This is a genomic window from Legionella stuttgartensis, assembly GCF_977063405.2.
In genome coordinates this window covers 1-54790 of the sequence record NZ_CDRUHA020000063.1, presented here as the reverse complement: position 1 = coordinate 54790, position 54790 = coordinate 1, and the positions used below count along the sequence as shown (strand labels likewise).

Here is a 54790-nt window from a genome sequence, read left to right as displayed (position 1 = left end):
TAAACGTTATTGAAAGTGATGAACTGCTGGGTGAATAGCCTTAGAAAGGCTTGAGCGTAATGCGGTGAAAGTCGCACGTTACGTTCTTAGGGGACGGGATCGGAGCAATTCGATCCTGTTACCCGACTTCTTTTTTAATTTAATCATTCTTTTTGTATGGGCATTTAACTGGGAATTTTAGTATTATTTATTTAAATTAATATTATGAAAAGCGCATAATAATTGCGTGCTTGTGATTCACAGTATTCTCTTAACCATTTACTCAATAGGGATATTTATATCATGAATATATTAAAAAGATTTCTGAAAAAAATTGCTAAAATCATTCATTTTAGACCCTATAGTGAATGGACTGAAGAAGAGAAGGCTGTGTATGCTAAACGGCATTCTTTTCATTCTTACTCTAAATCAAATGATACAAAAATTAATCCTGCAAGCGGCCTGCCAATGATTGGTTGTCTGGATGTAAATGGCAATACATTTGGATCTAACAGTTCATTTGATGATTATTATAGAAATCATGACAACAATTATCGTAGTTATTCATCTACAAATTATTGCAATAGTTATGATCCGTTTGCCAATCGCTATTAATTGTTTCGATTTGTATTTTTATGTCCTATTTTTACTGATATAGTAAACTAAATTTTTTATAAAATTGATGTTAATTTTGGAGAATACCATGGCTTTAATTAGTGCAAAAAAAACACCTGAAAAAGAAAAAATTAAAATCGAAATTAGTAAAGACATTTACTCAGAAATAAAAGAATACTGCTCATGGGTTGGCATTGATGATATTAGCTATTTTTTTGAAGAGTCCTCCATCATGATCTTTTCTAAAGATAAAGAATGGAAGCAACATCGAAAAGAGAAGAAACAGGCTATTGAATCCGTTTAGTATTGTTCCGCATTAGGATTTAATTTAGTAAATATACAATTAAAAAAAAAGGATATCCGAGTGAAAAACCGTATTAGGACTACATGTAAATACATCATACCACTAACTATTATTGGTCTATTTGGTTATCACTCTTATTCCGTTCAATCAAAACTAAATCAAAAAGAAAAGCAAACCTATATATCTCTAAAAGAGTTGTCCGAGATTGCCGCGAAAATTCATGGTGTTGAACCTCCTTTTCTGGATAAGGTCATGATAACCATTGTTGATTGGTTTATCCCTATTCCGTTTATTAATAAAAATGAGTCTCTAAAACTGCTGGCCGAACATAAAAATGAACTCACATCAAAATCAAAAAGAATTTATGTGTCAGAAAGCAAGATGGGGGAAGTTGTGGTTACAAAAAATTTTAATTTCACCTCATCTGATATTAAGGAATCTAAATCGATACCCATGGGTACAATTTTCAGCGCATTCGTCATGGCTCCTTTTCATGATTCTGATAATCCAAATCAATTACGATTTAAAATAAACATCAATTCCATGTCTTGTACGGCAATTGCGGATTCCATTTTAAAAACTGATTATAGATCAGGAAATATAGTTGCAAAAATTAGCGGCATAAACTGCGCCAATGAGAACTCAAAATCGATACCCTTAGAAGCCGTGGGATTGGTATCAGGTAGGGTACTATCCTAGAATGAATATTAGATCCTTACAAATAAAAGCACATTCAATAATGTTATTTTTTTCCTTAATAAAAAGGAAGGTGGGGTTATTTTTAGTCATTATTATTCTGATTAATATTAATGCTATTTTTTCTTACATCAAGAATTTTTTATTTTTAATCATCAATAAATTGGAAGCTCTAATTTTAGATCACAGAATTTTTTATTATTCTGTGATCCTATCAATTAACATACTATTAATTATCAACGCATATATAAGATATAAAACCAACAAAAGGAGACAAAAAGAATAGAAAAAAGTACCACTTATATTCCAATTAATTCCCAATCCCCAAAGTACCCCTCTTTGGTTTTAATTAAATCCTCATAAACACGCATCTCTAAACCATCAGCAATCTCATCCCAACCGGTTACTTCCTTGGCTATATTAAAATAATCATCATTAATAAAAAACACTCTAGGAACTCCGTATGTCCAGATAATGCCATCAACACCAAAAAGTGTTGCTCCTTCAAAGCCCCAATCATCCATTTCTTGTTCTGGGGTATTGCGTCCGTGGTATAGTCTTAATTTCATCAATGTTCCTTTTATCTTGCTATTGTTAACACGCTATTTTCAAGATGAGGCAAAGGGATTTTTCTTTGCCTCTAAAAAATTCCTTTACCTTTTTATTTCCATCATTTTTTCGGTTAACGTCCACAACGCACGATTTAATTTCACATTTTGATCAATGGCTTTTACTTCTCTCGTTTTTGTTCGAGTGGTGTAACCGTATTTATTTAAACGATGGCCACGGATCCCTCCTTTAATTAAATTTTCTTGTAGGACATTAAACACCGTAAACAAATCATTATCTTTTTGATCCACATAACGCCTTGGTTGCAATAAACGCTCAGGAGCAACGATCATTGCGCCCTCATCATCAGAAAATTTTAGAGAATGGGCAGCTTCGGCAAAAATCATCTTTTCAGTATCGTTTAAATGAATTGAAGCCATATCATCTGATACATCGAGCATCTTGTTCGCGGTTTCAATCACCTTATAAGTACCTTCAATAACGTTCCCAACAACATCTCCCTGATGTTTAATTCTAATTTCGTCATAGGATTGTCCCGCAATCATTCCATTACCACACACAACCCGAAAAAGACCCGCCATTAGGCGATAAGAAGACAGGCCATCATGAGAATTGATAAGAACAAGTTCTGGATAAAGTCCCTGATTATTTTGAATGACATCATGGCGTTGAAAACGGAGCATGTGTTTTGCAAATGCTTTCGATTCTTGACTCAGGCTTTTGGTCTGAGTTGCCCAAGTTGGAAAAAATCCTTCTGACATTAATTTTTCAATGATTTGCTCTGTTGAGATGGGTGAGTACTGATCACTTGTTTTGTGGGAACTTTCTTGTGTGAATATGGAAGGGGCTAATTTAAATAGTTTTTCTTTTGATAAAATGGGTAACATTATGTTTTCTCCTATGTTTTTACTATTGTTCTCAAGGAACAAATACAGTATCTCAAAAAAGCGCGTAATCGTCAACAATTATTATAAAATATATTTATAAAAATTATTTACCAAAAATGTTGATATTTATTGCTGCCCTTGTTATATTGTTCTTGTCCTAATGACACATAGTAAAAACATAGGAGAACACAATGACTATTCCAGAAATTATCCAGCAACAATTGCTGCACACGAATAAAGCGATCGTTTGGTCTTGGGGCGTATCTAAATGGCATGAACTATCATCTAATGCACTTGCAATAAGAGTTCATGCGCGTTATTTAGATGGTTTTGTCTGTATCGAGTTGGATGAGGCGCAAGACTTATACAATATTTCCTTTTACCTTAACAAAGACTTTTCAGACATGCTAGTGTGGCCAGTGATACCCTATAAACCGATAAAAGGAGTCTATTGCGATCAACTGGTTGAATTCATTGATAACAGAATAGAAAGAATACCCGATTATAAATACTGACTATTGCCCTACTCCCTACCGTAGGGAGTAGGCCATTAACAGGAGTAGATTCATGAAAAAACTATCGTTTGCCGTTAAAGCAAACATGAATAAACCACCTAGAGTTCACGTGCAATCAGCCGATAAAAAAACAACCTATGGCTCATTTCAAGCAAATAACTGCGATGAATTCGATAGCTGGGACAAATTAAGCCAGGACGAAGCCATTGAACTAAAGCACTACATGAATAATCTTGTGGCTATTGAGCATTATTTTTCCACAAAGGCTCTGTCCGAACAAAAAGATTTTAGGATCCGATTACCAGGTAGTTTTATTGATGCTATTGATGAGCTCAGCAGGTTATGCTTTGAAGAACACATCGACTTGAATGTTTATGATGCCATGATAAGTGCCGCTATTGGGCAACTTAAAATAAAGACAGCAAGCCTTCCTGATGAAAAAAAACAGCAAGCGCTTACACTGCTTAATCAACTAGGATTATCTGAAAATGTAAAAACAGATGTTTCCTTGAAAATACAGGCGATATTTTCTGAATTATTATCCATTCATAACAAATCAGAAAAACTGCACCAAAAAGCCAGAACGCTTTTCAATAAAGATAAAAGTATTGCGCCAAAAACCATTGAAGAAATCGCAAAAGGTGAATTATCAACCTCTAAATGGTTAGTAGCTTGTGCTGTAGAGATTTTACTGGAGGAAAAACCAGATATAGTGCAAAAAATATTAACTGATGACGATATCTTGTTTTTGTGGGCAAATCCATTACTAAAAAATCATAGACCGCTCAAGGAACTGCTCGATAAACTAGAATCTTTGAATAACTCGGAAACGTTAAGCAATAAACTAAAATCCATGGATTAAGTTTAGTTAAATACTTTCCAAATTATCACATTTATGCTATAAATTATTATGAAAATAAAATTTTACCAAAAACAATCGGGCAAAAACCCCGTGGCGGAATTTCTAAATGATTTGCCGTCCGATGAGATAGCGCGACTTGCTGGTTGTTTAAAGAGTATTGAAGAGCTAGGGTTTGACAGCCCAAGGGTACAATTCAGGCAAATAAAAGGCTCGCTTTGGGAAATTAAAATTAAAACATCGCGCAGTGGTTATCGGTTTTTTTATGTGTGCATTCAAAAAGAAATCATCGTTCTTTTACATGCCTATAAAAAACAATCACAAAAAGCGCCAAAGCAAGAAATTGAACTGGCTGAAAAACGAATGATGGAGGTATACGAGAATGAAAGCACTTACCTTAAATGAATTTATTGACGATAAAATCAATCAAGATGAAGAATTTGCCAAGCACTATGAGCGTGAGCAAATTATTAATAATATAGCAGTAATGATTGTAAATGCCCGTAAAAAGCGACATATGACACAATCTGAATTGGCTAATAAAATTGGAACCAAACAATCGGTTATTTCTCGCCTTGAAAGTGGCAATAGTTCATTTATTCCCTCATTAGAGACCCTGGTGAAGGTTGCTGATGCGCTGAACATGCACTTAAAATTGCAATTACAGGCCTAATTACTCTTTGGCCAATATGGATTAACAGTAAACTTTAAAGGACATTAAATGGCATTAGATTTTTCCAAATTGGGTACGGGACAAACTGTTGATACTGTTTTAAAACCGAGAGAAATTTTTAATGCGTTACCCAATAAAAAATCAAACAAATTCCATTATCCCCGCGATGTGCAATCTCAAGTATGGAGCAAGTGGTTTGACCGAAAAGAGGAACGAAACCTGGTCATAAAAATGAATACAGGCGGCGGTAAAACAGTGGTTGGCCTTTTAATTTTAAAAAGTTGCTTGAATGAGAAGAAAGGACCTGTAGTTTACATTGTTCCAGATAATTTTTTAGTAGAGCAAGTTTTATCCGAAGCAAAAGATCTTGGATTAAATGCAGTCGATGACCCTGAAAATGAGAGTTTTTTAAAAGGGAAAGCAATTTTAGTAACTAATATATATAAATTAATTAACGGAAAATCAGTATTTGGTGTTGGGGATGAAGGAACTAAAATACCCATTAAAACGATCCTTATTGATGATGCCCATGCATGCGTAAATACAGTCGAAGAACAATTCACTTTGAATGTATCATCCTCTAACCCGGCACATAAAAAAATATTTAGTATTTTTGAAGAGGCAATGAAAAGGCAGTCGGAAGCAAAATATTTGGAGATTAAATCAGGGGATCCTTTTGCCTACATCTTAATCCCATATTGGAACTGGCAAGAAAATCTTAGTAATGTAATGCAGGTTTTAATTGAAAACAAAAATCATGAAGAAATAAAATTTAAATGGGCATTAATAAAAGAAAATTTAGAGCGATGTAGTTGCGTGATTAGTAAGCATGACATTGAAATTACAAGTAATTGTATTCCAATTGATGTGATTCCGTCTCTGAGTAATGCATCAAGAAAAATATTTATGACCGCCACATTATCGGACGATAGCGTCTTAACGACTCATTTTGGTGTAAGCCCCCAATATCTTAATACCCCCATCACTCCAGATTCAGCGGGGGATGTAGGTGACAGATTAATCTTATTACCACAAGCTCTTAACACCAATATGTTCGATAGTGATGTTAAAGCATTATGTTTGGAATTATCCAAAGAATATAACGTGGTAGTTATTGTCCCCTCTAACAAGCGAGTGGAGTTTTGGGAGGATGCAGCGGATCTCATTTTAAATAAAGACAGTATGCTTCATGGAATTGAACAACTTAAAACGACTCATATTGGCTTAACGATTTTAGTTAACAAATATGATGGGATTGATTTACCCGAAAATGCTTGCCGATTATTAGTTATAGATGGATTACCAGCAGCCCGAAATAATATTGATAAAATTCGCCAGAGTGAGCTTGCAGGTAGTTCGAACAGAGTAAATCAAATAGTTCATAAAGTGGAACAGGGGATGGGGAGAGGAATTAGATCTAATGATGATTATTGCGTCATTTTTCTTATGGGGAAAGATCTTACTTCTCAGCTTTATACGAGCGAAACTTTAGAACTATTTTCACCCGCGACAAAGGCTCAATTAGAATTATCAGAGCAAATAGCAGACCAAATAAAAGATAAGGGAGCTGATGAGATTAAAACTGTCATAAACTACAGTCTAAAAAGGGATCCTCAATGGGTTAAGTTAAGCAGAGGTATTATGGCAGACTTAAATTATTCCAATCAAAATAAAACTGACCCAATAAAAATAGCTTTAAGAGAGGCTTACGATTTAGATCGCTCTGGGAAACCACAAGAAGCAGCAAATAGAATTTTGAATGAAATCAATAGGTCAACTGAAGATCCTTTATTAAGAGGCGTGTTAAAACAATACATGTCGGAATATATAAACAAGTACGATAAGGTGGAATCGCAAAAAACTCAGCTATCCGCTATATCTGATAATTTAAGAGTTCTTAAACCAATCGAAGGCATCTGTTATAGGCCACTACAAAATCATACCGGATCACAAGCAATACAATGTTCTAACTATTTAAAAGAAAAATTTAAAGATGGAAACAAACTTATTATCTATGCAGAGGGAGTATTTTCAAAACTTGTATTTAGTGAAGGCACTGCAAATATATTTGAGGATGCTTTTAAAGAGTTAGCATACCTACTTGGCTTTATAGGCCAACGCCCCGAAAATGATTATGGAAAAGGACCAGATAATCTCTGGCTGTTGGATGATTTAAAATTTTTAGTTATTGAATGTAAAAATGGTGCAACCACTGATCTTATTTGTAAACACGATTGTAATCAGCTGAATGGTTCTGAAATTTGGTTTAATAACAATTATGGCAATGGTGCTAAATGTGTACCTATTATGATTCATTTATCTGCTTGTTTTGAGTATGCGTGTTCTCCAAGTAAAAATATAAAAATAATAAATAAGAGCTTGTTAGAAAAGTTAGTTAATAACGCTCGTCAATTTATAAAATCTATAGCCTCTGATAATAAGTTTGAAGACAGTCAAACTGTCAAACAACGTCTTAATCAATACAAGTTAGAGGCTGATGATATTACAGCCAACTACACAACTCATTTTAAAACAAAAAAAACCTGAACACTTTAAATATATAATGGGAAACAACTAAAAAACAGTATTTCATCAATAGTAAAAGGAATACTTCTTTAGCATTATTTTAATAGCTTTTGAGCTAGTTGAACGCACGTCTAAACAAAGGATAAGCATGGGGACTGTACTTAATTTAATTGTTGATTCGATACAAGAAGGTTTTTTACACCCATCAAGATTTATAAAAAAAATCAAAAGTCACTCTCAGCTACAAATGTTATTAAAAACACCTCCCCAAACGGCTAACGCGGATCAAATAATTCATTGGAACAGGTGGGATAGTTTTTATTTTGATAAAAAATACACCATGAATCTAAGGGAAAGATACTACTCAACACAACAATATATCCCAGAATTAGAATATATTGTCACAGTTAACGAAACAGAAAATTGGTGGTGTGATATTCGCGATATTGATTGCCTTGGCGCATCAAAATCAGATCTGAGCCTGTTTAAAACCCTTGATGATTTCGCAACAACAGTTAACCATAATTTAATCGCCGACATATCAGAACAAAATTTAAATAAAAATTTGCAGTGGGAGGGCGGACGAATATTCAATAATCCTTCATTTTATTGCTATGCATGGGATAACAACCGCATTCATTTATGTAATAGTGGGGGATCTCATCATTTTTCAGCAGCTCGATATCTTGCCTTAAAATTAAATAAAAAGTTTCCTGTTTGCGGTAGACTATATACAGTTCATTTAGACTCACAGTCCGTATTTTCTTTATTAAACCAATTTGATCTTTTTTCTGTAAATAGTAAAGACTGGTTCTTTATTAGTGAAGAATGTGAACATTTTGGTGCTCCAGTTGGATTTTACCCTGCTCCACGACCATTTTATGACCAAACAATTATTTTCCTTCCCCGTAATAATAAACGCTCAATGAGGATCTCGAAACTATTTAAACAAATTCAGCTATTTGATTTTAGCCTTTTCTTATTAAAGTCTCTAAAAAAGCAAGAGCATTGATGGCCAATGCCGAGCCATTACACACAATTTCAAAACTGGCTTTCTGATATCACAAGGGTACACACTTTAGTGATAGGCAGAAAACAAGAGGGTTACATCTATCATATGATTTAAATATTTACTTTTGATAGATGACTTCCAAAGCATCTGGATTTAATTGATAAAAACAGATTGCACGTTCCTGTTTCAAGTTCAATCAACACCAAGGACAACATATAATATACAAAAGAGGATTTGTTCAGTACCAGAAAGATGGAATTTTGGGACATTATTGTTTAATTAAATTGCAACTCAATATCCCAAATATAATCTCTATAGGTTGAAAAGAAAAATATTTCTAAAAGCTATTTAAATAGCTTTTAGAACCCATTCCGGCAATGGTGCATTATAATCCAGGGTAGAGACTCTCCATACTCCCAAACCTCACTATTATAATTTCCAGTTGAGCCAAAATCAAAATTAGGGGCTAACTGTTTTATGTACATATAGGCTAATAGACCTGTGTCTCTTCCTTCAACCCAATCCGCGCATAGAAATTATTGCCTTTAAAAAATCGCTCATGCTCAATCCAATCTTGAGAGTTTTTGTCAATTGGCCAGCAAAGTGTGTGTATTTGATACTTTTTATAACGATTTTTTCCTTTGAATAGGTCATTTAAAAAGTTTTTAAGCCCTTGGCTTCTAAAATAAGTATGCCCCTCATCACCATAATGTTTAAAAAATAGCTCGGAAAATCGCTCTATAGGGCTTTTTTCGATAACAAAAAAATATGGCCAAAGGGAGAGGGTTAAGAATCAAATAGCGTTTAATATCAGGCCTTTTTAGCAGCAAATTATTATTGTAATATATTTTTAAGCGTCGAAAATTGAGAAAGCTGTGGATAGAATAACTTAGGGTAATTAATCCACCTACGATATATAGCGTTATCAAAAACTCTTTTACACTCACATCCATTGCTTACACCATAATTCCTAAATCAAAAATCTTTAAATGAGGACTTTTAACGATCGGTTAATTATAACATTCTTATGGGGAATTGGCGTGTACGGTGATTCAGGCAGTTACGTTGCACATTCTGTTTAAATTACATTAATGACAATCAATCGTATTTGATTTTGAGCGCAATCGGGTTATAATATAATTAACCATACCTGCCACGCCTCTTAATAATGCGGACCAGGGCGGGTTATTTACTTTATGCATTCAAAAATGGTTTTTAATAAACCACCTCTTTCCATACCAGAACAAATACATCACTTACGGCAAAAAGGGCTATTGTTGGATAATGAACAAGAAGCTAGCCAGTATTTGACGACCATTGGTTACTATCGTTTGATGATTTATTTTAAGCCTTTTCTCATTAGCTCTGCGACAAACACTAGCCAATTTAAACCTAACACGCGATTTTCGGATCTTTTAAATTTGTATGCCTTTGATAGAGAGCTACGCTTATTAGTTATCGATGCCCTAGAGAGAATAGAAGTCGCTTTTCGTACCGCTATATCAAATGCCATGAGTTTGAAATATGGCGCACATTGGTATCTAAACATGGATTTATTTTCTTCGACTGAGCAATATCAGATGTTTTTGGAGGAGGTTAAATCACATCTGAAACGTTCACACGAAGACTTTATTAAAACGTATTCTTTTTAAGATTCTCACCGAGGATGATGTGTTTATGTTATGGGCTAAACAATTGCTCGATCAAGGGCATAATCCTAAGAAGATAATACATAAAATAGATGCACTCAATAAAAATGAGCTAATTAATAAGATTAAATGTTATAAAAAATAATATGATAAAATGGTAACCATTTGCATAGATAGTTTTTACAAGAGAGGTATTGTGTTCTTAACATTTGCTAACGGTTGTATCATTGTTCTGGGGCTTGTGCTTACGTGGTGCATTCTATTTTCTATTTTCGATGAAAAATCATCGCGGCGTTTGGGTATAAAGCTAGGGATCTTGGTGCTGTTTTTGTCTCCATTCATTGCTAAATTGAGCTATGATTTCTATGCAACTGCTTCACGGCAATTGTTTCTTATGGGTGCCAATGGCGAAATTCAATTAGCGTATTCACCATTAAAAGTGCCAAAGACCCAAAATAACCATTATTGCGATCGCTTTACAGACAGCAAAGGTAATTTATTAAACCGCTCTACAATAGGTGATAAGCATCTATTTTGTGGTGTTTTTTGGAATATGGGGGAACATGATGTGGTGTTTTTGCCTTATAAACTTTTAGGCAATAATAAAGCCATCTATTGGGCTTCACCAGAACTAAAAATTATCGGCCCAATGCCGCCTGATCTCCTTTTAATAAAAAGCAAAGCAAAAAATACCAATTCGACTTCATCAGAAAAACCCAATAGAATTTATGTTGAAGGAGGGAAAACAGCGCACATTATAGTAACAAAACAATTTGAGCTTCCATCTGATAAGGCTCACAAGGAAAAAACAATTTCCCCTGGGACAGTGTTATCAGGAGTTACTCTAAAGACTTTCGACGTCTCAGAAAAACTAAGCCAAGCACGTTTTAAATTATTCATTGGAAATACATTATGTATCGCCTCGTCAGATACACATATTAGGCCTGATTACGATACAGCAATGCTATAGCTAGCATCATCAGCCTAAATTGTTCTAATGATGAGGAACATGCGATTCCTATAGAAGCAATAGCAACCGTTTCTGGAAGAACACTATATCCTAAAGAATAAGCGGTGAGCTAAAGCACGCTCACACCGTGATCAAAAAAAAGGAACTATTATAATGCGCATAAATCTAAAAACACCAATACACTACTTCTCTTTTTTACTGTTAGTTCTGTCCTATTTGTCGCTTTCTTTTGAAACCGCTTTAAAATCAGGGGTATTTTCCTCTTATGGCGATTTATTTACCCCAATAACTCATATTTTTTACTGGCCAAGGTTTGCTTTGCTTCTAGCGCCTGCGCTTGTTTTGATTATTCTTTCTTCTGTTAAAATGAAGAATCATGAGCTTATTTTAAAAGGGTTTTTCCTTTTTGCATCACCAATTATTGTAAGTAATAATATCAGTTTATTTTCATCCCCTAATGTAATTCCCATTTTAAATCAGCCACAACACTTCATACAGCTTTATTATTATGCTTCATGGTGCAAATCAATAACTTGGATGGGGATTATTATATTAGGTTTGATTTGGACTTTTCAAAAAGAACTAAAGCCCGTAGGAGCACAAGCCCATTAAGATATAGTGCATTCATTACCATTGCTATGGAGCGGGGGGATTATTTATTGCTTAACAAGTAATCCAGTTTGCATTGATAAAATCAAAATAACAATAAGAGGTATGTACAATTAAAACGTGGAATCCATTTATTTACAAAAGCAAAGTATATCAACTCGATCATCTAAACGAATTGCGTTGGGAATTTGTTCAACAGGAAGCTACAAATAAGCCTGAAATTCGATATGCGTTTGTCATTGAATTTGGTTTGCATTGCTTTACTCGTGGACTGAATACTCATATAAAGGAGACATGGCAAAATATTGATCCCGAATTAATCTACTCAGACTCCAGAGAGCAGCGTATTTTTTGTTTTTCTCGCTATACTGGGTTGAATTACATATCTGGGGCAAAAGCGAATTAGAGTTTCTATATCACACAAATAAGTGTTAATTATAATCAAACCGGTTGCGTGTCACACTAATTTTATTGATTCTCCCCTGGATTTTTTGTCACTCACTGAATGTCATAAATTATGAGATAAACTCAAGCCTGGCATGGTATCTATTGGATCTCAGTTCGCTTTTGCCCCAGATATGTAATCCAACTCATATTTGTGATAATTGTCACTATCTCCGGCAGTAAACTAGCTAATAACAGATTTCCGCAGCGGTGTTGCGGAAATCTGTTAAAGTAAAATGCGAAACTGTCAGCATTGCTGACAGAATTATTTTGGTACACCTCCTGATTAATCTTCTTTCGACATTAGTCTTTTATATTTGGCAGATTGATGTCGTTCAAGGAGATCAATATCATTATATCGATCGGTAATAGCACTGGAACTATGACCAGCATCATCTCGTACGTGCGCAACAGGCCGCCCACGCATATTAATATCATCGGAAATACCTGTATGGCGCAACCAATGTACTGTTGCTGACTCAAAACTATCAGCCTCTATTGAAAAGCCGGTGCTTCTTAAATTTTGTATGGTGTTATCAAAGCAGTCTTGAACCAAGCGACGAATGTGTCTTGAACTAGTCATTGCTCCTTTACCTTTTTCTTTAGGTAATAGAGGGCTTTGATCATTCATTGAAGGAAGTGGGGTTAACTGCATACTGACACGATATCGCTTGAGTGCTGCAAGCATGTCATCAGGTACGGCAATATCTCGCATTTTGTTACCTTTTCCTACCGTCTTAAACCACCAACATCCTTGGCTATCTTGATAAAAATGTCGCATTTCTGGAGTCCAACGATCACTGGCACATAGCTCAGAGATACGTAAGTACAATAAATAAAGCGCAGAAATAATAAACAATGTCCGTTCATGTCTATCGGGCGCATTATTTGCCATATTTTTAACTGTATCAAGACAAGTTCGCCATTGTTTTTCACTCAAGCGCATCACTTGTGCTTGATGTTGAGTTTTTTGGATATACTTGCTTTTTTGTTTGATCAAAGTAATCGGGTTAATGGATACTTTTTCCTCTAAGGCCAAGTAATTATAAAAACTGCTCAGCACCGTAAAAATTTCACGAATTGCTTTTTGTGATAATTGATAGTTTTGCTTATTGGGCCTCAGTCCATTTTTATGATCAATTTTACTTACAGTGGCTACAAATGGGCGCCACTCATGGTTGGGAATGCGTTCGCCGTTATGCGTAATGAATCGTGCTACTTTTTTAAATCCAATCCATGATTTTGGTGGATTGAAACAAAATTGCATGTAATTTTCAATGTCTTGCCGTTTCAAATCCAGTAATGATTTTTTCTCAATTAGCCAGGCCCATTGAATTAATCGTTCTACTTCTCGACGATATGATTCAAATGTGGCATTATTGTTATCATATTGTTTTAAAAAGTCGAGACAAAAAATTAGGTCATATGGCGCAAAAGATGGTGGCATAAATGCTTGCCAATTTTTTTCTTTAAGCTGTTGGCAAGTGTCTATTAATGGTTGTGGTATAGGAATACTTGCCATGGTCACACTCTAATTTAAAATAAATAGATCATTTGGTCTTATGCGTACTACCATCAATATTATCTTCACTGAATTCTGCTTCAAGTTCTGCAATGCTTGGCAGGTTTGATTTTAAGTTTTCAGGAATTGCCTTTGTAAGTTGATATTCAGAAACGCCTATTGGTTTTTCTATGCCTTTTAGAGCATACTCAGCAATGACTTTGCTTCTTGATTTGCAAAGCAATAAACCTATGCTAGGGTTATCGTGTTCCGTTTTAAGATACTGATCAACCAAGTTGAGATAAAAATTTAATTGTCCAGCATGTTCTGGTTTGAAGCGAACTGCCTTCCATTCTATAACAATAAATGCCCTAAGTTTTAAATGATAAAAGAGCATATCTAGGAAATAAGTTTCGCCATCAATTTCCATCGGATATTGACTACCAACAAATGAGAAACCCTTGCCCAGCTCTAATAAAAACTTGGTAATATGTGCAATGGAAGCATGCTCAATTTCGCGCTCAAGTGCATCATCATGAAGACCTAAAAAATCAAAATTATATGGACTTTTAAGTACTTCTTGCGCAAGTGATGATTGTGCCGCTGGTAATCGGTGTATAAAATTAGATGCTTTACTAGAGGATAAAGCTTGAGATTGATATAAATTTTGATTAATATTTTTTTCAAGTGTTGAGCGTGACCAACCATTTTCAATGGTTTGACTTACATACCAATCACGCATGATAGCATCATTAACTCTTTGTATTAAAACAACAATATGTCCCCAAGGTAAATCCCGCACAGCTTGTGCGCGAATTTCATTTAAATCAGGATATTCCTCGGCAAGACGTTTCATTCGTCGGATGTTTGCTACTGAATAACCCCGGGTTTCAGGAAATAAATTCTGTAGATCTCGAGATAATGTTTCAATAAAGCCCGTTCCCCAAGATTTTTGCTTCTGTTTCTCAATTATTTGTTTGCCAATGTACCAATAGTGGTTGATAACTTCTTGATTTACGGCCAGTGCTGCACGGAATTGTGAGGATTTTATTTGAGTTTTAAGCGCACTTAAAAATGACTTATAATCATGATCGAGATGAAAAGTTATTTCTTTTGACATACTTGGTTCCTTTGTTGGATTGACTAATCGATTTCAATTCAATTTGTCTTCCAAGCACAAAATTTTTGCTCACTGTCCTGTCGTGAGCGAAAATTATACGACTACGATAACTTAATTTCAAAAACTTTCTGCAACGGGCGTTGCAAAAAGTTTAATTGCCAAATTAGATATCAATAATACTTAATTTTCAAATAATTGCAAACAGTCCAATAGTATAAACTATTGGACTTATAAAAACTATCGATGCTGTTTTTGTATAGATCCCATTACCCCCAATTAAACTTTTGTGAGAATACTCTAATTGGCGTAGCGCTCCAGAACTTGCGCCCTGATGCAAAAATTTAAAATATCAGACTGGGAAGTCTCCAATAACATCATTATATTTATCTTGTGCATCAGCTAAGCTTAATTTTGAATAAATTTCTAACGAATCTCTTTTCGCATGTTCGGAGTAAGGTTGGATAAAAGCATCATCAATATTTTTTTTTCTTAAGCCAAGTAAACAAAAAGTGTCTTAATTTATGTAATTTTAACGGCTACCCAATTATATTGTTGTTTGTCATATACTTATCAAGATTAGATAAAAGTAGATAAAAAATAAAAAGCAGGATTGAAGTGTATGTACGTTAATTGGATCAAATAGATCATTAAACATACATGGTCGATTGAAACGAACGCCAAGGTATATCAGTATTTAATTTGAGAAATATCTTACAAAAAAATAAGCAAACAAATCAATTTATTTTATTAATATAAAGCTACAATGTAATTGTTTGGCGCAGCTGGATTGTTGACAGGATGTTGAAACACTAGCGAGATCAAGGATGATCTCAATTCAATGGCAATCACAGCTGCGCACAGGCACAACTATGACTTCTATGTATACAGGACGTCCCTTGGTTAGCTCACTACAGAATTTAATTCCACGCACAACAAAAAAGACCCAGAATTCAGCTTAACTTTTAATAATGAGATTACAGCTCTTTACCCAACTAACTCTTTAGCCCTATCCCAAATATGCATCAACTCATTAAGGGATAGACCCTCAAGGTTAATCAATTCACGTTCCTCAGCAATCAGTTTAACCGCTCGTAATCGTCTTTCAAATTTAGTCAGCGTTTGTCCAAGTGTTACTCTTGGGCTTAACTTACAAAAAATACACAGCGAAAACACTGCGTGGAGTAAATCACCAATCTCTTCTTGCAAAGCAGTTTGATTTTCTTTAGAACTATCATGATTCAAGTGCTCCTTGATTTCATCACACTCACTGTGAATTTGATTCATGATTTGGTCTGCACTTTGCCACTTGAACCCAAATTGGGAGGCTTCTTCTTCCAGAGCGCTAATTTTATCTAAAAGTTCCATGTTCAACCTAAAAGAGATTTGACTAATATTCTTAGAAGTACGCATTAGAATGATGCCATACTTACTTAAACAAATCAGAATGAGATCCTGTTCTTGATAATCTTAACAACTGCACACAATCATCTTTAATGATTTTATAAATTAAAAGCCAATCAGGGGTTATATGACACTCACGATAACCATGCCAATCTCCTGAAAGATTATGATCTTTATGCTTGGGATCTAAAATAGAATCTAAAAGATCTTTATTTTTCCTCTGCTTTACTATCTTTTTAAGATCACGCTTAAATTGAGTAGCCAGTTCTAATTCAAGCATTATCTATAGAATTCCAAACATCCTTCATTGTTTTAAATCGTTCGCCCTTACCTGACTCAAGCTCTTCAATTGCATCAAGCGTCTTTTTGTTCGGTATTTTTACATCAAATGGAAGACCATTTTGAAGACATACTTGACTATAGAAAAGCCGAATAGCCTCAGCAGCAGATAAACCTACTTTATGTAATATCTCTTCCGCCTGTATTTTAAGAGCAGGCTCAATACGAGCATTAATTGTCGCCGCCTTATTCATGATATTCACTCCAATACTTTTCATAATTAAATTGTATAACAAATGCGTTACATTTTCAATGTTTGTTTTACACAAAGAGGCGTCTAATTACCGATAATCAAGTTGGCCTATGGCTCCTCATAAAAACATCGATTCTGGCCCCACTTTAATCTCGCTCCTTTAAGTATCCCTCTGTAGTAATAACAATAAAATAACGTATATTTTATAATTACGTGAAATACATCATGAAATAATTAGGATAGAAGTCGCAAATAAGTATGCCCATTATTTTGAGACAGATTTGAAGCCGTAACCTAAACACAGTGTGATTAAGTCAAGACCCGGTTGCTCGACTTTAACTACTCGTAAAAAAAGATTGTACCTGACATTGAAATATTAGAATTTTCTAATATAATGACCCTATGAATACATTAATAAACACTAGCCTTGAAGTGATGAAAAATAATGCTTCTAAGGCTGAACAATTACTTAAACTTTTAGCCAATTCCAAAAGGCTTCTCATTCTATGCTATCTCCTCAAACAAGAATGCACGGTTGGCGAACTAGAACCCCTTGTCGGTTTGTCTCAATCTGCGCTTTCACAGCATTTAGCTAAAATGAGGCGCGAAGGTGTACTTTCGGTAAGAAAAGAAGGGACTCGAGTTTATTATTTTATTAGCAAACCCGAAGTGGAAGCTGTTTTATCAACGCTTTATTTAATTTATTGCAAAGAATAAAAATCGCTCCATTCATTAGAATACTCTAATGTTTTAAGGATTTCTGTCATGTTATTAAGTAGTATTACCCCAAGAAAACACAGTGCTTTTATTATTGTAATAAGTGCACTGTCGACTTCTCTTTGCGCAGGCTCGGTACCCATCTCATATTCTAAAGCGATTCAGCTTGCGCTCGCTAATAACCCTAAAATCCATGCGGCAAACGCTTCAATAGAAGCAGCGGTCGGGGCCTCAAAGCAAGCAAAAAGTATGAGTTGGCCACAATTAGACCTTGAGGTAAGCGGAGCAAGGACTGATAATCCGATGTCGGTATTTGGTTATAAACTAAGTCAAGGGAATGCCAGTTTTGCTGATTTTGGCGCCAATCAATATACTGGACTAAATACCTTATATACCAAGCCTCAAGCATTAAACCACCCAGGATATTATAGTAATCTGGATACTGCGTTTAAACTAAGCGTTCCTATTTATACTGGAGGAAGAATAAAAGCGCAGCAAGCACAGACGCGTGCTTTAGTTGCATCCGCACAACGTGGCAATCAACAAGCTCAAAATCAACTGGCGTATGAAGTCTATGTGTCCTATGAGCGTTTTTTAACAGCCAAGGAACTGGTAGGCATCGCTGAAAGACAGGTTGCTCGAGCAAAGGTGTTTCTGTCAACAACCAAGGACCTAAAAAAGCAATCTATTACCCTAAATAGCGATGTATTAATGGCAGAGGCTTACTTAAACAGCTCTCTTCTTGGTTTATCTAATGCAAGAATTCAAACAGAAGATGAACTTGATGGCTTTAGAACGTTGCTTGGTAGTCCCGAAAGCACCTTTATACCAAGTCGGCACACAACCTTGCGTGCAAAGACAAAACTCAACTTTTTATTGATGACACGAGCAATCAATGATAATCCATCAATTAAAACCCTTCATGCACGTCTTCAAGCAGAAAAAGCGGTAATTGCTGCCTCTTTGGCACTCTATAAGCCCCAAGTGTCGATGCAATTAAGACATGATTGGAATGGCAATACCATAGGTTCAGGCCTTCCGTCAGATACGATTGCGCTAGGTGCTAACTGGACTTTATTTAGTGCGGGCGAGCGCGCTGGCGCTGTCCAGGTAGCAAGTGCAAATGCAAAAAAAATTCAATTTGAGCTTGATGAGCAACGAAATCAGCTGCGATTACAATTAAAGCAAATACGGCGTGCCGAGCAACAAACTCTTTACGAGTTGCAATTAAGTCGACAAACAGCAGAGAAAGAAGAGGCAGTAATTCAAAAACTAAAGCAGCGATTTGGTCGTGGGTTGGTTCCTCTAAGTGCTTTATTGGAGAGTCAGATGAAACTAACGCAGAGTAAAGCACAAGAACTGCAAGCGCTTCATCAATCAAGAGTGCATCAAGCCCATTGGCTGATGCTCAGTAATCAACTAATTTCTAAAGCGATAAAAAGCGCATAAATTGATTGTATACCAGGAGACTATGGTGAAGGATGTGTTTTATTCCAAAAATAAGCTCAATAAAGCAGGGCAATTGGCGCGAACCTTTATTCAATCCAAGCTGACTCTGTTACTGATTGTTGGTATTCTGTTGTTTGGCGTACTTGCCCTAGAACGCACCCCGCGAAGCTATAATCCTGAAATTATTGTTCCAGCAGTAACTATTTCTGTGAGTCGCCCTGGTAGTGATAGCCAAGAAATGCTACATCAAATTGTTCGCCCACTAGAAGGGTTGATGGCCTCTATTTCAGGCGTTGAGCATACTTACGGGATGGCCATTGATGATAGTGCTATGGTTACGGTTCGCTTTAAAGTGAATGAAAATGAAGAGGCGAGCTTGGTTAAGGTCTATAACCAAATCAACAGCAACATGGATAAAATGCCCCCGGGTACTTTAATGCCTTTAATCCGCTCTATCAGTTTGTACGATGTTCCACTAGTGACACTGACATTACATGCTAAAGGCGCAAATCCAGTTGACTTACGCACGCTTGCCGATAAAGTCTTGGAGGAATTGCGCACCGTACCCCAAGTTGGGAAAAGTTGGGTAATGGGTGCATCACCTCAGGCTATTCGTGTCTGGCTGAACCCAAAGCACATGGCAGAGCACGCCATTTCAATTGCCAACATTCAACAAGCCTTCTCTGTTAATAACATCAGTCTTGACGCAGGAACATTAGAGCATGAATTAAGTGAAACATCTCTTCGCATCGAGGGCTCACTCATTTCCAATCAAGACTTAGCCAACATTATTATTGGAACTGATGGGGCCAAACCTATTTTATTAAAAGATATTGCGACTATTGAAAAGGGGCCTCAAGATGAAACTATTGCGTCCTATTTTGCCTATGGAGCACACGGCCCATTGAAGAATGCAGATATAGAACCTGCAGTAACCATTGCTCTTGCACGTCAAAAAGGAAGCAATGGTGTTGATGTAGCAAAAGCACTTTTGAATAAACTTGAGCAATTACAAAACAGTCAGCTCATTCCAAAAAATATAGATGTCTCAATCACTCGCAATTATGGAGATGAAGCTAATGATGCAGTGAATACTTTGGTCGAGCACTTAGGGATTGCGATTCTAAGTGTCGTGGTATTGCTGATGGTGTTTTTAGGATGGCGCGAAGCATCAGTGGTTGTTTTTTCTATTCCCTTAATTTTGTGCCTAGTACTTGGTATTGGCTGGCTATCAGGCCAGACTATCAATCGAATTACTTTGTTTGCGCTCATTCTTTCATTAGGCCTCTTAGTAGACGATAGCATTGTGGTGATTGAAAACATTCACCGCCATATTATTAAGGGAGTGCAAAAAAACTTTACCCGTTTAGTTATTTATGCAGCCAATGAAATTGGTAAGCCAACGATTATTGCTACCTTTACAGTGATGCTGGCGCTACTGCCTATGGATTTTGTAGGTGGAATGATGGGGCCGTTTATGGCGCCTATACCTTTTAATGCGCCATTGGCAATGATTGTATCCCTCTTTATTGCCTATAGCGTGGTTCCTTATCTTGCTTATCGTTGGTTAAGAACTAAAGCTAAAAAACAAATGAATGAGCATCATCAAAGCCATAGCACCTGGTTGCAGCGAGCGTACCTTGTATTATTCAAAGGATTACTTTACTCATCGAAAAAACGACATCTCTTTTATTTGATTATTGTACTATTGCTCTTCGCGGTATTACTCCAACCTGCCTGGCAATTTATTCGCCCTGCAGGCCCTAATGGCCCATTAAGCCCGTTAGGAGTTGAAATTAAAATGCTACCCGATGACAACGTGAATACCTTTTTAGTGTCCGTTGATGCAGGCGCTAACGCAACGTTAACGAAAACAAACGAGTTACTTCGCGAACTTAGTGCAACCATCCAAAAAAATCCTTACGTCACAGACTTGGAGCTGTACTTAGGAGAATCAGCCCCAGAAGATTTTGCCGCTCTGGTGCGTGGAGATAATCTATTAAGAGGCAGTCAATACGGGCAAATACGCGTGAATTTGGTGAACAAACATCATCGAGCTATTGGCTCACACCAAATTGCAACACAGGTTTACCAGGGACTTGTGCATTTGCAAAAACAACATCCCCAAAGCCATATCAAGCTTTTTGAAAGCCCTCCTGGGCCGCCTGTTCGCTCACAAATGGAGGCAGGTCTCTACGGGCCTAATTACAATGAATTGAGGTCTGTCGCTAATAAGATAACCTCTGAAGTGTATCCCAAAATATACGGCATGATAAATATTGATAACTCAGTGACTCAAGACACCAATCAATACCGCATTGAAATCAATCATAATGCAGTCATGCTGGCAGGCTTAGCCCCAAAAACGGTAGCGCAGGAGGTAAGCGCTTTGTTCAAGGGTATTTCCATCGGAAATGCACATGAACCCAATGCCAGACAGCCCGAGCACATCATCTTACGTCTTCCGCAAAAGGCACGTGAAGTTGCTCAAGTACTTAATCAGCTGTGTTTAAAAAATCAGCAACAACAACTAATCCCTCTGGCAAAAATTGCAACCTTACATGAAGATAAAGAGGAAAAACCCATCTTCACTAAAGATCAAACACCCGTTGTTTATGTAACCGGTGAAGTGTTGGGCACGAGCCCTGCTTATGCGGTCACTTCTGCAACAAATATGCTCAAGAAGCCCCCTTTTTCAATGGGGGTTGAAAATTTAGGATTTCATGAATCACAGCCTAATCGCTTTGCTAAAAGTCAACTCTTTTGGCTTGGTGAAATGCGCCTGACGTTGGATGTTTTTCGTGATTTAGGCTCAGCCTTTATTGTGGCTATAGTCTTGATTTATATTTTACTAACAGCTTTTTACCAGTCGTTTTTTATTCCCCTAATTATTATGGGGGCTATACCGCTAACTGTCATTGGCGTTTTTCCTGGCCATTGGTTAATGAACCAACCGTTCACTGCCACGTCCATGATAGGGGTAATTGCTTTAGCCGGAATTGTTGTTCGAAATTCGCTATTACTCATCGATTTTATTTTAGAACATCAACATCGAGGTTCCTCTATCGTAGAAGCCGTTATTGAGTCAGGCGTGGAGCGAATTCTACCGATTGTCTTAACAGCACTTGCTATTATTCTGGGCTCCGCTGTGATGTTATCCGATCCTGTCTTTGGCGGCCTTGCTATTTCTTTGATATTTGGTTCATTTGCTTCAACAGTACTTACCTTGTTTTTAATTCCATTGATCTATTTAAGTTGGTGGAAGCGTAACCATTAATTAGTATTAGGAGAATAGATGATGACTATTGAACGTATTATTCGAATTGTCGCTGGTGCCTTTGTTTTGATATCACTCGCTCTAGGCGTGTCGACCAGCCCAGTATTTATCAACGTTAATTTTTTATGGTTTACGGTATTTGTAGGAGCTAATCTTTTGCAAAGTGGATTTACAGGATTTTGTCCTCTTGAAATGATTTTAAAGAAGTTTATTGGGTAAGAGCTAGTATTCGGATATAAAAAATTAACGAAGTAAAATAAATAGGAACTAGTGTTACGAGTAATTTAACCCATAATGCCACCAGCGACATCGACAATTAAAAAGCCTCCCGTGAGCAAAAGAGCGAACCAAAGTAACTGCTCTTTTGAGTATTTTTTTAATCATGAGGTACATCCTTACTCATTATTGCTCCTCATCACCACCAGCTAATTTAATTTAAATGAAACACCATGTAAGAAAATTGCGGCAAGAATAAGAAAAGTAATTAAAGCGGTGTAAAAATGAATGGTTTTCTTAGTTTTTCTGAACCAGAAGATAAGACCAATCAATACAATAATTGCAATACCTAAAGAACCTAAAAACCATCCATTAGTAAACATTATGTTTTCCTATTTAGTCGTTCTTAGGTTGGTGGTTATGACCTCCATCACCACCAAATCCTCCCTCATAGCCAACCTCAGGATGAGCTGGAGCAGGTGTTGTTTTAGGAGTGCAGGCAGTTAAGCCCAGACCCAATAAACCGATCAATACAATTATTTTAAATCCATTAATATTCATTATTTCTCCTTAACAGCCAATCAAAATAACATGAAACTACTTACATCGTAATATACTCAATAACATAAGATAAATGCATCTTATCTTCTCCAATTTTACGTTTACACGCCACCTTTAAAAAAATTCATTTTTTAATATTCTTTACAAAATCAAGCAACTGTACTGCATCCTTCTTGGATATAGGTTTTTTAAAATAAGTAGCGCTATCGTGCAGGTTTTCCTGATTAGGGTTGGAAGTTAAAATGATCATAGGCGTATGGTTGTTTAATACTGAATTTTTTTGTATCTGGTCAATCAGCTCATGGCAATTTAAATTTTTATCCACTAAAATAAAATCATAAACTCTCATGAAAGCCAACTCTCTTGCCGAGTCATCATCTCCTGCCATATCCACCAAATGCTTCAACTCTAATAAATGCATACGAATGAGAATACGAATTCCTAATGAGGATTCCACCACTAAAAAACGCAATGGATGAGCGCTGCATTGTTCATTTTCAACCCAATCATTCATCATGCAACCTCTTTCGTGACAAACCCGCAAAGACTCTCATTATCCATTCATTTCCTGATATTCAGAATGCCCTTTATGGGAATTAAGTAAGCGCAGACCATTCGCAACAACAATTAGACTCGCACCCATATCAGCAAATACCGCCATCCATAGCGTTGCGAATCCTCCCAAGGCCAGAATAAAAAACACCCCTTTGATGGCAAGGGACAAAGTAATATTTTGGCGAAGAATACGCGCCGTTTTTCGGCTTAAATCAATGTATAAAGGCAGCATGGCTAAATTATCATTCATTAATGCAACATCTGCCGTTTCTAAAGCGGTATCAGTACCTTTCCCCATTGCAAAACTAATCGTAGCCTTAGCCAAGGCTGGAGCGTCATTGATTCCATCCCCCACCATTCCTACCGTTTTATACTGTTCCAAAAGGTGATTAATTGCTTGTAATTTTTCAGTAGGCAAGACATTCGCCTGCACTTCATCAATCCCCACCACTTTGGCAATGGCTTTAGCTGTTAAGGCATTATCACCCGTTAACATCGCTGTTTTAAGTCCTTGTTGATGCAAGGTGTCAATTGCCCATTTGCTTGTAGAGCGCAAAGTATCAGCCACCGCAAAAACCGCCAAAACTACCGCTGAATTACTCAAAATGACTGTTGTTTTTCCTTCCTCTTCCAAACGCTTAAGTTCCTGCTCTACAGCAAGAGAGCACACCTTATTATCTTCTGCCAGTTGATGATTTCCAACGTAATACAGTTCTTGACTAATAATGCCTTGCACCCCGCGGCCAGGAAGTGCTGAAAATTGCTCTACCTCAAATAAAGACCCATTAGGTTGGCTTTGCTTCCAATACTCAACCAAAGCATGAGCCACTGGATGTTCCGAATGACTATCAAGGCTTGCAGCCAGCACTAACAAGTATTCTTTTGGTTGGATTTTATCGTAAACGATAAAATCAGTCACCACAGGCTTCCCCTCAGTTAAGGTGCCTGTTTTATCCAGGGCAATTAATTTGAGCTGGTGCCCCAGTTCTAAATAGCTGCCGCCTTTGATAAGAAGACCATGTTGTGCTGCTGAAGCCAATCCGCTGACTACCGTTACCGGTGTAGAGATGACCAAAGCACAAGGGCAAGCAATAACCAATAACGTTAAGGCCTTATAAATCCAATCATAAAAAGGATAACCAAACACCAACGGGGGAATAAGTGCAATAACCAGTGCAATCAAGACCATAATTGGGGTGTAGTATTTGGCAAACTCATCGACAAAGCGTTGCGTTGGTGCCCGCTCACTTTGTGCCTGCTCAATGGCTTTACCAATTTTAGCAAGCAACGTATCACCCGAAGCCTTAGTGACTTTAACTTCAAAGGCACCGTGCTCATTTAAGGTTCCGGCAAACACGTCATCACCTACTTGCTTGCTCACCGGCATGGATTCCCCTGTAATCGGGGCTTGATTGACCGTACTTTGTCCCGATATCAACACCCCATCCAGTGGGATGCGCTCACCGGGTTTTACTTTAAATACCGCACCGACCGCTACATCTTCTACAGGCAAAGTCTGCCATTGACCATTATCCATTTTAATCCGAGCCACCTCTGGTGCAATTTGCATGAGACTGCGAATGGCAAGGCGGGCTTTATCTAATGAATAACGTTCGATTCGCTCAGCAAGAGCAAATAAAACGGTGACCATCGCAGCTTCCGGCCAGGCACCTATAATCATAGCCCCGGTGATTGCAATTAACATCAGGCTATTAATATTCATGGCCTTAGTACGAAGCGCGATTAAACCCTTCTTAAAAGTAGAAGGGCCACTTAAGATAATGGCAAGCACCGCAGGCAAAATGACCCAGATTGATTGCTCTTTGGCAATGAAATAAGCAGTTAACTCAGAGCAAAGCGCTAAAAGACCTGCCAAAGCAAGCAATGGCCATGACGAATCAACTTGCTTCTTCTCTTCTTTTGCAGAGGAGGTACTGCCTTGAACCCGAACACTCATGCCTAACGCTTCAATTTGTTTTTGCAACACATCAATAGCTGGAAGACGATGGTGCACGGTCACTTCCTCAGCAATGAAATTAAAATCCATCTGCGCCACTTCAGGAATCACTTTTAATTGCCGCCTGATTAATTGCTCTTCAGCCGGGCAATCAAGGCCTGCAACAAAAAAAGTGGTTAAGGTTAGAGGCTTTGTCATAATGAGCCCCCACATTGGCCGCAAAAATTTGCCCCTGCAGCAATAGTGGCGCCACAACTGCATTGAGTATTCTCAAGACCACTGCCACATTGACTACAAAATCGTGATCCAGGAGCTAGAGAGCTCTTACAGCGCGGGCAACTCAATCCTCTTGGCTCAGGATTGGTTGAGTAATTATTCTGTTGGCTTATTTGGCCATGATGAGAGCGTCGGTATCCGCCATGATGGCCGCCAAGACTTCCAAGCATTCGTTTTAGAAAACTCATGTTAATTCTCCGTCTCTTCAGTAAAGTGTTTGAGCATGTCCTCTAAAATACAACGCACATGCGCATCATAAATAGTGTAATAAATATGCTTTCCCTCTCTATTTGCTAGAAGAAGGCGTGCAGAACGTAACAGACTTAAATGATGGCTCGCCAATGGCACCGAAAGTTGCAGTTGTTCCGCCAGCTCTGAAACTGATTTTGGACCATGCAAACACTCGATAAGAAGCTTTAAACGATTAGGCTCACCCATCAAATGCAAGATATCGCTTAAAGTGATGATTTGGTCTTGAGTTAGCATAGTTTATTAAACAGTTAAATAAGTATTTAACTTTAAGTGTAGCTCATTCACAGCGGTTGTCAAAAACACTATCCGTTGTCCTTTGCTCAAAAGAGCTATAATTAAATGAATCTATTTTTGTATAAGGAAGAAGAATGACGACCCTTCTTTCAAATCACAGTCTTCTGATCATCTTAGGATTTGCTTTTTTTATGGGAATAATTTTAATTATTCTGGCAAAAGGGAGTTCCGGCCATAAAATGAAATTTATAACTCACTTGGGATTTTATCTTTCTCTTGCTGCCGCACTTATCTTTGCTATAGTGCTTTTTATAGATGTCTTTCCACTTATTTTAAAATGACAATCACCAATATGTTACAATTCCATCAAAGGAATCACTCATCCTCGCCTGATTTTTTAATTACTGATTTCTTGTGCCGCTCATGAAACAGGTAATACAAACCGGGTAAGACTAAGAGTGTTAGGAAAGTGGATGAGATAATGCCACCTATAACCACCGTTGCCAAGGGACGTTGTACTTCAGAGCCCGTGCCCGTAGCCAAAGCCATCGGCACAAACCCCAAAGAGGCCACTAAAGCAGTCATGAGTACCGGACGAAGCCTCGCCAGAGAGCCTTGTAATACCGCATCTTTTAAGTACATTTTTTTCTGTTCATGCAGTTTATTAATAAAGGTAATCATGACCAGGCCATTAAGAACTGCCACCCCTGACAACGCAATAAACCCAACACCGGCTGAAATGGACAAGGGAATCCCTCGAAGCCACAGTGCAAATACCCCACCAGTTAACGCCAAAGGAATGCCACTAAACACTAAGAGCGCATCTCGTACTCGACCAAAACTCATAAACAACAATAAGAAAATGCCCAATAGTGTGATAGGAACAACGATTTGTAGCCGTTGAGAGGCTGATTGCAACTGCTCAAACTGACCACCCCAGGTTACCCAGTAGCCACTGGGAATTTTGACACTCTGGTCAATCCGTTGCTTGGCTTCATTCACAAACGAGCTTAAATCCCGATTGCGAACGTTAGCACTGACCACCACACGCCGTTTACCACTTTCCCGACTGATTTGATTGGGGCTTTCACTACGCACCATTTTGGCTACTTCACTCAACGGAATAAAATGTCGTTCGCCATCTTTAGCCTGTGGCAACGGAATAAATACTTGGCGTAGTACATTAGGGTTTGTACGTAACTCTTCAGGCAAGCGCACCACTAAATCAAAACGCTTATCTCCCTCAAAGAGCTCGCCACCTTTTTTGCCGCCTGTGGCAATGACAATGGCATCTTGAACCGTGCCAATTTGTAAGCCGTAGCGTGCCAAAGCATCGCGATTGATTTCAACGGTTAGTAGCGGTAAACCACTGACTTGCTCTACTTTTACATCAGCAGCACCGGGCACTTTTTTTAATTGAGCACTGATGGCTTCAGCTACTTCCAGCAATGTATTCATGTCATCGCCAAATACTTTCACCGCAACATCACTACGAACCCCTGAAATTAATTCATTAAAGCGCATCTGAATGGGCTGAGTAAATTCATAGTTATTCCCCGGAATTTGCTTTACTGCCGCCTCGATTTCTTGTACTAGTTGCTGTTTGCTTTTTTTAGGATTCGGCCAATCCTTCCGAGGCTTTAACATAATAAACGTGTCAGCGACATTGGGCGGCATGGGATCAGTAGCCACTTCCGCAGTCCCTAGTTTTGCAAAAACACGTTTGACTTCTGGAAACTGGCTTACTCGCTCCTCTACTAAATGCTGCATGGTAATGGCTTGTGTTAAACTAGTGCCAGGAATTCGCATCGCGTGCATGGCAATATCGCCTTCATCAAGACTTGGAATAAATTCACCACCCAACCGAAATGCAAGCAAAAGACTTATCCCCACCAAAGCAACCGCAGCTCCTATCACCAACCTTCTGGCATGAAAACAGCGGCGCAAGGCTTTTGCATAAACAAGTGAGAGGTAGTGTACCAACCAATTTTCTTTTTCTTGTACACGCCCACCTAAAAAAATGGCAACGGCTGCTGGAACAAAAGTCAGAGCAAAAAGCATGGAGGCGAGCAGCGCGGTAATAACCGTTTGCGCCATCGGCAAAAACATTTTCCCCTCAACCCCTGTTAACGTTAAAATCGGTAAATAAACCACCGTGATAATAAAGACACCAAAGATACTGGGCCGAATCACCTCTGTTGTGGCATAAGCTATGACTTTCAAGCGCTCTTCTAAATTTAAAACACGATGCAAGGCATGCTGTTGTTCACCCAAATGCTTAATGCAGTTTTCAACAATAATGACCGCACCATCGACAATCAAACCAAAATCAAGAGCGCCTAAGCTCATCAAATTGGCACTGATTTTATTAGATACCATCCCTGTAATGGTCAAGAGCATGGATAAAGGAATCACCATCGCGGTAATCAGTGCTGCGCGAATGTTACCTAAAAACAAAAACAAAATAACACAAACAAGCAATGCCCCTTCGAGCAAGTTTTTCTTCACCGTATTAATGGTAGCGTTCACAAGCAAGGTTCGGTTATAAACCGTGACTGCTTCAATGCCTTCCGGCAATGATTTATTAATAACTTTCATTTGGGCCGCAACTCGTTCAGACACTGTGCGACTGTTCTCGCCCATAAGCATAAATACTGTGCCTAAAACGACTTCTTTACTGTTCTCTGTTGCTGCTCCTGTTCGTAGCTCCTTGCCTAAAGCCACTTCTGCAATATCACGAATTCGAATAGGTGTTCCTTCAAAGCTTGCAATAACAATGTTCTCAATATCAGTGATGTTTTGCACCTGCCCTGGTACGCGAATTAAGTTCTGCTCGCCATTAGTTTCAATATATCCTGCACCCACATTGGCATTATTGCGTTCTAATGCCTCAACCACATTGTTTAAGCTTAACCCATAACGAACCAGTTTCATGGGATCTGGAGTGATGTGAAATTGTTTTTCATAACCCCCAATGGTGTTTACTTCAGCCACTCCCTCTACATTACGCAGTTGCGGCTTGATAATCCAATCTTGAATGGTACGCAGTTCCGTTGGATTGTAACGTTGACTTGCTGGTACATTGGCTTTATTGGTTACCGTGTACATAAAAATCTCACCAAGCCCTGTAGAGATTGGGCCTAAAGTGGTTTCTACTCCTGGTGGGAGCTTGTCTTTTACCTCCTGCAAGCGCTCATTAATTAATTGACGCGCAAAATAAATGTTCGTGCCATCTTTAAAGACCACCGTGACTTGCGATAGTCCATAACGTGATAAAGAACGAGTGTAATCCAGATTAGGCAACCCGCTCATAGCCAGTTCAATAGGGAAAGTAATTCGTTGCTCCACCTCAAAGGGTGAATAGCCTGAGGCTTGAGTATTGATTTGCACTTGCACGTTGGTGATGTCAGGTACCGCATCAATAGGCAAACGTTGAAAATTATACACACCATAAAGAGCAATGATTGTCGTAAATAATAAGACAAACCATCGATGTTTTAGGGAAAAACGAATTATTTTTTCAAGCATTACCAATCCTTAGTGCTCGTGGCTTGCGCCATCCTTTCCTAACTCTGCTTTCATAAAAAAGCTATTATTGCTGACATAGCGCTGGCCTGCATCAAGCCCCGAAACCACTTCGACCCATTCATCATCCCTTTGGCCTAAAATAACAGGCGTTGCCTCAAAATAATCTCCTTGCTGGATAAAAATTACTTCTTTCTCATCCATGCGCTGAATAGCCGACAAAAGTATGGCAACTGGAACCGTTTTTTCTTTAATGGTAATTGCGGCATTAATGTACATCCCAGGCAACCAAACACGAGGCTCATTAGAAAGAACTGCTCGTGCGAGCGTTGTTTGACTGTCTTCAATGCCTAAGGGCGCAATGTAGGAGATGGTGCTGATGGATTTTGGTGTTCCTTCATCTCCAGTTACCACCACACTCATTCCTTGTTTTACTAAAGGCACCTCTTTACGATATAAGGTAAAATCAGCCCACACAGTAGCCAAATTAGCCACTTCATAAATAGGTTTGGTGCTTTGCGCAAGCTCCCCATTGGTTGCGTATTTTTGCACGATGGTTCCGCTCATGGGTGCATTAATTGTATAATTTTGTAAACTTTCGTTACTCTCAATCGTAACTAATACCTCCCCTTTGGTGACTTCATCGCCTAAATTCTTAGTCATTGATTTAATAATGCCTGAATAGCGTGCATAGATGGGAGCTAAGGTGTCTCGATTGGGAGCAATTTTACCTACGACTTTAAGTTGAGTTTTAATTGTTTGGCTTTGTGCCTTAGCCGTTTGAATGTCTGCCGCTTTTAGAATGGCTGGCACCATTTTAATGCGGCCTTCATAAGTCGCATAATGCCAGGTATAGCGTTTATCCTGAAGCTCTAATTGAATGCTCACATCAAAAGAATGAGGCTCTTCAATCACCTCAACGCTTTGTAAAAAATTCTCGACAGGAGTGAACGCAATTGCTTCTTTTTTATCACCAAATCGCTTTAACTGAACGGTCAATTGCGCTTTCCCAGGCGCGATAGGCTCACCATTCTTATACAAATAAGCGCGAAAATGCGGTGGCATGCCCCGTTCAAAAATTAAAAACTCAAGGGCTATATCTTCATCCTTAAACAAACGCCCACCTTGCGGACCCTTTTCCATGGTTTCTTGATGATTTTTTTCTTCATCGCCATGGGATTCTTCATTTGTTGCCCATAACGAAAAGGAACTCAACCCCAATAACAGAATTATAAAGGGCATGCAGGATAGGAATGGCTTTAAAACTCTCATTTACTCTCCTTAGAAGGCGCTAATCCTAAAAGCCCGGTCAGTTGAATTAAGGCTTTATGATAATCAGCATGAGCTTGTTGGTAATGACGCTCTTCTTCATACAACGAATTAAGGGCTGTGGATAATTCAATATACGTATAACGTCCCATTTGGTAGCCATCCTGTGCCAATTTGATTGATTTACGCGCCAAAGGTAATAACGAATTCGTCACCAAGCTCGCCTCATAATGACTTTGTTCGGCTTGTAGAAAAGCCCCATAGACATTTTGACGCACATCAAGGCGTGTACCTTGAAGCTCATGAGCCGTTTGGGTGTATTGTGCCTCAGCGGTTATGATTTTTCCTTGATTTCTATTGTAAACAGGGACTTCTGCAAAGGCTGAAGCCACTGCGGCATTACTGCCATCATCAGAGAAATGACGACCGCCTAATTGAATGTTTAAATCCGGCCACACAGATTTTTTAACTGCAGTAATAGTCGCACGCTTGGCGTGTAATTGCTGTTGAAGCTGTACTAACTGAGGGCTTTGCGGTAATTTTCTAAGTAACACAGCCCAGTTCAATGTCACTCCAGGAAGACCTTTATCCACTAATTGTCCATCAACTCGTAATCCATCACCTAATAGACGCGCCAATTTCGCACGCTGAAATAATGCATCCCTTGCAGCTTTATTTTCTTGAATACGCGCTTCGCCTAAGCGCACCTGGGCCAAACGTAAGTCTAATTCCGCTCCAGCGCCTGCCTTAACTCGACGCTCGATTGCGCTTACGATGTCTTGATTGAGGCGAATAAGTTTTTGGGTGACTTGATGCCATTGACCCGCATAAAGTGCATCCACATAGGCCACACCAACTGCCACATAAAGTATCGCTTTTTGTACTTGAATTTGGGCAAGAGAGGCTAAGTAATCTGAATAGGTTGCTTTTTTCAGATACTGCAACCGATTACCCAAAGGGATGGGCTGGGTCACTGATGCCGTAGTTTCTGCCGCCTCATAACTTGAATAACTCCCCGAGCCGCCAAAGTTTTCTGCGGTTAAAGTCACTTGAGGATTGGGATAAAGCCCACTTTGGATAAAAAAACCGCGCATGGCTTGTGCTTTATCTATTTCGGCCTGTAATTCGGGATTATTGCGATAAGCAATGCCCAGGGCTTGTTTGAATGTCAAAGGGGTGGCCGCGAGTGCCTCACTCGCTACAAGGCTCATTGCACTCCACACAACATAATAAAATAAATAACGCATTCCCTACCCTATCAAATCCTTGTCAAACCTTTCGTTCCAGTGTACCTTGATTTTGGGCCTTGATACACCTTATTGCTAAAAAAACCAGAAAATCATAGCATTAAGTCACTGAAATGATTACCAAACTGGTATACACTGATCTTTATAATCCATTAACTTGTTTATCCTATGCACCTACGATTATTATTTGTTTTTTTAATAATCTTGACTGCCGAACTTAAGGCTCAGTCATTAACTATTGGAATAGTAGCGTATGACCCGCCGTTTTCAATGAATGCCGACAAAAATCATTTCTTTGGATTTGATGTTGAGCTCATAACAGAGCTTTGCAAGCAAATTAAAGCTCAGTGTCAATTGAAACCCATGCTGTTTGACGAGCTGTTTACAGAATTAAAAGCGAGTAAAATTGACTTGGGGATAGCGGCAATTATCATCACCGACGAACGACAGAAAACCTTTCTCTTTAGTCTTCCCTATCTGGCAAGTGCAGCACGTTTTATGACCACAAAAAACGACTCAATTACATCTCTTAAAAAACTCAACAATAGATCAATAGGCATTATCAGAGGCTCTCTCTTCAAACAACTCATTACTCAGAAATTTAAAACCAATAGGGTTAGAGAATATCCTTCAACTAATCAACTCATCACTGCCTTAAATCAACAGGAAGTGGATGCCTTGCTTATGGATGACTTTTCGGCTGATTATTGGATAGCCAATAATAACACCTTGTTTAAAGGATTAGGTAAACCCTTCCCCGTCGGCATCGGTTATGGAATCATGGCCAAAATGGATTCTAAGATGCTAATGAACCAAATCAATCAAGCCTTAAAACATATCGAAAAAAATGGATTTTATTTATCTTTATATCAAAAATATTTTCACACCATACCCATGCATTAAAATATGAATCACTAACGGTTATCTTAATGTCAATTTTTTAATTTAATTCGGTTTAGTGGTGTCCGTGACCATGACCACGCGGGTGATACCCACCAAATACACGTTTAGGCTGTTTATTGTTTTTTGAATCTTCCTTATTAATAGAAGAAGCGCAGGAAGCCAACAAAAACATTAAAGAAATGAGCACTAATACATATGGGGTTACCAAACTAGATTTTTTCATCATTCGCATCCTTGGAATAACTCACTTGCTGTTATTTTTTAATATCATTATTATGGATGAAATAAAAGTAAATTGTACTCCTTTGGTTTTATATTCATTCAATATAAAAAAAACGGAGTTAAATTGATGAAATTTTATTCCCGTCAACACCGCACAGGAGGCGAATATGAAAAAAGAGGTTTTTATTTCAATCTGTGGCGGCCTTATTTTTTCGTTATCCACACAAACAATCCTGGCCGATGAAATTCCCAGTCGCACCTTACCTATGTCTGAAATCTTGAAAATTCTACAGACTCGCGGTTATAGCGTAATAAGAGAAGTTGAATTTGATGATGGTTTATATGAGGTGGAAGCCTTTGATGAAAAAGGGATTCAGCTTATTATTCGAATGAACCCAAATACAGGGGACTTTATCAACACCAATTTAAAAACCAAGAAATACCCCATCTCAATGCTTGAAGCGGCGCAGAGAATTGAGGGCGCTGGCTATCATACTATTTTCAAAATTGAAGCGCACGGCAGTCAGTATGAGGCAAAGGCCCTTGGTACAGAGGATAAAAAAATTAAATTACGCATCGATGCTAATTCTGGCAAAATATATATCCTTGAATAAGAGAACTAGAGTTATTAATTCTGCAACATTTAAAATTTTTCAATAAATAAAACAGCCAACCTATTTAAGTTAAGCTTAAAGAAATTTAAGACTTGACATCCTCTATCCTTATCCCAAGAGCCATCACGAATCAGCTGATGCCTGCAATGCTGCCTGTTTTTTAAATCCAAGGAAGGCTTAGCATGCACAAGATAAATATAATGACGTCATAAGAGATTTTCCAATCTAATATTTTAGATTTTTGCATCAGGGCGCAAGTTCCGGAGCGCTAGGCCACTTACCATCAAAAGTTAGCGCTTATTTTAACAAAATAATTTGTTTTCATATAGTTAGCATTAAGAATTTGAATGCTTAAGTTACAGAAACGGAGCAAATGTGAACTAGAACCTCCTTTCTGTAAAATAGAGGCTAATAAAGGCAGATAATCGCAAAATATCCCACACAATAAATACCCAGCCAAAAATTTCTTTGAAAACTTCTCGTGAACTTTTAATAAAAGGGTCCCAAAAATGCTTGAATAAATACATGATGTTCATGTGACATAAAGTTGTTATAGTATTTTCATACAGATAGATAACCAAAGTCTTTCTTTATTAGTAATTAATTTTCCAAATACTGCTAGAAAAACAAATAGTTCTATTCAATGTCTAGAGTGAATTCTTTAAAAAAATTTATTTTTAGGTAACAATGGCACTTTAATACTAGGGCGTGTTTTTAAAGTTTCAGCCACAATATAATACTTACTAGAGTTAGTGCTCCTAGAAACATGATAGCTGTTTTATCATAATGTGTAGCAATTCTCCTAAAACTTTTGACTCGATTAAAAAAACGCTCAACGTAATTACGCTCTTTGTATATATGTGTATCATGCTCTATAGGTATGATGCGATTCTTTTTGGATGGGATGACCGCCGTGATTCCTCTATTTTTCAACTCCCCGCGAAATTCATTGCTATCATAAGCCTTATCGGCTAATAAATACTCGGATAGTTCATCACCGAGCAATTCCTTTGCTGTTTTTATCTCACTGTCTTGTCCAGGTGTTAAAATAAAACTCAAAGGCAATCCAAAAGAATCAACCTTTACATGGATTTTTGAGCTAAAACCACCTTTGCTTCGGCCTAGTGCTTGTTTCTCTTGGCCGCCTTGAGCTCCAGCCGCATGTTGATGTGCTCGAATAACGCTACCATCCATCATGTGCCATTCGTGATCGCCATCTTTTTTTTAAAATTTCAAGTATTCCATTGAAATGTCCATTTTTAACCCATCGATTATAGCGACCATAAACACTTTGCCATTTTCCATAATCAGGTGGCAAATCTCTCCAAGGCGCGCCAGTCCTGATAATCCAGCAAACCGCTTCGATAAATAATCGATCATTTTCACCATGACGACATTTGGGCGCATGTGAGCTTATAATAATGGGAAAAATTATTTAAAGGAGAAACCATGTTAAAAAAGTAGCGTTTACCATGTATCCTGTCGAAAATTTAGATCGAGCGATGGATTTTTATAAAAAAAATCTTGGTTTAATACCTAGCAAAATATCTGCGAATGGTCATTGGATAGAGTACGACTTACCCCAAGGCGGATGCTTTGCAATCACAACCCTTGCGGAAGGTGTTAAACCAAGTGCTGTGTCCGGGGGTAGTATTGCTTTTGAAGTGGAAGGTTTGGATTCCTTAACGCAACAATTAAAAAAGAATGGGGTAACATTCAAATTGGATACTTTTTCATCACCCGTATGTAGAATGGCAATTATCATCGATTCTGAAGGAAATGCTATTACACTGCATGAGCTCAATCAATAAGTCTGTATACAAAGGATAAATGATGATGTTTGCTAAATGTTCTGTATTTATTGCTACAAGTCTTGATGGCTTTATTGCAAGAGATAATGGTTCTATTGATTGGCTAATGAAAGCAAATGAGCTTGTGCCCCCAGGTGAGGATGGTGGTTATAAAGAGTTCATATCTACGGTCGATGGACTCATTATGGGGAGGCATTCTTTTGAGAAAGTCTTATCATTCGACCCTTGGCCTTATGGTGAGCTTCCTGTCATAGTGATGAGTAGCAAACCTATAGAAATTCCTGCTCATTTAAAATATGTTTCAGCATCTTCCGAAACACCCATCGAGCTCGTTAAGCGGTTAACTGATGAAGGATTTAAGCATCTTTATATTGATGGAGGAATAACTGTCCAAAATTTTATAGCCGCGAATTTAATCCATGAATAACAATAACCATCGCACCAGTCTTGCTAGGTTCTGGTCGTTCATTATTTGTACATTTGACACAAGACATTGAACTGGAGCATCTTGAAACCAAATGTATTGGCGGTGGTTTTGTTCAGTTGAAATATCGGATGGCTGCGGTACAGGCGAACCCATAGCACAATTTTTAATTAAACAAGGATATAAAGTAACGGGCATTGATGCAAGTCAAAAAATGATTGAGCAATACAAGATAAGATTCCCAGATGCAAAATGGCTACTTGCTGATATGAGAACTTTAGATTTACAAGAGAAATTCGATGCGGTCATTGCCTGGCATAGTTTCTTTCATTTACCTCATGATGATCAACGAAAAACATTAAAATCTCTTGCTTCTTTGGTAGAGCAAAATGGTTTATTAATATTTACTTCCGGACCCGAGTACGGGGAAGTCTGGGGTGATAATGGGGGATATGATTTATATCATGCATCCCTTTCGTCTGAAGAATATACTCAAATTCGTATGCGTTCGGCTAAATACACCTACCACTGAATTAAAAACCGCATAAACTGAGCTTCTCAAAAAGAGGAGCTAGAAATGAAATCAAAAGAAGAATATTGGGAACGGTTATTTAAAGGATATGAACGAAGTGGATTATCGCAAGAAGATTTCTGCAGTGAGCAAGGGATTCCTATTGCAAAATTTAAGTATCAATGGCGTAAAAGGATAGCGTCAGGAAGTCAGAAGTCCGAGGCAGATAAGCCCAGTCATTTTGAACCGATACTGATTAGTAACAAGGACTCTGTTCATCAGGAGACCCTAACGAGCCAATCGATTATTATCCAATTTCCCAATCAGATTAGCTGTGAAGTAAAGATGGATATCAAGAGCAAAGATTTTTCTTCCTTACTGAATCAATTGAGGTTGCTATGCTGATTCCAGAAGAAGTTCAGGTTCATTTATATTGCGGTATTACTGACATGAGGAAATCGATTAATACCCTGGCGATATTAGTCAAAGAAGTATTCGACATGGAACTTGAGACAGGGCATTTATTTTTATTCCGTAGTCGCTGTGGTTCGAAACTCAAAGCCCTTTACTATGAGGAGTGTAGCTTTACCTTATGGTATCGGAGGTTAGAGAAAGGAAAATTCATTTTCCCGCGTAATACCCAAGGCCATATTGAGTTAACCAAGGACCATTTAAATTGGCTGATGGCTTCTAATAAATACACGTTTCACCAAGGTGAAATCCCTGTAATTTATCGTGATTTTCATTGAAAAAAGCTGAGATAATCATGGTGGTTATGGTATAATTCCACCATGAAAACGACTCCTGACAACTCCATTTGTTCTCCAGAATTTCAAGCAATTCTTGCCCCACTTCAAGATGAAAATCAAGCCTTAAAACAAGAAGCCCAGGAATGGAAAGAGAAATACCATCATCTTCTTGAGCAATTACGCCTGGCCAAACAACAGCGTTTTGACCGCTCTTCAGAAGCGAATGTGCTTCAAGGTGAATTGCAATTTGATGAGGCAGAACGCATAGAAACTACAGAGCTACCTCAAGAAGAAAATACAGTTACTGTAAGCTACACCCGTAAAAAACCAGTACGACGCCCATTGCCAGAACATTTACCCCGTGAAATGATAGAGCACGATATCCCAGCAGAAGAAAAGCTTTGTGCTTGTGGATGTATGAAGCAACGTATTGGTGAAGAAGTAACGGAGCAGTTGGAGTATATCCCTGCAGAGCTTAAGGTGATTGCGCATGTTCGTCCAAAATATGCTTGCAATCGCTGTGATGAGGGAGTGAGCATTGCCTCTCTACCACAACTATTTCTTCCTAAAAGCATTGCAACCCCAAGTCTTGTAGCCCATACCATTATCAGCAAATACGAAGACCATTTGCCTTTATATCGTCAGGAGCAGATGTGGGCTCGATTAGGTATCGAATTACCAAGAAACACTGTATGTGGCTGGATAATGGCGGCTTCTGAAGTCTGCATGCCGATGAGGGATGCACTTGTGCAAGAACTGATTACTTCGAATTACCTACAGGCTGATGAAACCACAGTGCAAGTCATGGATGAGCCGAATCGAAAAAATACCAGCACCAGTTACATGTGGGTCTATCGTAATCACAGACCCGATAAAAAAGTGATTCTCTTTGATTACCAACAAACAAGGCAAGCGCAGTGGCCCAAACAAATCCTTAAGGATTTTAAAGGTTATCTACAAACGGATGGCTATAAAGGTTATGATTGGGTAGATAATCATCCAGATATTATCCATTTAGGCTGCTTCGCTCATGCAAGGAGACCTTTTGCCCAGTTGGTGAAATTAGCTAAGACCACAGGAAAATCCCATCAAGCAGTCGCTTATATCCAAAAGCTTTATCTCATTGAAAAAATAGCGCGGGATAACTACTACACAAACCAACAGCGTTATGAACTTCGTCTGGAAAAAGCAAAGCCTATCCTTGATGACATTAAAATCTGGCTGGACAAATCTCTAAAAACGGCTGCGCCCAAATCCAAATTAGGCGATGCTTTAGCTTATATGCATCAACGATGGAGCGAGCTTACTACTTATCTATTAGATGGGGCTCTCGAAATAGATAATAATCTTGTGGAAAATCTCATCAGACCCTTCGCTTTGGGTAGAAAAAATTGGCTGTTTTCGGGTAGTCCAAGAGGTGCTCATGCCAGTGCTCTATTTTATAGCCTCATCGCAACTGCCAAAGCCAATGGGCTCAATCCTTTCAATTATCTAAAAAATCTTTTTGAATATATCCGTTCTTGCAGAACAGCAGAGGATTATATCGCGCTCCTACCTTATGCTCCTAATCCCAAGTAAATAATTCAACCCGTATTTCCCCGAACGCATACTCAAATTCTTCTAAAGTGCCATTTTAAAGTCCTTGTACATAACATTAGGGATCCTGATTGTGGGGAAGCAACTGTTTGGGTTGCTCAAAAAAACCACATTACTCCAGAGTAAAATGAAAAAAACTTCTTCAAATCTTATACTCAAAAATAATGGGATATCTATTTGGCATCATAGGAGATTTTTTAACACCAATTTTGATGCATCCCATTTTCTTGTAAAATGGTTCAGCACCAGGATCGCTCCATAATTTGAATCTACTAACACCATTTGATTTAAAATCTTCTACCATCATAGACCACATTTTTTTACCGAAGCCTTTACCAATATAATCTAGATCAATAAAAAAATTATCCAGTTCAGACTCTTTATTTCTGATGCTAAAACTATAAAAACCCATCACCTTTTCGGGTTTTTCAGTATTTCTTTCACAAAAAAGTTGCACTGTATTTTTTTCAAGATAGTCTGTGGTCATTTGAAAAAGCTGCATGAATTTATCCATAAATGCTTTATCATATCCCCAATAAGATTTTGAGCGATACATTAACTCATTGATCTGTTTTAATTCATGGACACCAGCTCGTACACATTTTACAATCATCTAGACCCTAACAATTTTTAATAGAAGCGCTATATCCGAATCGCCATAGAGCCAGTATTTAGCATCATCAGTATATTTCAGCCACTAATTTTACATCATACTGAGGCTACTGGTAAAATCGAAAACCAAAACTTTATCCTCTAAAACAATGACTATTGAACAGAATGAATTAGAGATTAAAAATAATCTACATCAAAGCATTACATGGGGACAACCTATTCCACTTTCCCCAATCTTAGCCCCTGACTGTCCTTACCCAGTTGAGGCACTTCCCTCAATTGTTAAAAAAGCCGTAGTAGACTATCAACAATATGGACAGCAACCTCTGCCTTTGATTGCATGCAGCGCCTTGGCTAACATGTCTTTATCATGTCAATCACTTGCCAATGTAGCGCGAGACAACTATTTAATTAGTCCTGTATCGCTTTATTTTTTAATTGCCAGCGGCTCTGGCACCCGAAAAACTGCTGCAGATAATGTTTTTTCGAGGGCAGCGCGTCACTGGGAAACACTTATTCGTAAAAGGCGCGAACCTGAAGTGTTGTCAGCGCTAACGCAACACCAAGTATGGCAAATGGAAAAAGACAGTTTATTCTCCCAAATCAAACGTGCAACCTATACGGGAGAAGACTCGGATTATGCCAAAGAAATGCTTGATGAGTTAATTCATCAAGAACCGGAAATTCCTTTGCAACCCACTCTTTATTTTGAAGATGCTACCCAAGAAGCACTGGCTATTCATTTAGCCCAAGGTTGGCCTTCTGCATCCTTATGGTCTGATGAGGCAGGCATCATCTTGGGTAGCCATAGCATGCAAGGCAATCCAACTCGTTTTGTAGCATTGCTTAATCGTTTGTGGGACGGTAAGACGTTCACAGCACATCGTAAGACAACGCAAGGATTTACCATTGAAAATCGGCGTTTAACACTTAACTTGATGATGCAACCGCTTATCTTACAACAACTTACCAAGCAAGCATCCGGTATTAGCCGACAAAGCGGTTTTTTAGCTCGTTGCCTTATGGCTTATCCTGCCAATAGTATGGGAAATCGATTTTACCAAGAGCCGCCTGCCTCTTTACATTCTCTAACCCATTATGAGCAACGCGTCACTGCCTGCTTAAACCAGTCAGAACAATTAAGCCATCAAGGTTGTATTCAACTTCCATTGTTGAAAATGAGTATGGCCGCAAAACAACAATGGATTTTATTTTTTAATGCAGTGGAAGCTGGGTTAAAACCTCAAGGCCAGTGGGTCGATGTCGTTGATTTCGCGTCAAAGGCCGCTGAAAATACAGCGCGGCTTGCAGCACTCTTTCATCTTTTTGAAGGACGCCATGGGGATATTGGTGTAGAGCATACCGAAAATGCCATTGAAATAATTAGTTGGCATTTGCAAGAAGCACGACGAATTATGCCTACTGAAACCGTTTCTTTGCAGTTTTCCGATGCCCTAAAACTTATGGACTGGTTTATTGAAAAAAATATTAGTTCAACAACCTTACGAACTATTCAACAATTAAGTCCATTGCGAGATAAAATAAAACGCGACCAAGCGGTTGAATTATTAGTGGAGCACAATCAAATACGCATTGTAAAATCAGGTTCAAAAACGATGGTGGAAGTGAATCCACGCGCATGCAAAGTGCCAACATGAGTTTTGTTTAATACTTTTAACTTTATCACACCAATTTACAGGAGAAACTCGTGCCCTTTAACATGCTAAAAGAATGGTTGAACAAGGAAAAAGAAAGGGGGATTGAGGATCCTTCCTGTGCTGTTTTAAGTACTTGTAGCAGCTCTAGCGAACCTCATAGTCGAGTGGTGGCCATTCGGGAAATTGAAACAGAGAGTCTTTTATTTTTTACGCAGCAAAAAACACGCAAGGTTGCTGAATTATTAAATAACCCTAAATCCTGTTTAAATTTTTTATTTGCGATGCAGAACCGACAAGTTATTTTAGAAGGTACAGCAATCCCCATTTCTCAAGAAGAAAATGAAGCTTTTTGGAGTACTCTTCCTCGTGAACGCCAATTGAGATTCTCTGCTTATGCTCCTACTTCAGGACTTGTCATTAAAGATTTAAACCAATTGGAAACCAGGAAAAAAGAATTGAGTGATCAATTTGCAGGACTTCCTATCCCTATGAGCGAGTATTATTTCGGTTTTCGCTTTATCCCAGAAACATGGATTTTCTACACGGTCGGCTCTATTTCTTTTTCTGAAGTAATTCGCTATACGAAGATAGAAGATTCTTGGAAATCAGAATTAATTTCCCCATAGGTGATATCATGTACATGCTTTGTTTTTGTGTTCCAGAAACCCATTTAGAAATTGTTAAAAATGCTATTTTTGCTACAGGCGCAGGGAGTGTTGATCATTATCAGCATTGTGCTTGGCAAACATTGGGTGAGGGGCAATTTATGCCATTACCTGGAAGCCATGCTTTTATTGGGGAAATCAATCAGCTTGAAAGAGTACCTGAATATAAAGTAGAAATTATCTGTACTGAAGAGCAAATCACAGTGGCTGTTGCGGCCTTAAAGAAGGCTCATCCCTATGAATCACCTTCTTATCAAGCGTTTCGGGTTGAGAGTATCTAATAATAAACAATGCTTCCAATATGAACCAACTTACATTCAAATAAGGACCTAAAAAATGTTACCCAAAAATGCCAGTTTGGGACATATAGCCCTAGCAGTTAATAAACTTGCTGAATGTGAGCAGTTTTATAATTTATTGGGATTGCAAACAGAACTTAAAACGATGGGCTACGTTTATCTTACAGGCAATAGCGACAATTGTGAAATTGGGGGAAAATCGTTGAATCTAACGCTCTAATATAAATAAAAATGTTCTCTTGTATGCCACTTTTATCACGATCGTTACTTCCAATACGGTTGTAACCTAAAATAGTAGCGACGATGCAAAATTTTATTCACGAACACTGCGCAAAATTTTCTCACCATGGTTAATGAGCAACGAGATATGTCCTTCATGATCCAAAACTTTTAGTGAGGCGTTAGGGATTAATTTTGCATAAAGATTGGCATGAGCTAACGGAGCTTGTTTATCTAATCTACCTTGCCAAATGACAACAGGGCACTTTATATGGCTCATATCAAATCCCCAAGGCTTTAGGCTTAATTGAATTTCTTGAGATACGCCTGTAATACCACCTTTAAAAGCCTCTAACGATGATTGGATAAATAAATCACCAGCTTCTGTGTCACCTAAAATACGCTGATCTACCTCTGACATTTTACTCGTCATTTTTTTTAATATCCCGGGTTTTTTCAGCATCAAAAACATGAGATTTACCATGACGGTAGCAATTGGGGGTATTGCTTTAATCATTTTATTTATAAACCGCTGTCCTCGTCCTAGACTTGCTGTAGCCTCAGGTATTTCAAAAGGCCCCATACCTGAGACAATCGCTATTTTATTTAACCGATGAGGTATTTTATATCCACATCCTGCAACAAAAGGAGCTCCACCAGAGTGACCTATAATAGAAAATTTAGGGATACCTAAGTAATTGGCAAGAGCCTCAACATCATCAGCCCATGAAAGAATAGTGCGCGTTGGATGTTTAGAAGATAAACCCATTCCTGGTCTATCAATACTAATTAATCGATAATGATTTAAACATGCTATATTTTCCCAATGCCCAGCCTCAAGCCTAGAACCTGGAAGTCCATGAAAATAAAAAACTACCTCTCCTTTTGGATCTCCAAACTCAGCATATCCAAGTGTTCTGCCATCGTTTAACAGAATAGTAGAATTAGTAAAGCAAATTTTGGTATTCATAATAATTTCCCAGAAAGATAGTGCTCTACTGATGCTTCTATCAGCAGAGCAAGATGATCACGATAGCTTACGTTCAGCAAAAACTCTCATAGCAGCTACCAAATAATCAACCAAACCAGGGTGATATTTATTATAAAATAATCGAAAATCTGGATGGTCCAGGTACATTTTTCCAAGTCCTAAATATGTCTCCTTTGTTGGTGTCCAAAAATTATTAACCCAATCGTAATGTTCTTGGATTAATGCCTGAACCTCATCCGAATCAGTCCTAACTCCTTTTGCTAATGCATTGGCCAGCTCAAGATTAAGCTTTTCACCCGCATTTTTAAACTGTTCCCAATTTGATTTTTTCCAGTGAGAAACACGCGTCCAACTATCATCAATTTGCTTTTGTGATATCACTCCTGTTTCGAGCATATATTTTTCGTGCTCTTGTTGTTTGATGGGATCGAAGCCATCATACATTTCCGCATCACGCATAATTATTTTTCCTCTTAAATGTGAAATGGTTTTATCAATCGTCTTGATGAGCGTTGCTGTTCGTTCAAGACTAGATTCCAAAGCAGATTTATGTCTTTTTAATGATTCTATTTTATCAAAATCATCACTACTCATAATCTGTTGGATATCATTTAGAGGAAAACCAAGCTCACGAAAAAATAAAATCTGCTGTAACATAAGCAGCTGCTCTTCTTTGTAATAACGATATTGATTGCCACCATAGTAGGCAGGTTTTAATAAAGCAATTTCATCATAGAATCGCAGAGTGCGGGTACTGACCCCTGAAAGCCTCGCCAATTGATTAATCGTGTATGCCATTTTGCTCTCCTCTAATTGACAACATACACGATAAGGGTTGACGTAACGGCAAGGTCAATAGATATAATAATTTTTTTAAACCTGTTAAAACGACCATTAATCCAGTCATCAAATTGATTGCATAAACTAAGTTAAATTAGCAAGTTTCTGTAGTTGTTATTTTTAAGAATCACTTCAGGTGCACACCATCAAATACCCTATTCATCATCAGCTTAAGTCCTATCTTCTGCTGACTCATAGACTTTATTTTTGTTTCGCTTGCCTACAGCAACAACAAGGAGAATCATTTTATTATCGTTAACTTGGTAGACCAATCTATAGCCAGCCTGATGCAATTTTATCTTATAGCAATCTTTAAGATGGCCACTAAGTTTGGCAGAAATAACATGCGGATTTTCCAGTCGCCGTTTTAATAGTTTTTTAAACTGTTCCTGCAACTCCTTCGATAGTTTCTTCCATTCTTTTAACGCAAGCGGATGGAAATGTAACTCATAGATCATCAAGCGCAACCTTAACTGGCGTAAAGGGCTCTGAAAGGCGTTGTTCTACAATGCTTTTTAGCTCGCTTTCGTCAACAGCATCCATCAGTTTTTCAAAAGTTTCTGCTGGAATTAAATAAGCAGCAGCTACATTATGGTTAAGAATCACCACGGGCATCCCATGCGCATCATTAATAAGTTTTGTGGGATTTTTCTTTAATTCGCTAATGCTAGCGACTTGTGTTGCATATAAAGTTTGCATTTTAATGACCTAAATAAATACCTTTATTATGACTTAATTATAGTGCTTTTTATAATAAAAGGTCAATCATCACGAAATTTATAAAGGGGATTAGGGAAGTTGAATCAAAAGATTATTTAAGTATCCCTAAGAAAAAATTTTAAGCAACATCTCTTTCACGATTGTGCGCCTGCTTGCGATCCCTTTCATTTAGGAGAAAGCCAATGAGATAAAAGTTGTTTTTTCTGTGTTAATTCTATTAAGTTACACCTTCATTTACATTTGATTTTTTATTTCTTATCCAGTCTTTAAGGCTTTCTAATGCACAAGTCCAATCCCAACCTTCTTCAAAAGATTCAAGAGCCTGTTCTGCCTGCTCAAACATATAATCAGCAACCTGCAAAATAAATTGCTTGTCTCTATCTTTATACAAGAACTCAAGCGCATTAATCATTTCATAAATAATGAATCCATACCCATTTTCTGTATAACGGATGTACTCAGGGAAATAAAATGCATAGTCAATGGCTTTCTTTATCTCTTCCCAGTCTCCATTGGCAAGTCGCATTCCAATAGATGCACTTAAAGCCCTCCATAAGACAGAATTATATTGTGCATTTAAAAGAACAATTTCAGCCAAATGTTCTTTAGTAAAAGAGTTTAAATACTTTTTCAGCTGATGCATATCCACAGGTGATTTAGGTCCTCTGTTAAGGTACCGAGATTTTTCAGAAGGCATTAACTTCCCCTTGATTTAAACGTTATTCTAATATTCACCCATTGAGCACCATGCTACTTTTGCTACTCGTTGACAAACGAGCATACCTATATTGATCAGATAATACAGTGTTCACAAGGATCATAACAATATTCATCGCATCAAAATGAATGCATTTATGTAGCAATATATTGCTACATAAATGCTACATATCGCTACAATTTCAGAGATTAATAAATTTCACTGGATCACGTCTTGTTTCTGCCATTTTCCTTATTTATAGAAAATTATTATAAATAAGGAACTCTTTGCAAAAAACAAAAGAACTTAAAAAAACAAAACATGAAGAAACCCAAGCCACAACTGAGGACACCCTCTTTTGCCTATTTCAGGATGTGTTTTTTCGGTGTTCTTAGTGTAGCGTTATGTAGCAATACAGTAGCACGAGTTTTGCTACAATTAATTAATCGGATTTATAACAGAAAAAACCGAATTACCCTATGATTTAATGGATAATTTTATCCATCAGGTTTCAATGATTTGATGGTCGTGTAGCAATGTAGCAAATACATTAAATGACAAATTGTTTAGGACATTTTGCGAATAAGAGTCTATATTTGATCCTTAAAGGATATATCGATTATAAAGAAAATGTTTGAGATTCAATCAACCCAAAAGTAAACATTTTCTAAAGCAAGAAATAGACCACGAAGGTTTATGCACATACTAAGACACTTCTGATAATTCTTAAAAAGTCTTAAATACGATAAGAATTTTTAAGACTTTCATTGTTAATGATTAGGCTATCCTATAGAATAATTCTTAAATCCTTTAAGAATTATTAAGAACTTATGAAAAAACACAACAATTGGCATTATGCCCGCCCCGAACTAGCTAAAAAATATCTCGATCTATTTGAAATAGGTCTAACCTCTGCCCGAGGATTATTTGCTAGACGAAGAATGGGAAAAACCGAATTTTTGAAACAAGATTTTATACCTGCAGCTCAAAAGGCAGGTTATATTGTCGTCTATAGTAATCTTTGGGAATTAGAAATTGATCCTGCAACAGCTTTGGTTTCCGAATTTTATAAGACAATTGAGCCAAAAGGATTTAATAAAATTTGGACCAGTTTAAACAAGCCTATAAATATTAAAAAAGTTAAGGCCTCAGGAAAAATTACAGGTCTAGGGGAAAGGACTCTTGAGACAGATTTAGCAGAAACAAAAAAAGGAACCAGTACTTTATTAATGGAAGCAATGAATGCTTTCGATAAAACAAAAGATCAAATGATTTTGGTAATAGATGAAGCCCAAGTTTTGGCATATGAAGAGAACTCTCATTTTGCTCATGCTCTAAGAGCAGCATTGGATATCAGGAAAGAGCGTATAAAAGTAATTTTTGCTGGCAGTTCGGAAACCACTCTAAGACGTATGTTTGGGGTTGCATCAGAGCCATTTTATAACTGGGCGCCTCTAGAACCCTTCGAATTATTAGGAAAAGATTTCGTATTGGCTATGGTCGAAAGGGTAAATAAAATATCGAAATACCCAATGAGTATTCATGACGCTCTTGATGCATTTGAAAAACTGAAGAAGACTCCTGAGTTTTTTCGAAGATACATAGAATACTATTTAAGTAATCCGGAGGAGGGCACGGCTGCAGCTTTAGCGGCTACTAAAAGCAGGGTATTTAGTGATGATAATTTTAAGCGTCAATGGGAAACGTTATTGCCGGCCGATAAAATAATAATGTCAATGATTGCCAATGGAATAAGTGACTTACATGGAAAACTAGCTTTGCAAAAACTCGGTGAAGCCCTTGGAATTGATAGTGTTAATAAAAATACCACTCATAATGCACTAAGAAGATTATCGAATAAAAATTTGATTACTAAAATTGATTTTGGAACTTATCAGTTCGAAGATGAGGCTTTTGCTGATTGGGTAAAGCATTTAGCTGATTAATTTTGAAATCAGCCCAATTAACAAATTAATTTGATATTTCCCAGGGAAGAATAGGTATCAAAAGTATCGCTTCTGAGAATAGCCACGGGTTTTTTATCAATAGAGCTCAATGAAAAATTCACAATTGTCCATGTTTCATTTGTTTGATCATTTACAAAATATACACGGTCTCCAATTTTAAAAGGATCGGTGGTTATTTTACTTGCCTCTTCAATAGATTGGGGTAAAAATTTGCTTATATGAGCCATTTAATGGATGCCTTTAAATTTTAATGAAATGTAAATTTTTTGAGAATTATACATATTAAGGTTAGAAGTGCAACGTCTAAGCAGATAATCCGTTTGCTATTAAAGATTGGGCATGTAAAAATTTTATGACACAAAATAGTAAAAGTACATGGACAAAGATAAGGATAGGAATCACATGAACGATATCAAGTCATTTAAAATAAAAAAAATAGTTCTTCTTAAAATTACTTTTGCGGCAATTTTTTCCTGCACGACACTCAATGCCTATGCTGGCTTGCAATCCTATCACATCAAATACCACAAAGACTCCAAAATAAACAATGTTTCCTTATCCAATACTGAAGTATTAATAGAGTTCCACCGTAGTGGCAATTCACTGGGAAGACTCCTGACAAAAACGAATGAGACTCAAGGCATCACCATCGACAACACTTATGGGAAAAATTTGGTTATTCACGTGCTATTCATCGAGAAAGAGGGAAAAAGAATACGATGTTGGGGAGTATCTGCTGCTAAAACAAATACCATTGAGATTCAATGTGATAAAGTGGTTTCATTGAAAAAAACAAAGGGAAACACTGGAGAGTCCACTGATTCAATCCATTAAATCACTAAGAGCTCTCTGGTTAACAAGTATTGACAAAAAGAACAACGTGGCATGACACTATGTAACCTGCTTGATTATAAGGAAATAAACAAAAATGGCCAATAAAATTCGTGGTAAAGTCAAATGGTTTAATAAAGACAAGGGTTTTGGTTTTATTGAAAGCAGTGGCAAAGACTACTTTGTCCACTTTAGTTCAATTCAAAGTGACGGCTTTAAAACACTTCCTGATGGGGCAACTGTTCTTTTTAAAATGGGAAAAGGACAGAAAGGACCTCAGGCCGAGGAAGTAGAAGTTATCTAATAAATGACCACTATTAGATCTAGGCAAAACCGTTCTGATGACAATAACACTTATTTTTTTACTGTATGAAACCATCAAGGAGGAAAGAAGTGAATCAACGAGTTGCTTTAGTCACAGGGGGCACTGGTGGTATTGGTACTGCCATATGCCAGGAAATGCAAAAGTTAGATTATCAAGTCATTGCCTGTTATTTTAAACAAGGCAATCATGATTTGGCGAAAGAATGGCAGAAAAAACAGGCCATGCAAGGCTTTGATATCGACATTGTCTACGCCGATATTTCTTCCTTCAATGATTGTGAGAAAGTGACCGAATTGGTCATCGAAAAATACGGCAAGATCGATATTCTAGTGAATAATGCCGGTGTTACAAACGATGCCACTTTGAAAAAGATGACTCAAGAACAATGGCAGAATGTCATCCATGCCAATTTAAATAGTGTCTTTAATATGACGAAAACCGTGATATCCACCATGTTGGATAATAGTTATGGACGTATCATCACCATTTCTTCCGTTAATGGACGCAAAGGTCAATTTGGCCAGTGTAATTACGCGGCCACTAAATCCGCATTATACGGTTTTACCAAAAGTCTGGCACAAGAAGTCGCAAAGAAAGGCATCACAGTGAATACCATCTCCCCTGGCTATATTAATACCGAGATGCTTGCTTCTCTGAGGGATGACATTTTAGAAGCGATTGTTGCTCAAATTCCTGTGGGACGATTAGGCAAACCCCAGGAAATTGCTCGTGTTGTTGCTTTCCTTGCAGAAGAGCAAAGTGGTTTTATTACCGGCGCCAATTTTGATGTCAATGGTGGGCAATACATGTAACTCACTCGAAAGTCCATTGAGCGTTTATATTTTAAAGCCGCCATCCACATAAAGGATTTGCCCAGCAATGGGTGCGGCTTTATCAGATGCTTAATAATATCCAGCGGCATGAAAATGGGGGGCTAAAAATTTGTACCTATTCCCTGGTTTTTCAATTTTGATAAGTAATGACCAATTCATTGCCCTATTGAGCAGCACCAATAGAATGCGGATTAGCAAAATCGACAATCAAGCGTTTTTACTCTTCATCCGTCCTTGACTCCTGTTTTATTGTTCAAGAAGAACGCTCTACTTCTGAAGCACATAAGTTCCCGGTGCCGCTGGCAGTGAGGGATTCATGACCGATGATGCAATGCGTTTTTTAGTGTTTTGCTGGACTAACCACGCATGCCATGCTTGCCACCAGGAGCCCTCCCGCTTCTCTGCCATCGCAAGCCAGCTCCCAGGATTTAAGTAAGCCTCGCCTTGTTTATGCTCATGAACACGATAAGAACGTCCTGAGTGGCCAGGTTCACTGATGATGCCCGCATTATGCCCACCGCCAGTGAGAACAAAGGTCACATCCCCTTCTGTCATAAGATGGATTTTATAGACGGATTGCCAAGGGGCTACATGGTCTTTTTCAGTGCTCACCGCAAAAACAGGCAACTGAATATTTTCAGCAGCCACCGGCTTTCCTTCAACGGTGTAACGCCCTTCGGCAAAATCATTCTTTAAAAACAGTTTTTCAAGGTATTCGCTTTGCATTTTATAAGGCATTCGTGTAGCATCCGCATTCCAAGCGGTTAAATCAATCATCCCGCGCCGCATGCCATGCATGTAATCTTGAACCATTTTGGACCAAATTAAGTCATAAGCACGCAACATCTGAAAAGAACCGGCCATTTGCTTGGTATCCAGATACCCTTGCTCCCTCATCATACTTTTAAGAAAATCCACTTGACTTTCAGTCACAAAAAGCATTAATTCCCCAGCCTCAGTAAAATCCCCTTGGGCTGCCACGAGGGTCAAGCTGTTTAAACGTTCGTCCTTGTCTCTTACCATCGCAGCTGCGGTAATCATGGCCAGGGTGCCCCCTAAACAATACCCCATCAGATTGATTTTAGTTTCTGGCAAAAGGGTCGACACCGCATCAAATGCAGCCATAGCTCCTTGCCGATAATAATCATCCATCCCCAAATCCTGGTCCTCTTTGTCAGGATTGCGCCAAGAAATGATATATACGGTGTGCCCCTGACTTACGAGCCACTTCACTAAGGAGTTATGTGGTGATAAATCGAGAATATAATATTTCATAATCCAGGCTGGTAAGATAAGTATCGGCTCTTTATAGACTGTTTTCGTTTGGGCCTCATATTGAATGAGCTCAATTAAATGATTTTGAAAGACCACCCGCCCTGGGGTAATAGCCACTTGTTTCCCAGGGATAAAATGTTCAGAACCTGTAGGTGGTGCACCGGTTAGCTTTTCTAGCCAATCTTCGAATGCGATTTGGCCTCCTTGGATGAGATTAAGGCCCCCAGTGCGCCTGGCTTCATGGAATAAATCAGGATTAGACCAAACAAAATTGGAAGGGGATAGGGCATCAAGGGATTGACGTGCCCAGAACGAAACAATACGTTCCACCTGGTTGGGCAATCCTGGTACGTCCGTTGTGGCGCGTCGCCACCAATCCTCCATCTGCAAAAATCCTTCGGCGAATAAACGCCAAGGCATGGGCTGCCAACTGTCTTTTTTAAAACGCACGTCTTTACCATCCGCAGCACGTTCAACACAAACGATATTATTAATGCAATCCTTGGCATGAAAAAACGGATAAAAAGCAAGTTCCCACAAAACCCCAGGGGATTGGGCCAATTGCCAAAGCCAGGTGGAATAAGAAGAGCCGATGGCAGCAGGACTTATTCCTGCCGTCCATTTAGCCAAGTTGGCTTGCACTAATCGAGTGAAAAATGGAAAGAAGTTATCGGAAGTACCTCTATCAGCCTGTGCACAACACGAGAAATCTACCCCTTCTTGCAATTCTTGACTCTGAGTGAGTATCCTTTCCTTAGGACAACATTGTTTTTCTGATCTCTTCATGGCCACGACATCCCTGGCATTATGCCCTATAATCAACACGATATAATACAGCATAGCACAAGATTTAACCCATCAATTCCGTTTAAGGAGTCTCTCTTCGGAAATAGAAAGGCTAAATAGTCACCCCTTGCTGTCTCCTTGACCAAACAGCGCTCCTACTTTCCTACAAGAAACATTTTCTCATAGATTTTGGTCAATAAAGCGGGGCTTATTAACTTATCCATTTTAGGCTAAATTATTTTTGGTAACCTAATTGGTGTTATTTTTTGATAGGAATGAAATAACATAAAGCTACAGCCCTTTGGAGTTCCTTTCCTCGATAAATTGCGTCATCTGTCCTACTGTTAACGGTTTACTGCTGTAATAACCTTGCACTTCGAAACAGTGACTTGACCGTAAAAAATTGAGTTGTTCTTCTGTTTCGACACCACCCACCACCACATTCAATCCTAATTCTTGCGACAAAGCAATCGTCGATTTGATAATTAAATTATCATTTTCTCTGAGATGAGCATCTTCAATTAAGGTTTGTTTCAGTTTGATGGATTGGACTGGTGAATTTTTTAAGTGAGATAAAAAAGAATAGCCTGAGCCAAAATTATCAAAAGCAAGCTTTACCCCCATATTGCGAAGCGTACTTAATGTATCTTCAATCTTTCCCAAAAAATTGACTGCCGTTGCTTCCGTAATTTCAAGCTCTAACCAATCCGATGGCATTTGATATTCTTGTAAAATGTGCTTCACAGAAGAAATAAACCCTTTGTGTTGAAATTGATGAAGCGAAATATTAATCGCCAGGGTGCAGTTGAAAGGAGCGTAACTCTTTTTCCAATCCACATACTGCCTACACGCGGTTCGTAAGACCCATTCACCAATTGGAATAATCAAGTTAAAATGCTCTGCAACGGAAATGAATTCATCAGGAAAAACAACACCTCGCTTGGGATGTTGCCAACGCAATAAGACCTCCATCCCAACCATAGAATTCGTTTTTAAGTCAACCCGAGGCTGATAAACGAGAAAAAACTCTTGTCGCTCCAAAGCAAGATGCAACTCGGTCCCTATTCCCAAGCGTTTTGAATATTGTTTTCTAAGAGACGGTGTAAAGATTTGGCAATTATTTCGACCACATTCTTTGGCGTTGTATAAAGCAATATCGGCATTCTTACGAAGGGTTACTGCCTCCTCACCGGCATCAGGAAAGTAAGCAATTCCTATACTTAGTCCAATCATGACGGTATGACCTTTAATAAGGAATGGTTGACCCATCTTTTGAATCATAGTATTGGCCACTAATTTTGCCTGTTGTGGATTATTAATTTCTGTCAAAATAACAGCAAACTCATCTCCTCCTAATCGAGCCACACAATCTTCTTCGCGAAGACTTGAGCAAAGACGCTTCGCTACTTCACGCAATAGACCATCACCGACATCATGACCAAAGCGATCATTCACATTTTTAAAAAAATCCAAATCGATGCTTAACAGAGCCAGATGACGACCGTATCTTTTTGACCTGGCAATCTCACGTTTTAAATCCAGTTCAAACTGCAATCGATTGGGTAATCGGCTTAATACATCAAAATGGGCTAATTTCGATAATTTCTTTTGTACGCTTTCTAAATCTTTTAGCGTTTTTAGCAGTTCAGCATTCTTTTTTTCCAAATCCTGGTTCAGTAAATGAAGTTCCCTTGTCTTATTTTCCAACAATAATTCGGCTTCCTCGCGTGCTTTTCTTTCGCGATAATAAGAGCGCTCAAATATTGCTTTGTTCTCATTACTCAAAGGTAATCTCCAAACGACAATGATCATCTTTTTTTAACATGCAGTGAGTCTGCTTAATGGTAATTCTCTTTTTAAAATGTTGAGCGGCTCCTTGGATGAGACCTATTGCAAAATGGCAGAGCCTTCTATGTGATCGATATAACATAACCAATTGTTTTGCAGCAGGCTCTTCATAGCTAATGGTAGGTAATGTTTCATCTGGGTATAACTTTTCTACTTCCACATGAATTGTTCCATCAATGCTTTTTAAAAATTCTTTTAATGTCATGTCCTTTTTTAAAAAAATTGCGTACTTACTCGATAAGATAGGAAACATGTATTCACCAAAGGCCTCTAAAAAAACAGAAGCGTGCTGATTGGTCCTCTTCGCAATGGCCTGAATCAATTGCTGAAGTTCTGTATCCGAGTAAGTGCCGCCTGCTGTATAACTTCCACCACTTGGAAGGTCTAGTGAGGATACGAGTTGGTCCCAGGTTTCTATGCCAAATTGTTCTATAATCATGTTATTTAAGGAGGTAAAAACGATACCTTTCATCTATGGTCTCCAGCATAAAACAAATCTTTAAATCCCTTTTAATTAAGTAGCACGTCATTTCTCAATACTAAAATTGGTTTACCTACAGATGAATTCCTCATGAGTCCGCTCAATTTAACTAAAGAACTCTAACCTACTTTAATTCCTGATAACTATCCAGTGAGTCAGGTATTATTTTCTTCTCCTAATCGTATCAATATAGTTCAAATAACGATTATTTACCGTGTTAAAAATTAACAATGTTAAAAATAACAAAATAGGATTTTATTACCATTTCCTAAACAAAACTCAAAAATGATAGACATACCGTGTGGCTATATATGAAGCATAGCACATATGCTTTTTGAATGAAAAAACAAACCGACTTAATTGTACTAGGCAAGCAAATTCGCAAAATCAGAAAAGAGAAAGGTTTTTCTCAAGAGGGTTTTGCCAATTTCATCGAAATGAATCGGGGTTACTACGGGACTGTGGAACGTGGCGAAGCCAATATAACCATTTTAAATCTTCTAAAAATTCTTAAAG

62 protein-coding genes and 1 pseudogene are annotated in these 54790 nt (G+C 38.1%); 34 read left to right on the top strand and 29 right to left on the bottom strand.

Annotation, left to right across the window (positions count from 1 at the left end; translation table 11 throughout):
- The first annotated feature begins 222 nt into the window (after positions 1–222).
- The 3 genes from ACWTEW_RS23810 (at position 223) to ACWTEW_RS23800 (ending at position 1597) form a co-directional block, all read left to right on the top strand.
- Positions 223–594 carry a hypothetical protein gene (locus tag ACWTEW_RS23810; RefSeq protein WP_454783463.1) on the top strand — a complete coding sequence of 124 codons (372 nt, stop codon included), beginning with the start codon at positions 223–225 and terminating at the stop codon, positions 592–594.
- Between the two features lie 88 nt (positions 595–682).
- On the top strand, positions 683–898 hold the full coding sequence (locus ACWTEW_RS23805) for a hypothetical protein (RefSeq protein WP_021582697.1): 216 nt from the start codon (positions 683–685) through the stop codon (positions 896–898).
- 60 nt (positions 899–958) lie between these two features.
- The gene (locus ACWTEW_RS23800) at positions 959–1597 is read left to right on the top strand and encodes a hypothetical protein (RefSeq protein WP_021460685.1); all 639 of its coding nucleotides are present in this window, start codon (positions 959–961) and stop codon (positions 1595–1597) included.
- Between the two features lie 296 nt (positions 1598–1893).
- On the opposite strand, the gene ACWTEW_RS23795 is transcribed toward ACWTEW_RS23800, so the two are convergent.
- Both ACWTEW_RS23795 and ACWTEW_RS23790 read right to left on the bottom strand, forming a co-directional pair.
- Positions 1894–2163: a hypothetical protein gene (locus tag ACWTEW_RS23795; RefSeq protein WP_021460508.1), complete on the bottom strand. Its 270-nt coding sequence runs from the start codon at positions 2161–2163 to the stop codon at positions 1894–1896.
- 84 nt (positions 2164–2247) lie between these two features.
- Positions 2248–3051 carry a DUF932 domain-containing protein gene (locus ACWTEW_RS23790; RefSeq protein WP_021460509.1) on the bottom strand — a complete coding sequence of 268 codons (804 nt, stop codon included), beginning with the start codon at positions 3049–3051 and terminating at the stop codon, positions 2248–2250.
- Positions 3052–3242: 191 nt separating this feature from the next.
- On the opposite strand from ACWTEW_RS23790, the gene ACWTEW_RS23785 reads away from it, so the two are divergent.
- The 9 genes from ACWTEW_RS23785 to ACWTEW_RS23745 all read left to right on the top strand — a co-directional run bounded on the left by ACWTEW_RS23785 (position 3243) and on the right by ACWTEW_RS23745 (position 11867).
- Positions 3243–3566, top strand: coding sequence for a hypothetical protein (locus ACWTEW_RS23785; RefSeq protein WP_021460510.1), 324 nt, complete (start codon positions 3243–3245; stop codon positions 3564–3566).
- 52 nt (positions 3567–3618) lie between these two features.
- Complete coding sequence (locus ACWTEW_RS23780) at positions 3619–4428, top strand: hypothetical protein (protein WP_021460511.1); 810 nt, start codon at positions 3619–3621, stop codon at positions 4426–4428.
- Positions 4429–4476: 48 nt separating this feature from the next.
- A complete protein-coding gene (locus ACWTEW_RS23775; protein ID WP_021460512.1) occupies positions 4477–4830 on the top strand; it encodes a type II toxin-antitoxin system RelE/ParE family toxin in 354 nt (117 codons plus the stop codon).
- Positions 4808–5098 carry a helix-turn-helix domain-containing protein gene (locus tag ACWTEW_RS23770; RefSeq protein WP_021460513.1) on the top strand — a complete coding sequence of 97 codons (291 nt, stop codon included), beginning with the start codon at positions 4808–4810 and terminating at the stop codon, positions 5096–5098. The genes ACWTEW_RS23775 and ACWTEW_RS23770 overlap by 23 nt, the downstream gene beginning before the upstream one ends.
- A gap of 48 nt (positions 5099–5146) precedes the next feature.
- Positions 5147–7645, top strand: a complete 2499-nt coding sequence (locus tag ACWTEW_RS23765) for a helicase C-terminal domain-containing protein (protein ID WP_025520167.1) — start codon at positions 5147–5149, stop codon at positions 7643–7645.
- A gap of 127 nt (positions 7646–7772) precedes the next feature.
- Complete coding sequence (locus tag ACWTEW_RS23760; protein ID WP_021582677.1) at positions 7773–8636, top strand: DUF6685 family protein; 864 nt, start codon at positions 7773–7775, stop codon at positions 8634–8636.
- A gap of 1196 nt (positions 8637–9832) precedes the next feature.
- The gene (locus tag ACWTEW_RS23755; protein ID WP_021460518.1) at positions 9833–10288 is read left to right on the top strand and encodes an Abi family protein; all 456 of its coding nucleotides are present in this window, start codon (positions 9833–9835) and stop codon (positions 10286–10288) included.
- A gap of 193 nt (positions 10289–10481) precedes the next feature.
- Positions 10482–11255 carry a hypothetical protein gene (locus ACWTEW_RS23750; protein WP_230305092.1) on the top strand — a complete coding sequence of 258 codons (774 nt, stop codon included), beginning with the start codon at positions 10482–10484 and terminating at the stop codon, positions 11253–11255.
- A 153-nt stretch (positions 11256–11408) separates the two neighbouring features.
- Complete coding sequence (locus ACWTEW_RS23745; RefSeq protein ID WP_058393154.1) at positions 11409–11867, top strand: hypothetical protein; 459 nt, start codon at positions 11409–11411, stop codon at positions 11865–11867.
- A gap of 727 nt (positions 11868–12594) precedes the next feature.
- On the opposite strand, the gene ACWTEW_RS23740 is transcribed toward ACWTEW_RS23745, so the two are convergent.
- The 5 genes from ACWTEW_RS23740 to ACWTEW_RS23720 form a co-directional block, all read right to left on the bottom strand.
- The gene (locus ACWTEW_RS23740) at positions 12595–13830 is read right to left on the bottom strand and encodes a tyrosine-type recombinase/integrase (RefSeq protein WP_021460644.1); all 1236 of its coding nucleotides are present in this window, start codon (positions 13828–13830) and stop codon (positions 12595–12597) included.
- Between the two features lie 28 nt (positions 13831–13858).
- Positions 13859–14929, bottom strand: a complete 1071-nt coding sequence (locus tag ACWTEW_RS23735) for a PDDEXK nuclease domain-containing protein (RefSeq protein ID WP_021460643.1) — start codon at positions 14927–14929, stop codon at positions 13859–13861.
- 984 nt (positions 14930–15913) lie between these two features.
- Entirely contained in the window at positions 15914–16294 is a 381-nt protein-coding gene (locus tag ACWTEW_RS23730) for a MazG nucleotide pyrophosphohydrolase domain-containing protein (protein WP_021460642.1), read from the bottom strand.
- 61 nt (positions 16295–16355) lie between these two features.
- Complete coding sequence (locus ACWTEW_RS23725; RefSeq protein WP_021460641.1) at positions 16356–16610, bottom strand: type II toxin-antitoxin system RelE/ParE family toxin; 255 nt, start codon at positions 16608–16610, stop codon at positions 16356–16358.
- Positions 16603–16863 (bottom strand): type II toxin-antitoxin system RelB/DinJ family antitoxin, encoded by a 261-nt coding sequence (locus ACWTEW_RS23720; protein WP_021460640.1) that lies wholly within the window; start codon positions 16861–16863, stop codon positions 16603–16605. Before ACWTEW_RS23720 ends, ACWTEW_RS23725 begins: the two co-directional genes overlap by 8 nt.
- A gap of 401 nt (positions 16864–17264) precedes the next feature.
- Between ACWTEW_RS23720 and ACWTEW_RS23715 the strand changes: the two genes are divergently transcribed.
- The 4 genes from ACWTEW_RS23715 to ACWTEW_RS23700 are packed head-to-tail and all read left to right on the top strand — an operon-like array spanning position 17265 to position 22524.
- Entirely contained in the window at positions 17265–17579 is a 315-nt protein-coding gene (locus ACWTEW_RS23715; protein WP_021582658.1) for an ArsR/SmtB family transcription factor, read from the top strand.
- Between the two features lie 48 nt (positions 17580–17627).
- Positions 17628–19028, top strand: a complete 1401-nt coding sequence (locus tag ACWTEW_RS23710; RefSeq protein WP_454783462.1) for a TolC family protein — start codon at positions 17628–17630, stop codon at positions 19026–19028.
- 34 nt (positions 19029–19062) lie between these two features.
- The gene (locus ACWTEW_RS23705) at positions 19063–22305 is read left to right on the top strand and encodes an efflux RND transporter permease subunit (RefSeq protein WP_230304736.1); all 3243 of its coding nucleotides are present in this window, start codon (positions 19063–19065) and stop codon (positions 22303–22305) included.
- Between the two features lie 18 nt (positions 22306–22323).
- Positions 22324–22524 carry a YgaP family membrane protein gene (locus ACWTEW_RS23700; RefSeq protein WP_021460616.1) on the top strand — a complete coding sequence of 67 codons (201 nt, stop codon included), beginning with the start codon at positions 22324–22326 and terminating at the stop codon, positions 22522–22524.
- Between the two features lie 206 nt (positions 22525–22730).
- Here the strand turns inward: ACWTEW_RS23700 and ACWTEW_RS23695 are convergent, their stop codons facing one another.
- The 6 genes from ACWTEW_RS23695 to ACWTEW_RS23670 form a co-directional block, all read right to left on the bottom strand.
- Positions 22731–22904: a hypothetical protein gene (locus ACWTEW_RS23695; RefSeq protein ID WP_021460617.1), complete on the bottom strand. Its 174-nt coding sequence runs from the start codon at positions 22902–22904 to the stop codon at positions 22731–22733.
- Positions 22905–22917: 13 nt separating this feature from the next.
- Entirely contained in the window at positions 22918–23082 is a 165-nt protein-coding gene (locus tag ACWTEW_RS23690; RefSeq protein WP_021460618.1) for a hypothetical protein, read from the bottom strand.
- A gap of 124 nt (positions 23083–23206) precedes the next feature.
- Positions 23207–23599 (bottom strand): response regulator, encoded by a 393-nt coding sequence (locus ACWTEW_RS23685; protein WP_021460619.1) that lies wholly within the window; start codon positions 23597–23599, stop codon positions 23207–23209.
- A gap of 36 nt (positions 23600–23635) precedes the next feature.
- A complete protein-coding gene (locus ACWTEW_RS23680) occupies positions 23636–25792 on the bottom strand; it encodes a heavy metal translocating P-type ATPase (RefSeq protein WP_021460620.1) in 2157 nt (718 codons plus the stop codon).
- The gene (locus tag ACWTEW_RS23675; protein WP_021460621.1) at positions 25789–26058 is read right to left on the bottom strand and encodes a zinc ribbon domain-containing protein; all 270 of its coding nucleotides are present in this window, start codon (positions 26056–26058) and stop codon (positions 25789–25791) included. The genes ACWTEW_RS23680 and ACWTEW_RS23675 overlap by 4 nt, the downstream gene beginning before the upstream one ends.
- A 1-nt stretch (position 26059) precedes the next feature.
- A complete protein-coding gene (locus tag ACWTEW_RS23670; RefSeq protein WP_021460622.1) occupies positions 26060–26356 on the bottom strand; it encodes an ArsR/SmtB family transcription factor in 297 nt (98 codons plus the stop codon).
- A 134-nt stretch (positions 26357–26490) separates the two neighbouring features.
- On the opposite strand from ACWTEW_RS23670, the gene ACWTEW_RS23665 reads away from it, so the two are divergent.
- Positions 26491–26697, top strand: a complete 207-nt coding sequence (locus tag ACWTEW_RS23665) for a hypothetical protein (protein ID WP_021460623.1) — start codon at positions 26491–26493, stop codon at positions 26695–26697.
- A 34-nt stretch (positions 26698–26731) separates the two neighbouring features.
- On the opposite strand, the gene ACWTEW_RS23660 is transcribed toward ACWTEW_RS23665, so the two are convergent.
- From ACWTEW_RS23660 to ACWTEW_RS23650, 3 genes are read right to left on the bottom strand one after another with little or no spacing between them, the layout of a single operon-like run.
- Positions 26732–29884 (bottom strand): efflux RND transporter permease subunit, encoded by a 3153-nt coding sequence (locus tag ACWTEW_RS23660; protein WP_021582687.1) that lies wholly within the window; start codon positions 29882–29884, stop codon positions 26732–26734.
- Positions 29885–29893: 9 nt separating this feature from the next.
- A complete protein-coding gene (locus ACWTEW_RS23655) occupies positions 29894–31153 on the bottom strand; it encodes an efflux RND transporter periplasmic adaptor subunit (RefSeq protein WP_021460624.1) in 1260 nt (419 codons plus the stop codon).
- Positions 31150–32361: a TolC family protein gene (locus ACWTEW_RS23650; protein WP_370569567.1), complete on the bottom strand. Its 1212-nt coding sequence runs from the start codon at positions 32359–32361 to the stop codon at positions 31150–31152. The genes ACWTEW_RS23655 and ACWTEW_RS23650 overlap by 4 nt, the downstream gene beginning before the upstream one ends.
- A 204-nt stretch (positions 32362–32565) precedes the next feature.
- Here ACWTEW_RS23650 and ACWTEW_RS23645 point away from each other — a divergent pair, with 204 nt between their 5' ends.
- A complete protein-coding gene (locus ACWTEW_RS23645) occupies positions 32566–33300 on the top strand; it encodes a transporter substrate-binding domain-containing protein (protein WP_032831349.1) in 735 nt (244 codons plus the stop codon).
- Positions 33301–33352: 52 nt separating this feature from the next.
- On the opposite strand, the gene ACWTEW_RS23640 is transcribed toward ACWTEW_RS23645, so the two are convergent.
- Positions 33353–33526 carry a hypothetical protein gene (locus tag ACWTEW_RS23640; RefSeq protein ID WP_154694749.1) on the bottom strand — a complete coding sequence of 58 codons (174 nt, stop codon included), beginning with the start codon at positions 33524–33526 and terminating at the stop codon, positions 33353–33355.
- A 163-nt stretch (positions 33527–33689) separates the two neighbouring features.
- Here ACWTEW_RS23640 and ACWTEW_RS23635 point away from each other — a divergent pair, with 163 nt between their 5' ends.
- Positions 33690–34136 (top strand): PepSY domain-containing protein, encoded by a 447-nt coding sequence (locus tag ACWTEW_RS23635; protein ID WP_021460627.1) that lies wholly within the window; start codon positions 33690–33692, stop codon positions 34134–34136.
- A 714-nt stretch (positions 34137–34850) separates the two neighbouring features.
- Here ACWTEW_RS23635 and ACWTEW_RS23630 read toward each other — a convergent pair.
- Positions 34851–35339: pseudogene (locus tag ACWTEW_RS23630) on the bottom strand (IS5 family transposase); the annotation flags it as partial.
- Positions 35320–35481 carry a transposase gene (locus ACWTEW_RS23625; RefSeq protein WP_370569568.1) on the bottom strand — a complete coding sequence of 54 codons (162 nt, stop codon included), beginning with the start codon at positions 35479–35481 and terminating at the stop codon, positions 35320–35322. The gene ACWTEW_RS23625 and the pseudogene ACWTEW_RS23630, both read right to left, overlap by 20 nt.
- 127 nt (positions 35482–35608) lie before the next feature.
- Between ACWTEW_RS23625 and ACWTEW_RS23620 the strand changes: the two genes are divergently transcribed.
- From ACWTEW_RS23620 to tnpC, 6 genes are all read left to right on the top strand, one after another.
- Positions 35609–35947 carry a VOC family protein gene (locus ACWTEW_RS23620; RefSeq protein ID WP_021460631.1) on the top strand — a complete coding sequence of 113 codons (339 nt, stop codon included), beginning with the start codon at positions 35609–35611 and terminating at the stop codon, positions 35945–35947.
- Between the two features lie 19 nt (positions 35948–35966).
- Positions 35967–36374 (top strand): dihydrofolate reductase family protein, encoded by a 408-nt coding sequence (locus ACWTEW_RS23615; RefSeq protein ID WP_238400666.1) that lies wholly within the window; start codon positions 35967–35969, stop codon positions 36372–36374.
- A 91-nt stretch (positions 36375–36465) separates the two neighbouring features.
- Positions 36466–36903, top strand: a complete 438-nt coding sequence (locus ACWTEW_RS23610) for a class I SAM-dependent methyltransferase (protein WP_454783461.1) — start codon at positions 36466–36468, stop codon at positions 36901–36903.
- Positions 36904–36948: 45 nt separating this feature from the next.
- Positions 36949–37287, top strand: a complete 339-nt coding sequence (gene tnpA / locus ACWTEW_RS23605; RefSeq protein ID WP_454783460.1) for an IS66 family insertion sequence element accessory protein TnpA — start codon at positions 36949–36951, stop codon at positions 37285–37287.
- A complete protein-coding gene (gene tnpB, locus ACWTEW_RS23600; RefSeq protein ID WP_454783459.1) occupies positions 37281–37631 on the top strand; it encodes an IS66 family insertion sequence element accessory protein TnpB in 351 nt (116 codons plus the stop codon). The genes tnpA and tnpB overlap by 7 nt, the downstream gene beginning before the upstream one ends.
- Positions 37632–37673: 42 nt before the next feature.
- A complete protein-coding gene (tnpC, locus tag ACWTEW_RS23595) occupies positions 37674–39209 on the top strand; it encodes an IS66 family transposase (RefSeq protein WP_454783458.1) in 1536 nt (511 codons plus the stop codon).
- 160 nt (positions 39210–39369) lie between these two features.
- On the opposite strand, the gene ACWTEW_RS23590 is transcribed toward tnpC, so the two are convergent.
- Positions 39370–39783 carry a GNAT family N-acetyltransferase gene (locus ACWTEW_RS23590; protein ID WP_454783457.1) on the bottom strand — a complete coding sequence of 138 codons (414 nt, stop codon included), beginning with the start codon at positions 39781–39783 and terminating at the stop codon, positions 39370–39372.
- Positions 39784–39988: 205 nt separating this feature from the next.
- Between ACWTEW_RS23590 and ACWTEW_RS23585 the strand changes: the two genes are divergently transcribed.
- The 4 genes from ACWTEW_RS23585 to ACWTEW_RS23570 are packed head-to-tail and all read left to right on the top strand — an operon-like array spanning position 39989 to position 42681.
- Entirely contained in the window at positions 39989–41497 is a 1509-nt protein-coding gene (locus ACWTEW_RS23585; protein ID WP_021460635.1) for a YfjI family protein, read from the top strand.
- A 50-nt stretch (positions 41498–41547) separates the two neighbouring features.
- Positions 41548–42123, top strand: coding sequence for a pyridoxine/pyridoxamine 5'-phosphate oxidase (locus tag ACWTEW_RS23580; RefSeq protein ID WP_021582681.1), 576 nt, complete (start codon positions 41548–41550; stop codon positions 42121–42123).
- 8 nt (positions 42124–42131) lie between these two features.
- A complete protein-coding gene (locus ACWTEW_RS23575) occupies positions 42132–42443 on the top strand; it encodes a YqfO family protein (RefSeq protein ID WP_025520126.1) in 312 nt (103 codons plus the stop codon).
- 55 nt (positions 42444–42498) lie between these two features.
- On the top strand, positions 42499–42681 hold the full coding sequence (locus tag ACWTEW_RS23570; protein WP_011212541.1) for a VOC family protein: 183 nt from the start codon (positions 42499–42501) through the stop codon (positions 42679–42681).
- Between the two features lie 93 nt (positions 42682–42774).
- On the opposite strand, the gene ACWTEW_RS23565 is transcribed toward ACWTEW_RS23570, so the two are convergent.
- The 5 genes from ACWTEW_RS23565 to ACWTEW_RS23545 form a co-directional block, all read right to left on the bottom strand.
- Positions 42775–43650 carry an alpha/beta fold hydrolase gene (locus tag ACWTEW_RS23565; protein ID WP_011212542.1) on the bottom strand — a complete coding sequence of 292 codons (876 nt, stop codon included), beginning with the start codon at positions 43648–43650 and terminating at the stop codon, positions 42775–42777.
- A 57-nt stretch (positions 43651–43707) separates the two neighbouring features.
- Entirely contained in the window at positions 43708–44469 is a 762-nt protein-coding gene (locus ACWTEW_RS23560) for a MerR family transcriptional regulator (protein ID WP_011212543.1), read from the bottom strand.
- A 212-nt stretch (positions 44470–44681) separates the two neighbouring features.
- Positions 44682–44969, bottom strand: coding sequence for a type II toxin-antitoxin system RelE family toxin (locus tag ACWTEW_RS23555; RefSeq protein WP_011212544.1), 288 nt, complete (start codon positions 44967–44969; stop codon positions 44682–44684).
- The gene (locus ACWTEW_RS23550) at positions 44959–45210 is read right to left on the bottom strand and encodes a type II toxin-antitoxin system Phd/YefM family antitoxin (RefSeq protein WP_011212545.1); all 252 of its coding nucleotides are present in this window, start codon (positions 45208–45210) and stop codon (positions 44959–44961) included. The genes ACWTEW_RS23555 and ACWTEW_RS23550 overlap by 11 nt, the downstream gene beginning before the upstream one ends.
- A 238-nt stretch (positions 45211–45448) precedes the next feature.
- Positions 45449–45928 (bottom strand): hypothetical protein, encoded by a 480-nt coding sequence (locus tag ACWTEW_RS23545; protein ID WP_021460582.1) that lies wholly within the window; start codon positions 45926–45928, stop codon positions 45449–45451.
- An 830-nt stretch (positions 45929–46758) separates the two neighbouring features.
- On the opposite strand from ACWTEW_RS23545, the gene ACWTEW_RS23540 reads away from it, so the two are divergent.
- On the top strand, positions 46759–47874 hold the full coding sequence (locus ACWTEW_RS23540) for an ATP-binding protein (RefSeq protein ID WP_021460581.1): 1116 nt from the start codon (positions 46759–46761) through the stop codon (positions 47872–47874).
- Positions 47875–47891: 17 nt separating this feature from the next.
- Here the strand turns inward: ACWTEW_RS23540 and ACWTEW_RS23535 are convergent, their stop codons facing one another.
- Entirely contained in the window at positions 47892–48122 is a 231-nt protein-coding gene (locus ACWTEW_RS23535) for a hypothetical protein (protein ID WP_021460580.1), read from the bottom strand.
- 175 nt (positions 48123–48297) lie between these two features.
- Here ACWTEW_RS23535 and ACWTEW_RS23530 point away from each other — a divergent pair, with 175 nt between their 5' ends.
- The 3 genes from ACWTEW_RS23530 to phbB all read left to right on the top strand — a co-directional run bounded on the left by ACWTEW_RS23530 (position 48298) and on the right by phbB (position 49863).
- Positions 48298–48729, top strand: coding sequence for a hypothetical protein (locus ACWTEW_RS23530; RefSeq protein ID WP_021460579.1), 432 nt, complete (start codon positions 48298–48300; stop codon positions 48727–48729).
- A gap of 94 nt (positions 48730–48823) precedes the next feature.
- Positions 48824–49030 carry a cold-shock protein gene (locus tag ACWTEW_RS23525; protein ID WP_021460715.1) on the top strand — a complete coding sequence of 69 codons (207 nt, stop codon included), beginning with the start codon at positions 48824–48826 and terminating at the stop codon, positions 49028–49030.
- A gap of 89 nt (positions 49031–49119) precedes the next feature.
- Positions 49120–49863, top strand: coding sequence for an acetoacetyl-CoA reductase (gene phbB, locus ACWTEW_RS23520; RefSeq protein ID WP_021460714.1), 744 nt, complete (start codon positions 49120–49122; stop codon positions 49861–49863).
- A 288-nt stretch (positions 49864–50151) separates the two neighbouring features.
- Here the strand turns inward: phbB and ACWTEW_RS23515 are convergent, their stop codons facing one another.
- From ACWTEW_RS23515 to ACWTEW_RS23505, 3 genes are all read right to left on the bottom strand, one after another.
- Positions 50152–51945, bottom strand: coding sequence for a PHA/PHB synthase family protein (locus ACWTEW_RS23515; protein WP_454783456.1), 1794 nt, complete (start codon positions 51943–51945; stop codon positions 50152–50154).
- A gap of 291 nt (positions 51946–52236) precedes the next feature.
- The gene (locus ACWTEW_RS23510) at positions 52237–53757 is read right to left on the bottom strand and encodes a putative bifunctional diguanylate cyclase/phosphodiesterase (protein ID WP_031297987.1); all 1521 of its coding nucleotides are present in this window, start codon (positions 53755–53757) and stop codon (positions 52237–52239) included.
- Positions 53723–54265 carry a heme NO-binding domain-containing protein gene (locus ACWTEW_RS23505; RefSeq protein WP_021460711.1) on the bottom strand — a complete coding sequence of 181 codons (543 nt, stop codon included), beginning with the start codon at positions 54263–54265 and terminating at the stop codon, positions 53723–53725. Before ACWTEW_RS23505 ends, ACWTEW_RS23510 begins: the two co-directional genes overlap by 35 nt.
- Before the next feature lie 347 nt (positions 54266–54612).
- Between ACWTEW_RS23505 and ACWTEW_RS23500 the strand changes: the two genes are divergently transcribed.
- On the top strand, positions 54613–54790 hold a 178-nt coding region (locus ACWTEW_RS23500; RefSeq protein WP_454783464.1), incomplete at its 3' end, for a helix-turn-helix domain-containing protein.

Excerpts from the sequence above, each read along its gene's own strand:
- ACWTEW_RS23770 (WP_021460513.1), top strand. The coding sequence starts at position 4,808 with ATGAAAGCACTTACCTTAAATGAATTTATTGACGATAAAATCAATCAA.
- ACWTEW_RS23765 (WP_025520167.1), top strand. The coding sequence starts at position 5,147 with ATGGCATTAGATTTTTCCAAATTGGGTACGGGACAAACTGTTGATACT.
- ACWTEW_RS23665 (WP_021460623.1), top strand. The coding sequence starts at position 26,491 with ATGACGACCCTTCTTTCAAATCACAGTCTTCTGATCATCTTAGGATTT.
- ACWTEW_RS23525 (WP_021460715.1), top strand. The coding sequence starts at position 48,824 with ATGGCCAATAAAATTCGTGGTAAAGTCAAATGGTTTAATAAAGACAAG.
- ACWTEW_RS23530 (WP_021460579.1), top strand. The coding sequence starts at position 48,298 with ATGAACGATATCAAGTCATTTAAAATAAAAAAAATAGTTCTTCTTAAA.
- tnpB (WP_454783459.1), top strand. The coding sequence starts at position 37,281 with ATGCTGATTCCAGAAGAAGTTCAGGTTCATTTATATTGCGGTATTACT.
- ACWTEW_RS23540 (WP_021460581.1), top strand. The coding sequence starts at position 46,759 with ATGAAAAAACACAACAATTGGCATTATGCCCGCCCCGAACTAGCTAAA.
- ACWTEW_RS23590 (WP_454783457.1), bottom strand. The coding sequence starts at position 39,783 with ATGTATCGCTCAAAATCTTATTGGGGATATGATAAAGCATTTATGGAT.
- ACWTEW_RS23720 (WP_021460640.1), bottom strand. The coding sequence starts at position 16,863 with ATGAATAAGGCGGCGACAATTAATGCTCGTATTGAGCCTGCTCTTAAA.
- ACWTEW_RS23690 (WP_021460618.1), bottom strand. The coding sequence starts at position 23,082 with ATGAATATTAATGGATTTAAAATAATTGTATTGATCGGTTTATTGGGT.
- ACWTEW_RS23620 (WP_021460631.1), top strand. The coding sequence starts at position 35,609 with ATGTATCCTGTCGAAAATTTAGATCGAGCGATGGATTTTTATAAAAAA.
- ACWTEW_RS23670 (WP_021460622.1), bottom strand. The coding sequence starts at position 26,356 with ATGCTAACTCAAGACCAAATCATCACTTTAAGCGATATCTTGCATTTG.
- ACWTEW_RS23660 (WP_021582687.1), bottom strand. The coding sequence starts at position 29,884 with ATGCTTGAAAAAATAATTCGTTTTTCCCTAAAACATCGATGGTTTGTC.
- ACWTEW_RS23545 (WP_021460582.1), bottom strand. The coding sequence starts at position 45,928 with ATGCCTTCTGAAAAATCTCGGTACCTTAACAGAGGACCTAAATCACCT.
- ACWTEW_RS23700 (WP_021460616.1), top strand. The coding sequence starts at position 22,324 with ATGATGACTATTGAACGTATTATTCGAATTGTCGCTGGTGCCTTTGTT.
- ACWTEW_RS23685 (WP_021460619.1), bottom strand. The coding sequence starts at position 23,599 with ATGATGAATGATTGGGTTGAAAATGAACAATGCAGCGCTCATCCATTG.
- ACWTEW_RS23775 (WP_021460512.1), top strand. The coding sequence starts at position 4,477 with ATGAAAATAAAATTTTACCAAAAACAATCGGGCAAAAACCCCGTGGCG.
- ACWTEW_RS23510 (WP_031297987.1), bottom strand. The coding sequence starts at position 53,757 with ATGATCATTGTCGTTTGGAGATTACCTTTGAGTAATGAGAACAAAGCA.
- ACWTEW_RS23790 (WP_021460509.1), bottom strand. The coding sequence starts at position 3,051 with ATGTTACCCATTTTATCAAAAGAAAAACTATTTAAATTAGCCCCTTCC.
- ACWTEW_RS23805 (WP_021582697.1), top strand. The coding sequence starts at position 683 with ATGGCTTTAATTAGTGCAAAAAAAACACCTGAAAAAGAAAAAATTAAA.
- ACWTEW_RS23635 (WP_021460627.1), top strand. The coding sequence starts at position 33,690 with ATGAAAAAAGAGGTTTTTATTTCAATCTGTGGCGGCCTTATTTTTTCG.
- ACWTEW_RS23570 (WP_011212541.1), top strand. The coding sequence starts at position 42,499 with ATGTTACCCAAAAATGCCAGTTTGGGACATATAGCCCTAGCAGTTAAT.
- ACWTEW_RS23650 (WP_370569567.1), bottom strand. The coding sequence starts at position 32,361 with ATGAGCCTTGTAGCGAGTGAGGCACTCGCGGCCACCCCTTTGACATTC.
- ACWTEW_RS23780 (WP_021460511.1), top strand. The coding sequence starts at position 3,619 with ATGAAAAAACTATCGTTTGCCGTTAAAGCAAACATGAATAAACCACCT.
- ACWTEW_RS23575 (WP_025520126.1), top strand. The coding sequence starts at position 42,132 with ATGTACATGCTTTGTTTTTGTGTTCCAGAAACCCATTTAGAAATTGTT.
- ACWTEW_RS23675 (WP_021460621.1), bottom strand. The coding sequence starts at position 26,058 with ATGAGTTTTCTAAAACGAATGCTTGGAAGTCTTGGCGGCCATCATGGC.
- ACWTEW_RS23550 (WP_011212545.1), bottom strand. The coding sequence starts at position 45,210 with ATGCAAACTTTATATGCAACACAAGTCGCTAGCATTAGCGAATTAAAG.
- ACWTEW_RS23745 (WP_058393154.1), top strand. The coding sequence starts at position 11,409 with ATGCGCATAAATCTAAAAACACCAATACACTACTTCTCTTTTTTACTG.
- ACWTEW_RS23795 (WP_021460508.1), bottom strand. The coding sequence starts at position 2,163 with ATGAAATTAAGACTATACCACGGACGCAATACCCCAGAACAAGAAATG.
- ACWTEW_RS23565 (WP_011212542.1), bottom strand. The coding sequence starts at position 43,650 with ATGAATACCAAAATTTGCTTTACTAATTCTACTATTCTGTTAAACGAT.
- ACWTEW_RS23585 (WP_021460635.1), top strand. The coding sequence starts at position 39,989 with ATGACTATTGAACAGAATGAATTAGAGATTAAAAATAATCTACATCAA.
- ACWTEW_RS23710 (WP_454783462.1), top strand. The coding sequence starts at position 17,628 with ATGTTATTAAGTAGTATTACCCCAAGAAAACACAGTGCTTTTATTATT.
- ACWTEW_RS23785 (WP_021460510.1), top strand. The coding sequence starts at position 3,243 with ATGACTATTCCAGAAATTATCCAGCAACAATTGCTGCACACGAATAAA.
- ACWTEW_RS23555 (WP_011212544.1), bottom strand. The coding sequence starts at position 44,969 with ATGATCTATGAGTTACATTTCCATCCGCTTGCGTTAAAAGAATGGAAG.
- ACWTEW_RS23615 (WP_238400666.1), top strand. The coding sequence starts at position 35,967 with ATGATGATGTTTGCTAAATGTTCTGTATTTATTGCTACAAGTCTTGAT.
- ACWTEW_RS23560 (WP_011212543.1), bottom strand. The coding sequence starts at position 44,469 with ATGGCATACACGATTAATCAATTGGCGAGGCTTTCAGGGGTCAGTACC.
- ACWTEW_RS23755 (WP_021460518.1), top strand. The coding sequence starts at position 9,833 with ATGCATTCAAAAATGGTTTTTAATAAACCACCTCTTTCCATACCAGAA.
- tnpC (WP_454783458.1), top strand. The coding sequence starts at position 37,674 with ATGAAAACGACTCCTGACAACTCCATTTGTTCTCCAGAATTTCAAGCA.
- ACWTEW_RS23740 (WP_021460644.1), bottom strand. The coding sequence starts at position 13,830 with ATGGCAAGTATTCCTATACCACAACCATTAATAGACACTTGCCAACAG.
- ACWTEW_RS23725 (WP_021460641.1), bottom strand. The coding sequence starts at position 16,610 with ATGCTTGAATTAGAACTGGCTACTCAATTTAAGCGTGATCTTAAAAAG.
- ACWTEW_RS23715 (WP_021582658.1), top strand. The coding sequence starts at position 17,265 with ATGAATACATTAATAAACACTAGCCTTGAAGTGATGAAAAATAATGCT.
- ACWTEW_RS23610 (WP_454783461.1), top strand. The coding sequence starts at position 36,466 with ATGTATTGGCGGTGGTTTTGTTCAGTTGAAATATCGGATGGCTGCGGT.
- ACWTEW_RS23680 (WP_021460620.1), bottom strand. The coding sequence starts at position 25,792 with ATGACAAAGCCTCTAACCTTAACCACTTTTTTTGTTGCAGGCCTTGAT.
- ACWTEW_RS23730 (WP_021460642.1), bottom strand. The coding sequence starts at position 16,294 with ATGGAACTTTTAGATAAAATTAGCGCTCTGGAAGAAGAAGCCTCCCAA.
- ACWTEW_RS23735 (WP_021460643.1), bottom strand. The coding sequence starts at position 14,929 with ATGTCAAAAGAAATAACTTTTCATCTCGATCATGATTATAAGTCATTT.
- ACWTEW_RS23505 (WP_021460711.1), bottom strand. The coding sequence starts at position 54,265 with ATGAAAGGTATCGTTTTTACCTCCTTAAATAACATGATTATAGAACAA.
- tnpA (WP_454783460.1), top strand. The coding sequence starts at position 36,949 with ATGAAATCAAAAGAAGAATATTGGGAACGGTTATTTAAAGGATATGAA.
- ACWTEW_RS23515 (WP_454783456.1), bottom strand. The coding sequence starts at position 51,945 with ATGAAGAGATCAGAAAAACAATGTTGTCCTAAGGAAAGGATACTCACT.
- ACWTEW_RS23655 (WP_021460624.1), bottom strand. The coding sequence starts at position 31,153 with ATGAGAGTTTTAAAGCCATTCCTATCCTGCATGCCCTTTATAATTCTG.
- ACWTEW_RS23640 (WP_154694749.1), bottom strand. The coding sequence starts at position 33,526 with ATGATGAAAAAATCTAGTTTGGTAACCCCATATGTATTAGTGCTCATT.
- ACWTEW_RS23535 (WP_021460580.1), bottom strand. The coding sequence starts at position 48,122 with ATGGCTCATATAAGCAAATTTTTACCCCAATCTATTGAAGAGGCAAGT.
- ACWTEW_RS23695 (WP_021460617.1), bottom strand. The coding sequence starts at position 22,904 with ATGTTTACTAATGGATGGTTTTTAGGTTCTTTAGGTATTGCAATTATT.
- ACWTEW_RS23645 (WP_032831349.1), top strand. The coding sequence starts at position 32,566 with ATGCACCTACGATTATTATTTGTTTTTTTAATAATCTTGACTGCCGAA.
- ACWTEW_RS23760 (WP_021582677.1), top strand. The coding sequence starts at position 7,773 with ATGGGGACTGTACTTAATTTAATTGTTGATTCGATACAAGAAGGTTTT.